At 49.4% G+C, this 57,671-nt stretch carries 54 protein-coding genes and 1 tRNA gene (1 of these 55 only partly in view); 32 read left to right on the top strand and 23 right to left on the bottom strand.

What is annotated here, in order from left to right; translation table 11 throughout:
• Positions 1-192: 192 nt before the first annotated feature.
• Entirely contained in the window at positions 193-801 is a 609-nt protein-coding gene (locus GWK09_RS14470; protein WP_163694184.1) for a hypothetical protein, read from the bottom strand.
• 267 nt (positions 802-1,068) lie between these two features.
• Between GWK09_RS14470 and GWK09_RS14465 the strand changes: the two genes are divergently transcribed.
• From GWK09_RS14465 to GWK09_RS14455, 3 genes are all read left to right on the top strand, one after another.
• Positions 1,069-3,564: a zinc-dependent metalloprotease gene (locus tag GWK09_RS14465; RefSeq protein ID WP_163694183.1), complete on the top strand. Its 2,496-nt coding sequence runs from the start codon at positions 1,069-1,071 to the stop codon at positions 3,562-3,564.
• Between the two features lie 199 nt (positions 3,565-3,763).
• Positions 3,764-3,928, top strand: coding sequence for a hypothetical protein (locus GWK09_RS14460; protein ID WP_163694182.1), 165 nt, complete (start codon positions 3,764-3,766; stop codon positions 3,926-3,928).
• A 177-nt stretch (positions 3,929-4,105) separates the two neighbouring features.
• Positions 4,106-4,549: a hypothetical protein gene (locus GWK09_RS14455; protein ID WP_163694181.1), complete on the top strand. Its 444-nt coding sequence runs from the start codon at positions 4,106-4,108 to the stop codon at positions 4,547-4,549.
• A 24-nt stretch (positions 4,550-4,573) separates the two neighbouring features.
• On the opposite strand, the gene hemL is transcribed toward GWK09_RS14455, so the two are convergent.
• Genes hemL through GWK09_RS14435 form a run of 4 tightly spaced genes read right to left on the bottom strand, consistent with a single transcriptional unit; the run spans position 4,574 to position 7,973 of the window.
• Positions 4,574-5,863, bottom strand: a complete 1,290-nt coding sequence (gene hemL / locus GWK09_RS14450; RefSeq protein ID WP_163694180.1) for a glutamate-1-semialdehyde 2,1-aminomutase — start codon at positions 5,861-5,863, stop codon at positions 4,574-4,576.
• 4 nt (positions 5,864-5,867) lie between these two features.
• Positions 5,868-6,686, bottom strand: coding sequence for a glucosaminidase domain-containing protein (locus GWK09_RS14445; protein ID WP_163694179.1), 819 nt, complete (start codon positions 6,684-6,686; stop codon positions 5,868-5,870).
• A complete protein-coding gene (locus GWK09_RS14440; protein ID WP_239530958.1) occupies positions 6,683-7,588 on the bottom strand; it encodes a 1-aminocyclopropane-1-carboxylate deaminase/D-cysteine desulfhydrase in 906 nt (301 codons plus the stop codon). Before GWK09_RS14440 ends, GWK09_RS14445 begins: the two co-directional genes overlap by 4 nt.
• A gap of 10 nt (positions 7,589-7,598) precedes the next feature.
• Positions 7,599-7,973, bottom strand: coding sequence for a hypothetical protein (locus tag GWK09_RS14435; protein WP_317174546.1), 375 nt, complete (start codon positions 7,971-7,973; stop codon positions 7,599-7,601).
• 154 nt (positions 7,974-8,127) lie between these two features.
• On the opposite strand from GWK09_RS14435, the gene GWK09_RS14430 reads away from it, so the two are divergent.
• The 3 genes from GWK09_RS14430 (at position 8,128) to GWK09_RS14420 (ending at position 10,823) form a co-directional block, all read left to right on the top strand.
• A complete protein-coding gene (locus GWK09_RS14430; protein ID WP_163694177.1) occupies positions 8,128-8,286 on the top strand; it encodes a DUF5522 domain-containing protein in 159 nt (52 codons plus the stop codon).
• Positions 8,287-8,352: 66 nt separating this feature from the next.
• Positions 8,353-8,940 (top strand): DUF4136 domain-containing protein, encoded by a 588-nt coding sequence (locus tag GWK09_RS14425; protein WP_163694176.1) that lies wholly within the window; start codon positions 8,353-8,355, stop codon positions 8,938-8,940.
• Positions 8,941-9,068: 128 nt separating this feature from the next.
• The gene (locus GWK09_RS14420; RefSeq protein WP_163694175.1) at positions 9,069-10,823 is read left to right on the top strand and encodes an aromatic amino acid hydroxylase; all 1,755 of its coding nucleotides are present in this window, start codon (positions 9,069-9,071) and stop codon (positions 10,821-10,823) included.
• Here GWK09_RS14420 and GWK09_RS14415 read toward each other — a convergent pair.
• Positions 10,818-11,783 carry a GSCFA domain-containing protein gene (locus GWK09_RS14415; RefSeq protein WP_163694174.1) on the bottom strand — a complete coding sequence of 322 codons (966 nt, stop codon included), beginning with the start codon at positions 11,781-11,783 and terminating at the stop codon, positions 10,818-10,820. The two genes, GWK09_RS14420 and GWK09_RS14415, sit on opposite strands and share 6 nt — an antisense overlap.
• 4 nt (positions 11,784-11,787) lie before the next feature.
• A complete protein-coding gene (gene alaS, locus GWK09_RS14410) occupies positions 11,788-14,400 on the bottom strand; it encodes an alanine--tRNA ligase (protein ID WP_163694173.1) in 2,613 nt (870 codons plus the stop codon).
• Positions 14,401-14,504: 104 nt separating this feature from the next.
• On the opposite strand from alaS, the gene GWK09_RS14405 reads away from it, so the two are divergent.
• The 6 genes from GWK09_RS14405 to GWK09_RS14380 are packed head-to-tail and all read left to right on the top strand — an operon-like array spanning position 14,505 to position 18,217.
• Positions 14,505-15,482, top strand: coding sequence for a M23 family metallopeptidase (locus GWK09_RS14405; RefSeq protein WP_163694172.1), 978 nt, complete (start codon positions 14,505-14,507; stop codon positions 15,480-15,482).
• Positions 15,482-15,811, top strand: a complete 330-nt coding sequence (locus GWK09_RS14400; RefSeq protein ID WP_163694171.1) for a MerR family transcriptional regulator — start codon at positions 15,482-15,484, stop codon at positions 15,809-15,811. Before GWK09_RS14405 ends, GWK09_RS14400 begins: the two co-directional genes overlap by 1 nt.
• Positions 15,812-15,869: 58 nt before the next feature.
• Positions 15,870-16,469: a LemA family protein gene (locus tag GWK09_RS14395; protein WP_163694170.1), complete on the top strand. Its 600-nt coding sequence runs from the start codon at positions 15,870-15,872 to the stop codon at positions 16,467-16,469.
• A 4-nt stretch (positions 16,470-16,473) separates the two neighbouring features.
• Positions 16,474-16,917, top strand: coding sequence for a TPM domain-containing protein (locus tag GWK09_RS14390; RefSeq protein WP_163694169.1), 444 nt, complete (start codon positions 16,474-16,476; stop codon positions 16,915-16,917).
• Positions 16,898-17,710 (top strand): TPM domain-containing protein, encoded by an 813-nt coding sequence (locus tag GWK09_RS14385; protein WP_163694168.1) that lies wholly within the window; start codon positions 16,898-16,900, stop codon positions 17,708-17,710. The genes GWK09_RS14390 and GWK09_RS14385 overlap by 20 nt, the downstream gene beginning before the upstream one ends.
• A 45-nt stretch (positions 17,711-17,755) precedes the next feature.
• A complete protein-coding gene (locus tag GWK09_RS14380; protein WP_163694167.1) occupies positions 17,756-18,217 on the top strand; it encodes a hypothetical protein in 462 nt (153 codons plus the stop codon).
• A 3-nt stretch (positions 18,218-18,220) separates the two neighbouring features.
• Here the strand turns inward: GWK09_RS14380 and der are convergent, their stop codons facing one another.
• Positions 18,221-19,522: a ribosome biogenesis GTPase Der gene (gene der, locus GWK09_RS14375; protein WP_163694166.1), complete on the bottom strand. Its 1,302-nt coding sequence runs from the start codon at positions 19,520-19,522 to the stop codon at positions 18,221-18,223.
• Positions 19,523-19,652: 130 nt separating this feature from the next.
• Here der and GWK09_RS14370 point away from each other — a divergent pair, with 130 nt between their 5' ends.
• Positions 19,653-20,147: a GTP-binding protein gene (locus tag GWK09_RS14370; protein WP_163694165.1), complete on the top strand. Its 495-nt coding sequence runs from the start codon at positions 19,653-19,655 to the stop codon at positions 20,145-20,147.
• A gap of 5 nt (positions 20,148-20,152) precedes the next feature.
• Here GWK09_RS14370 and era read toward each other — a convergent pair whose 3' ends face one another.
• Together era and GWK09_RS14360 are read right to left on the bottom strand one after the other, a co-directional pair.
• Positions 20,153-21,037, bottom strand: coding sequence for a GTPase Era (era, locus tag GWK09_RS14365; RefSeq protein WP_163694164.1), 885 nt, complete (start codon positions 21,035-21,037; stop codon positions 20,153-20,155).
• Positions 21,024-22,388, bottom strand: coding sequence for an alanine/glycine:cation symporter family protein (locus GWK09_RS14360; RefSeq protein ID WP_163694163.1), 1,365 nt, complete (start codon positions 22,386-22,388; stop codon positions 21,024-21,026). The genes era and GWK09_RS14360 overlap by 14 nt, the downstream gene beginning before the upstream one ends.
• 120 nt (positions 22,389-22,508) lie before the next feature.
• Here GWK09_RS14360 and GWK09_RS14355 point away from each other — a divergent pair.
• Positions 22,509-22,581 (top strand) — tRNA-Met (locus GWK09_RS14355).
• On the opposite strand, the gene GWK09_RS14350 is transcribed toward GWK09_RS14355, so the two are convergent.
• On the bottom strand, positions 22,579-23,130 hold the full coding sequence (locus tag GWK09_RS14350) for a hypothetical protein (RefSeq protein WP_204260479.1): 552 nt from the start codon (positions 23,128-23,130) through the stop codon (positions 22,579-22,581). The two genes, GWK09_RS14355 and GWK09_RS14350, sit on opposite strands and share 3 nt — an antisense overlap.
• Positions 23,131-23,627: 497 nt before the next feature.
• Positions 23,628-25,211, bottom strand: coding sequence for a thiol-activated cytolysin family protein (locus GWK09_RS14345; RefSeq protein ID WP_163694161.1), 1,584 nt, complete (start codon positions 25,209-25,211; stop codon positions 23,628-23,630).
• 310 nt (positions 25,212-25,521) lie between these two features.
• Here GWK09_RS14345 and GWK09_RS14340 point away from each other — a divergent pair, with 310 nt between their 5' ends.
• The 4 genes from GWK09_RS14340 (at position 25,522) to GWK09_RS14325 (ending at position 30,618) form a co-directional block, all read left to right on the top strand.
• A complete protein-coding gene (locus GWK09_RS14340; protein ID WP_163694160.1) occupies positions 25,522-27,399 on the top strand; it encodes a tetratricopeptide repeat protein in 1,878 nt (625 codons plus the stop codon).
• Positions 27,400-27,573: 174 nt separating this feature from the next.
• Positions 27,574-27,969, top strand: coding sequence for a GNAT family N-acetyltransferase (locus GWK09_RS14335; RefSeq protein WP_163694159.1), 396 nt, complete (start codon positions 27,574-27,576; stop codon positions 27,967-27,969).
• Positions 27,970-28,195: 226 nt separating this feature from the next.
• The gene (locus GWK09_RS14330; protein ID WP_163694158.1) at positions 28,196-29,485 is read left to right on the top strand and encodes a serine hydrolase domain-containing protein; all 1,290 of its coding nucleotides are present in this window, start codon (positions 28,196-28,198) and stop codon (positions 29,483-29,485) included.
• A gap of 80 nt (positions 29,486-29,565) precedes the next feature.
• On the top strand, positions 29,566-30,618 hold the full coding sequence (locus tag GWK09_RS14325; RefSeq protein ID WP_163694157.1) for a DUF481 domain-containing protein: 1,053 nt from the start codon (positions 29,566-29,568) through the stop codon (positions 30,616-30,618).
• Positions 30,619-30,748: 130 nt separating this feature from the next.
• On the opposite strand, the gene GWK09_RS14320 is transcribed toward GWK09_RS14325, so the two are convergent.
• Complete coding sequence (locus tag GWK09_RS14320) at positions 30,749-32,509, bottom strand: mechanosensitive ion channel family protein (RefSeq protein WP_163694156.1); 1,761 nt, start codon at positions 32,507-32,509, stop codon at positions 30,749-30,751.
• Between the two features lie 273 nt (positions 32,510-32,782).
• Between GWK09_RS14320 and GWK09_RS14315 the strand changes: the two genes are divergently transcribed.
• From GWK09_RS14315 to GWK09_RS14290, 6 genes are all read left to right on the top strand, one after another.
• Positions 32,783-33,538, top strand: a complete 756-nt coding sequence (locus GWK09_RS14315) for a DUF6090 family protein (RefSeq protein WP_163694155.1) — start codon at positions 32,783-32,785, stop codon at positions 33,536-33,538.
• A gap of 56 nt (positions 33,539-33,594) precedes the next feature.
• Complete coding sequence (locus GWK09_RS14310) at positions 33,595-34,338, top strand: DUF6090 family protein (RefSeq protein ID WP_163694154.1); 744 nt, start codon at positions 33,595-33,597, stop codon at positions 34,336-34,338.
• A 93-nt stretch (positions 34,339-34,431) separates the two neighbouring features.
• Entirely contained in the window at positions 34,432-35,559 is a 1,128-nt protein-coding gene (locus GWK09_RS14305; protein ID WP_163694153.1) for a family 16 glycosylhydrolase, read from the top strand.
• A 95-nt stretch (positions 35,560-35,654) separates the two neighbouring features.
• On the top strand, positions 35,655-36,218 hold the full coding sequence (locus tag GWK09_RS14300; protein WP_163694152.1) for a nuclear transport factor 2 family protein: 564 nt from the start codon (positions 35,655-35,657) through the stop codon (positions 36,216-36,218).
• A 128-nt stretch (positions 36,219-36,346) separates the two neighbouring features.
• Positions 36,347-36,514 (top strand): DUF6090 family protein, encoded by a 168-nt coding sequence (locus tag GWK09_RS14295; protein ID WP_163694084.1) that lies wholly within the window; start codon positions 36,347-36,349, stop codon positions 36,512-36,514.
• Positions 36,515-36,580: 66 nt separating this feature from the next.
• A complete protein-coding gene (locus GWK09_RS14290) occupies positions 36,581-37,117 on the top strand; it encodes a hypothetical protein (protein ID WP_163694151.1) in 537 nt (178 codons plus the stop codon).
• Positions 37,118-37,183: 66 nt separating this feature from the next.
• On the opposite strand, the gene katG is transcribed toward GWK09_RS14290, so the two are convergent.
• On the bottom strand, positions 37,184-39,436 hold the full coding sequence (gene katG / locus GWK09_RS14285; RefSeq protein WP_163694150.1) for a catalase/peroxidase HPI: 2,253 nt from the start codon (positions 39,434-39,436) through the stop codon (positions 37,184-37,186).
• Positions 39,437-39,670: 234 nt separating this feature from the next.
• Between katG and GWK09_RS14280 the strand changes: the two genes are divergently transcribed.
• The 8 genes from GWK09_RS14280 to GWK09_RS14250 all read left to right on the top strand — a co-directional run bounded on the left by GWK09_RS14280 (position 39,671) and on the right by GWK09_RS14250 (position 45,135).
• Positions 39,671-40,240, top strand: coding sequence for a DUF1697 domain-containing protein (locus GWK09_RS14280; RefSeq protein WP_163694149.1), 570 nt, complete (start codon positions 39,671-39,673; stop codon positions 40,238-40,240).
• 27 nt (positions 40,241-40,267) lie between these two features.
• Positions 40,268-40,831 carry a VanZ family protein gene (locus GWK09_RS14275; RefSeq protein ID WP_163694148.1) on the top strand — a complete coding sequence of 188 codons (564 nt, stop codon included), beginning with the start codon at positions 40,268-40,270 and terminating at the stop codon, positions 40,829-40,831.
• Positions 40,832-40,888: 57 nt separating this feature from the next.
• Positions 40,889-41,476 carry an SET domain-containing protein gene (locus tag GWK09_RS14270; RefSeq protein WP_163694147.1) on the top strand — a complete coding sequence of 196 codons (588 nt, stop codon included), beginning with the start codon at positions 40,889-40,891 and terminating at the stop codon, positions 41,474-41,476.
• Between the two features lie 70 nt (positions 41,477-41,546).
• Positions 41,547-42,020 carry a DinB family protein gene (locus GWK09_RS14265; RefSeq protein ID WP_163694146.1) on the top strand — a complete coding sequence of 158 codons (474 nt, stop codon included), beginning with the start codon at positions 41,547-41,549 and terminating at the stop codon, positions 42,018-42,020.
• A 138-nt stretch (positions 42,021-42,158) separates the two neighbouring features.
• Positions 42,159-42,578: a cytochrome P450 family protein gene (locus GWK09_RS14260; protein ID WP_163694145.1), complete on the top strand. Its 420-nt coding sequence runs from the start codon at positions 42,159-42,161 to the stop codon at positions 42,576-42,578.
• Between the two features lie 149 nt (positions 42,579-42,727).
• Complete coding sequence (locus GWK09_RS14980; protein WP_204260478.1) at positions 42,728-42,895, top strand: hypothetical protein; 168 nt, start codon at positions 42,728-42,730, stop codon at positions 42,893-42,895.
• 1 nt (position 42,896) lies between these two features.
• Positions 42,897-44,744 (top strand): glycoside hydrolase family 2 protein, encoded by a 1,848-nt coding sequence (locus GWK09_RS14255; protein ID WP_163694144.1) that lies wholly within the window; start codon positions 42,897-42,899, stop codon positions 44,742-44,744.
• 4 nt (positions 44,745-44,748) lie between these two features.
• Positions 44,749-45,135, top strand: a complete 387-nt coding sequence (locus GWK09_RS14250; RefSeq protein ID WP_163694143.1) for a hypothetical protein — start codon at positions 44,749-44,751, stop codon at positions 45,133-45,135.
• A gap of 2 nt (positions 45,136-45,137) precedes the next feature.
• On the opposite strand, the gene acs is transcribed toward GWK09_RS14250, so the two are convergent.
• The 9 genes from acs to GWK09_RS14205 form a co-directional block, all read right to left on the bottom strand.
• Complete coding sequence (gene acs / locus GWK09_RS14245) at positions 45,138-47,045, bottom strand: acetate--CoA ligase (RefSeq protein WP_163694142.1); 1,908 nt, start codon at positions 47,043-47,045, stop codon at positions 45,138-45,140.
• 11 nt (positions 47,046-47,056) lie between these two features.
• The gene (locus tag GWK09_RS14240) at positions 47,057-48,748 is read right to left on the bottom strand and encodes a sodium:solute symporter family protein (RefSeq protein ID WP_163694141.1); all 1,692 of its coding nucleotides are present in this window, start codon (positions 48,746-48,748) and stop codon (positions 47,057-47,059) included.
• 21 nt (positions 48,749-48,769) lie between these two features.
• Positions 48,770-49,036 (bottom strand): DUF4212 domain-containing protein, encoded by a 267-nt coding sequence (locus tag GWK09_RS14235; protein WP_163694140.1) that lies wholly within the window; start codon positions 49,034-49,036, stop codon positions 48,770-48,772.
• Between the two features lie 86 nt (positions 49,037-49,122).
• Positions 49,123-49,305 (bottom strand): CPXCG motif-containing cysteine-rich protein, encoded by a 183-nt coding sequence (locus tag GWK09_RS14230; protein ID WP_163694139.1) that lies wholly within the window; start codon positions 49,303-49,305, stop codon positions 49,123-49,125.
• 7 nt (positions 49,306-49,312) lie between these two features.
• Positions 49,313-50,668 (bottom strand): TolC family protein, encoded by a 1,356-nt coding sequence (locus GWK09_RS14225; RefSeq protein WP_163694138.1) that lies wholly within the window; start codon positions 50,666-50,668, stop codon positions 49,313-49,315.
• Complete coding sequence (locus GWK09_RS14220; RefSeq protein WP_163694137.1) at positions 50,668-53,964, bottom strand: efflux RND transporter permease subunit; 3,297 nt, start codon at positions 53,962-53,964, stop codon at positions 50,668-50,670. Before GWK09_RS14220 ends, GWK09_RS14225 begins: the two co-directional genes overlap by 1 nt.
• Before the next feature lies 1 nt (position 53,965).
• Positions 53,966-55,117 carry an efflux RND transporter periplasmic adaptor subunit gene (locus GWK09_RS14215; protein ID WP_163694136.1) on the bottom strand — a complete coding sequence of 384 codons (1,152 nt, stop codon included), beginning with the start codon at positions 55,115-55,117 and terminating at the stop codon, positions 53,966-53,968.
• A 164-nt stretch (positions 55,118-55,281) separates the two neighbouring features.
• Positions 55,282-56,196: a leucine-rich repeat domain-containing protein gene (locus GWK09_RS14210; RefSeq protein WP_163694135.1), complete on the bottom strand. Its 915-nt coding sequence runs from the start codon at positions 56,194-56,196 to the stop codon at positions 55,282-55,284.
• Positions 56,197-56,376: 180 nt separating this feature from the next.
• A protein-coding gene (locus GWK09_RS14205) for an ABC-F family ATP-binding cassette domain-containing protein (protein ID WP_163694134.1) crosses the window boundary here: on the bottom strand, positions 56,377-57,671 show its 3' portion. The gene runs 622 nt beyond the window's last position; 1,295 of the gene's 1,917 nt are visible here — the last part of the coding sequence; the start codon falls outside the window, past its right edge — the gene reads right to left on this strand; it ends in the stop codon at positions 56,377-56,379.

The raw sequence follows: 57,671 nt of genomic DNA, 5'->3' as shown, positions 1-57,671 counted from the left end.
TCGGACGACCTTTTTCTTGCTACTAATGCAGTGGATTTTTAGGAGTTAAACTTTTGTTAAGTAAGCGCGAAACAGCTACAATTCCCTCAAAAGTGACCTCTTTTATCCATAAAAAAGCCCCGGCATCTCCGGGGCTTTTCAACTAACTAATTCAAATATCTCAATGAAATCCAAATCTCATTTAAAGATGCTTTACAGACTGTAAGGGTTAAAGTTGTCTGGGAGATAGAGGGACGTATCGAACCCCAGGTCCAAATCCTCTTCTTCTACATACACGATGGAATCCAGATCGAGATCCCTGGAATACGCATCGAATCCTTCAGGCAGCCAGTCTCTGGTATCGAAACCCAGGTCGATCTTCTCTTCTTCCATATAGGATATATCCATGAAATCTGAGGGAGAGGCGTATGGGTTGAATCCTTCTGGCAAAAATACTTTAAGGCTGCCGATGAGGATTTCTTCCTCCCTTTCCTCCAGATAGGGGATCGCGCTCAAATCTACATATGTCTTGTAGGGATCAAAGTTTTCAGGGAGGTAATCTCCTGTATCGAACCCCAGAGCGATAGATTCTTCCATTTCCTCAAAAGGGATGGAGGCGATATCGAGTTCTTGTGAGGCAGCCGATTCTTTAACCACTTCTATGAAGGCGTGATTTCGGATTTCCTCATGGGCCCTTATCTTTACTTTGAGGGTTACAGGCTTGATGAATTCCTGTGATTCGATCTGACTTTTTTCAGGTGATTGCGGCGTGGAGGTTATCCCCAGGAAAACCATTCCACATAGGATAAATAATTTGTTCATTTTTCGATTGATTGATGGTTGTGATTCTATGCTTATAAGACTTCTGAAAACACAAGATGTTACATAATTAGGGGATGTTTAACACTTTCACAGTCCGTAAAAATGACGATTTTCTTTGCACTTTAAGTTGTGTAATACCTTGTATATCTGAATGTTATCATGGTTGTGAGGATGCGGCCCTCAAAGGGTACTGCTTAAGAATTCCTTAACAGAAGCTTTGGTGATTTTTTCAGTTCTTTGGAAACTTCAAACTAATAAAAACCCAAAATGATTAAAAAATTACTCCCAAAAATCCTGTTGCTTCTGCTAATTGCCGGGTACTCCCAGACGGCTGAAGCTCAGCTATTCAAAAAGAAGAAAAAGACGGAGGCTGCTACCCCTGCCGCCAAGAGCAAAAAAGGCGATATTGAACCCTATGAAAAGGTCATTACCAAAGAAGCCGTTACGGATGACGGTCTTTTTAAAGTCCATACGGTAGACGATTCCCATTTTTACGAGATCCCGGATTCCCTTTTCAACAGGGAGATGCTGATGGTGAGCCGTATTTCGAAAACGGCTTCAGGGATAGGCTTTGGAGGCGGCAAGATCAATACACAGGTCCTCAGGTGGGAAAAGAAACCCAAAAAGGTCCTCCTTCGCGTCGTAAGTCACGATGTAGTGGCTGCAGATTCCCTGCCGGTGCACGAGGCCGTGGTCAATTCTAATTTTGAGCCCGTACTGTACGCCTTCGACATCAAGGCCTTTAAAAAGGATTCCCTGAACCCTGCAACGGTGATCGAGATCGATGAACTCTTTACCAAAGACGTGCAGGCCCTGGGTATGCCCGAAAGTTACAGGAAGCGCTATAAGGCAACCAGGCTCGATGACGGCAGGAGTTACCTGGAGTCCATTAAAAGCTATCCCCTGAACATTGAAGCCAGACATGTAAAGACCTACAATGCAGGCGAACCCCCTTCCAATGAAAGTCTTGGATCAATCTCTATAGAGATCAACAACTCTATGATCCTGTTGCCCAAAGAACCGATGAAAAGGCGCTATTTCGACAGGCGCGTGGGATGGTTCGCAAGAGGGCAGGTAGATTACGGCCTGGATGCGCAGGAGAGCAAAACGATCACCTATCTGGACCGATGGAGACTGGAGGTCAAAGAAGAGGACATGGAAAAATTCAAGAGGGGTGAACTGGTGGAGCCTAAAAAACCTATTGTTTACTACGTAGACCGCGCCACCCCAAAGCAATGGGTTCCCTACATCAAGCAGGGTATAGAGGACTGGCAGGTGGCCTTTGAAGCCGCCGGTTTTAAGAATGCGATCATTGCCAAGGACCCGCCTTCTCCTGAAGAAGATCCGGACTGGTCGCCCGAAGATGTGCGCTATTCGGTGGTGCGATACCTGGCCTCTCCAATTCCCAACGCGAACGGGCCTCATGTAAGTGACCCGAGAAGCGGGGAGATTCTCGAATCGGACATCAACTGGTACCACAATGTGATGACCCTGCTCAGGAACTGGTTCTTTGTACAGACTGCAGCCATCAATCCCGATGCCCGCGGAGTAGCCTTTAAGGACGAGGTCATGGGAAGGCTGATCCGGTTTGTCTCTTCCCACGAAGTAGGCCACACCCTGGGGCTGCCTCATAATATGGGCAGCAGTGTTGCTTATCCCGTAGATTCGCTCAGGTCTCCTTCCTTTACTAAAAAATACGGTACTGCCCCATCTATTATGGACTACGCCAGATTCAACTACGTAGCCCAGCCTGAGGACGGGGATGTGGCCCTGATGCCGAACATAGGAATCTACGACAAATACGCCATAAGCTGGGGATACCGGCCTATTCCAGACAAAACAGCGGAGGGAGAGAAACCCATCCTGGATTCATGGATCCTGGAACACGCGGGAGACCCCCTGTACCGATTCGGACACCAGCAGGCTGGTGATGTGGTAGATCCGAGCTCACAAACAGAAGATCTCGGTGACAATGCCATCCTGGCCAGCGAATACGGGATCATGAATCTCAAGCGCATCGTGCCTAACCTCATCGAATGGACCGAGGAGGAAGGGAAGAACTACGATGACCTGGAAACCCTCTACGGGCAGGTCCTGTCACAGTTTAACAGGTATATGGGTCATGTTTCCAATAACATCGGAGGGGTATACGAAAACCACAAGACCTATGATCAGGAAGGCCCGGTCTATACCTATGTGCCCAAAGAACACCAGGAAGAATGTGTTGCCTTCCTCCACGACCAGCTCTTCGAGACACCGGAATGGCTGATCGACAAGGACCTGTTTTCCAAAATAGAATACTCTGGTTCTGTAGAACGGTTAAGAGGGTTGCAGGAGCGCACGCTCAACAACCTGTTGAGTCTGGGTAAAATGGAAAGGCTGGTGGAGTATGAGGCCATGTATGGCAACGAGGCCTATACCCTGGTAGACCTGATGACGGATCTCCGGCAGGGGATCTGGTCAGAACTGAGGACGGGAAGGACCATTGATACCTATCGAAGAAACCTGCAGAAGGCGCATGTAGACCGACTCGAATATATCATGAACGCAGAAGACCAGCGGAAGTTACCCGACTTCGGAGGATACCGCAAGTCGACCGCGGTGACCATGAGCCAGTCAGACCTTAGGTCTATTGCACGAGCAGAACTTAACACCATCCAGACCGCTGCGCGTAATGCGGTAAACAGGACTTCCGACAGGATGAGCAAATACCACCTGCAGGATATAGCGGATCGCATAGAAAAGATCCTGGATCCCAGCTAGGACCTGAAAAACACACTCTTTAAAAGGTACCGTTTCCTCTGTGAACGGTACCTTTTTTATTTTGATCCCGCGGGTCGATTTTTCAGTTTACCACAACTTTTGGGCATTTTACCACAACCAAACGTGCAGCGGACAACATTCCCGGAAAACACCTTCTTTTAGGGCTTATATTAGACTTGTAATTAAAAATCCCCAGATCATGTCTTACAAAGTAAAAAGTCTTATCTACCTGATTTGTTTTATCGCCTCCGTTCTTATTTACGCTCAGATGGATTCATCCACCGGAGAAGTAACCCCCGGAGATAATCAACTGGTCCAGACTCAGGCCGATGAGCTTCAGGAAGATAAGGATAAAGCTCTGTAAGCAATTACCTAAATCATATCCCCAAATCACCTTCGAAAAGGCCTGCGATAAGTGCAGGCCTTTTTCATTTTCAGTAGGCACTTCACACAAGAGTTAAATCCGTCCTAATTTCCTCTGGCGTAGCTAAACCTTTCCACCTCTCTAAGGTCAAAAGGGAAATCACTAAATATAAAACACATGAAAAAAATCCTTATCGCTATGTTCACCATAGCCAGTTTGAGCGCCATGGCTCAGGACCGAAACCCACACAGGCCACAACATGACAAAGACCCATTGACACCGGAACAGGTGGCAACCCTGCAGACCAAACGAATGACCCTGGCGCTGGACCTGACCCAGGCCCAGCAGGAGCAGGTGCAGAAACTCCATCTGGAGAATGCGCGCCTCCGTACAGAGAAAATGGAGGAGTCACAAAAAGAACGCGATGACGCTCAGGGAAAAGACCTCAGTGCAGATGAAAGATTTTCAAGGGAAAGTGAGCGCCTGGATCACATGATCGCCCAAAAGGCCTCCATGAAAAAGATCCTGAACGGGGAACAGTTCGAAAAATGGGAAAAGAGCCTGCATCACAGGAAACACCGCGGACATCCTCATGAAAAGGATGGTAGAGGAAGACGATAAAAAAAGGGCCCCTGGGGCCCTTCTTCATTTTAGTTCCGGAGCGATCTGCCTTAGTGCCTCTATGGTGTAGTCGATATCTTCGTATGAAAGGGCATCGTTCAGGAAATAGCTTTCGAAAGCGCTGGGTGGAAGATAGATCCCTTTTGAGAGCATGCCGTGGAAATACGCCTTAAAAGTATCGTTATTCCCCCTTACGGCCCCATCGAAATCCACTACGGGTTCCCCTGTAAAATGCACAGAGATCATAGACCCAAAACGATTGATCTGATGGGTGATACCCGCTTCGGTAAGCACTCCGGATATTCCCTCGTGCAGGTACCGCGTTTTCTTCTCGAGACTCTCAAATACCTCAGGGTTCTCCTTCAGGGCGGTGAGCATGGCAAGGCCCGCACTCATGGCAAGGGGGTTGCCACTCAGGGTACCTGCCTGGTAAACCGGGCCTTCGGGAGCCAGGTAATCCATGATCTCACTCCTCGCGGCAAACGCTCCGACAGGCAATCCCCCACCGATCACCTTCCCGTAGGTAACCATGTCTGCCGGAATCCCGAGTACTTCCTGAGCACCTCCGGGCGCCAGTCTGAAACCTGTCATGACCTCGTCAAAGATGAGTAAGATCCCGGCCTTTGTACATCTTTCCCTCAAGCCCTTAATGAAATCGGTCTTAGGGATGATACAGCCCATATTACCTGCCACCGGCTCTATGATCACGGCGGCTATCTCTCCTTCATTGGCAGCGATGAGGTCATCCACGCTTTGCAGATCATTGTACCGGGCCAATAAGGTATCTTTTGCCGTACCCTGTGTAACCCCGGGACTGTTCGGGCTTCCAAAGGTAACGGCCCCGCTTCCTGCCTGTATGAGGAAGGAGTCTGCATGGCCGTGGTAACAACCTGCAAATTTGATTATCTTATCCTTACCTGTAAAACCCCTGGCCAGACGGATAGCGCTCATACAGGCCTCTGTTCCGCTGTTGACGAATCGGATCTTGTCTATGTTCGGTGCCATGGAAATCGCGAGCCTGGCCAATTCCGTTTCAATCTCTGTAGGCATCCCGAAAGACGTTCCTTTCTTCGCCTTTTCTACCACAGCCTCCAGGACGGGTTCATAGGCATGCCCAAGGATCAGTGGGCCCCAGGAGGAGATATAATCGATCAGGCGGTTGCCGTCGACGTCATAGAGGTAGGCACCTTTGGCCTCCTTTACAAAGATGGGTTCTCCCCCTACTGCCTTGAAAGCCCTGACCGGAGAGTTCACCCCCCCGGGAATATAACGCTGAGCCTCCCTGAAAAGGGCGCTGCTTCTTTGATATTTCATACTGCTATCTGATGTTGTTGGACTGTATTCTCAATTCCTGTCCGACGGAAATAATGTCGCCGTTCAAAGCGTTTAAGCGCTTCAACTCTTCCACGGTCAGGAAATAGCGACGCGAAATAGAATAGAGGGTATCCCCTTCCTGCACTATGTGGACCCTGTACTGGTCTGCTGAAGATCGCTTCGCAACCGCATAATCATTTTGCAACACGGCCCTGTCATATTCATACAGCCTGTATCGTTCGATAAAGTTGATCAGTTTCTGTGGATACTTCCTGTCTGTGGCGTAACCGGCTTGTTTGAGCCCATGGGCCCAGCCTTCATAATCGTCTTTCCTGAGTTCGAACAAAAAGGCGTATCTCGACCTGGTAGTAAGGAACAGGCTGTGGTCTCTGAAGGAATACATAGGGTGGTTGTATTTCCTGAAACACTCCCCCGCCTCATCGTCATCGTGGAGAGCATAGGGTCCTTCCCATCCCGTATGGCACTTGATCCCGAAATGATTATTGGTCTTCAGGGTGAGTTCCCCACGGCCGAAACCACTTTCCAGGATCCCCTGTGCAAGGGTGATACTGGCAGGGATCCCATAGGCCTTCATCTCATTCTGGGCAATCTCCGAAAATGTATCTATGTAGTCCTCTATGGACGCGATGGGGAATTCCATGAATCTCCCCGAATCTTCCGGCATGGGATGCAGGTCGCTTTCTGCCTTGTAGGTCTCCGTTACCGAAGTAGATTTCTGCCCCTTGGAGTACGTCGTGCGCTTCTTGGTACCACATCCCGAGATGAGTACAAGCAGAGCACAGGTAAAAAAAATCTTCCTCATACAGTGAGCAAAGGTAAGTTCTTTTTTTTCAAAATGCCATTCATTCCCATGATACCCTGCAGTCCGCCCGTATGGATCGCAAGGATACGGGTCCCCTTATCGAAATCCCCTTTCCTCACCATGTCCAGGAGTCCGAACATCATTTTACCGGTGTACACAGGGTCGAGCGGGATACCGGTCTCGTCCTTAAAGTTATTGATAAAACGGATCAGCTCTCCGGTCACCTTCCCGTATCCCCCGAAGGAGTAGTCCGTGGTCAAAGACCAGTTGCTGCGAGGGGTAAGTTCCTTGAGGTCGCTGTTCAGGAAATCGCCTTTTAATGCTGGAAATCCCAACACCTTCTGGTGGTCCCAGGCGGCTATGCTGATCCCGGCCAGTGTACCCCCGGTCCCCACAGCACAACAAATGACATCAAAGCTTTCATCCTCCGGTTGCAGGATTTCTTCGCACCCCCTGATCCCAAGGAGGTTTGTTCCGCCTTCGGGAATAGAATAGAATAGGCCGTATTTCTTTTGAAGTTTCTCCTGAAATGAGCTTGTCTCCTTGGCACGATAAGCCTGCCGAGTTACAAATTCGAATTGCATGCCCCATTCTGAGGCGGTTTTAAGCGTGGGGTTGTCCTGCCAGGAATCTGCCAGTTCTTCCCCCCGGATAATCCCAATGGATTTCAGATCGTGATTTGAAGCTGCATAGGCCACAGCAGGGATATGGTTGGAATAGGCCCCTCCGAAGGTCAGCAGGGTTGACAGGCCCAGCTTTTTTGCTTCTTCCAGGTTGTACTTCAATTTGCGGAACTTGTTGCCGGAAAGCAAGGGATGTATCATATCCTCCCTCCTTATACTAAGGGTGATCTGCCCATCCTTGAGAAGGGGAAGGTGTATTTCCTGCGTGGGTGTTTTCAAGAGGGTTCCGTTACTTCCTCCAAAGATAACGCGTAAAGGCGAACCTTTTTCGTCTGTCGAGATAGGTAGGGTCCGACTCATGGGAGTACGCCTCCCTTTCAAAACTCAGGTTGCGATAGGCCTTATAGGAATTGAGATACCAGCAGGTTTTCAGGGACCATTCCAGAAGGTACCAGAAATAGAATGGCAGGATGAAGAGCTCTTCCTGCTGTCGCAGGTGAATGCGCTCGTGATTGATAAGCACCCTGTCCTGGCTTAACTCCGGGTTTTTCAGAATGATAAAAGGCCAAAGGGAAAGACCCACGTAATTCCTGTAAAAAAAATACTTGCTGATGATAACCATGAATATCCGTGTCCTTGGGTTAAAAATAAAGTCTTTTCTCACATTTTGGCAAATACGTACGATGAAATACCCACAAACAGGGGTGAGTTCAGATCCCAACCCCTCTTCCCATAAGCTATGGCCTCAGGGGAACCTCTCCGTAGTTTATTAACATGAAAACCCGTAATTTTGTAAGAGGTTGAATGAAGAATCAGGCGTGAAAAAGATCATACCGCTGGAAGAAGGGGATTATTACCTTTCTGAAGAAGGATATAAAGTGTTTACCAAACAGTATCTCTTAAAAAGAGGGTATTGCTGTGAAAGCAACTGCAGGCATTGTCCCTACGGTTTCGACCCCAGAGTTAAAAGGCGCTGATCAATGGAGGTTCGGCATGATATTTGAGCATTTTTTTACGTTCCTTACCCCTAAAATACTGTACTTATGAAAAAGAAGATTTTATTATTACTGCCACTTGCCGTGCTGATGCTGGCAAGTTCATGTGTTTCTGTCAGAGTGGTCGCGGATTACGACCGGAACGCAGATTTTAATTCATACCAAAGCTATGCCTTTTACAAGACCGGGATAGACAAGGCAATGATCTCAGACCTCGACAAGAAGCGTATCCTCAGGGCCATAGAAACGGAAATGGCCAATAAGGGGTTTGTAAAATCAGAAAGTCCGGATCTGGTAGTCAGCATTTTCACCAAAGAACGCGAACGGGTTGATGTGTACAACAACGCCGGCTGGGGCTGGGGCTGGGGTTGGGGATGGGGATGGGGTCCCGGTTGGGGCTACTGGAATCCCTGGATGTGGGGCGGACCCGGTTGGGGAAACAATGTGAGTACCCGGACGGAAGGTTCCCTCTATATCGACCTTATCGATGCCAAGACGAAGGAACTTATCTGGCAGGGCCGGGGTGTTGGTACCCTCAATAACATAAACAATATTGAGAAGAAGGAAGAGAGGATACGGGAATTTGTCTCAGAGATCATGGAACGCTACCCCCCGAATACCCCGCCTTCAAGCTAAACTGAAAACCGCCTTCAAGGGCGGTTTTTTTATGGGAGATGTCTCACACACTAGCTTTCAGCAAGCCCATTAATCATGAAATTATCCCCCTGATTTCGTACCTTTGAAGGTGAACTAAAACCCGTCATATGAGCTACCAGAGCAATCCCATCCTGGATAAATTGCCCAAGCATCTGAAGCAGTATATCAAACCCCAGAATTATGAGGAATACACCGCTATAGATCAGGCCGTATGGAGATATGTGATGCGGAAGAACGTTGACTATCTCAGCAAGGTGGCCCACGATTCCTATGTGGATGGACTAAAGAAAACGGGGATCTCCATAGACCACATCCCCAACATGTACGGGATGAACCGGATTTTGAAGGAGATCGGATGGGCGGCCGTTGCCGTAGATGGTTTCATACCCCCTTCGGCCTTTATGGAGTTTCAGGCGTATAACGTCCTGGTAATCGCAGGGGATATTCGCCAGCTCGAACACATCGAATACACCCCCGCCCCGGACATCATACACGAAGGGGCCGGGCATGCGCCTATCATTGCAAATCCTGAATATGCTGAATACCTCAGGAGGTTCGGAGAAATAGGGAGCAAGGCGCTTTCCAATTCAAAAGACCACGAATTGTACGAGGCGGTAAGACACCTCTCCATCATCAAGGAAGCCCCGGGAACCCCTGAGGAAACCATTGAGGAAGCGGAGAAGAAGATAGAAGAGCTCCAGAACAACATGGGGGAACCCAGTGAGATCGCCCTGATCAGAAATCTGCACTGGTGGACCGTAGAATACGGCCTGATCGGCACCCTGGACCATCCCAGGATCTACGGGGCAGGCCTGCTTTCCTCCATAGGTGAAAGCGCCTGGTGCATGACAGACAAGGTAAAAAAAGTGCCCTATTCCATTGAGGCGGCCCATACGTCCTTCGACATTACAAAGCCACAGCCACAGTTGTTCGTGACCCCTGACTTCGCTTACCTGAGTCAGGTTCTGGAAGAATTCGCCAACACCATGGCCCTTCGCAAAGGAGGGCTGGACGGGGTTAAAAAGGCGATCTCCTCCAGGGAACTCTGCACCGTGGAACTGAGTACCGGCCTGCAGATCTCAGGATCCTTTACACAGGTCATTGAACATCAGAGCCTCCCGGTCTACATACAGACCACGGGGGCCACCGCCCTGGCCTATCGCGAAAAGGAACTCGTGGGCCACAGCACCAAGAACCATCCCGATGGTTTTGGCTCGCCCATTGGAAAATTAAAAGGGATCAACCTCGCCATAGAGGATATGAGTCCGCGCGACCTCAAAGCCTACAACATTTACGAAGGGGAACGAAAGATCCTGGAATTCGAGGGGGGCATCAAGGTAGAAGGGGAGATCATCACCGGTACCCGAAATCTGAGAGGGGAGATCATCCTGATCACCTTTAAGGACTGCACCGTGACCCATGGGGATACCGTACTTTTTGAACCTTCTTACGGCCTTTACCACATGGCCGTAGGAGACAAGATCGTTTCTGCCTTCAATGGCCCTGCCGACCTGTCGAGTTTCGACCTCATCACCCATAAGGTGACCAGTACGACCATCAAACCCGTCATCTCCCCCGAACGCAAAAAACTGCAGCAACTCTATCAGCAGATCAGGGAATTCCGTGAGGGTACCAATACCACAATCTCAAGGAACAAGGTCTTTAAGGAACTAAAAGAAAACTATCCGCAAGACTGGTTGCTTTCCGTGGAACTTTACGAGCTCGCAAGGAACAATCGGGATGAAGAATTTGCCAGTGAGATCTTTGACCACCTCCAGGAAGTAAAACAGGAACATCCGGACCTCGGGCACCTCATCGATGACGGTATCAGCCTGGTAGATGCTGTAAAAGTGACCTCATAGGCCCGACCCGAAAGTCATAAAGGGATATTCCTTCTTCAGGTCTTTTATTTTCTCAGCGAGATCCGCCTTAAACGTTTTATATTCTAGAGAATCAGGGTAAAAAGGCCTGTGCTGCATACCCCTGCGGATCTCTCCCACCCTGGTCATAACCGGCTCATCGGCAGGGATGATACAGGATTCCCTGAACCGTTCCCAAATGTAGTCGACCGCCAATGTGTTGGGATGCAGCATATCGGCTTCGTAGAAACGGTAGTCCCTTAGTTCGTCCATCAGGAGTTCATAGGCCGGAAAATAGAAAACACCCCTGTCCTCGAATTCTTCAAGGAGCTGATGCAGGGCCACAAAGAGGTGCGACTTGCTCCTCTGGTTTTCGACAAAACCATCTTTACTGTGCCTTACCGGAGAGACGGTGAAGATGACCGAGATACCCGGGTTGATCTTAAAAAGATCGGATAGCGCCTTTCGGAGTTCTTTCAGGATCTCATCGGGTGAGGCAAGGACCTTTTCAAATTCCTTTTGGGGTACTTTATGGCAGTTGGCCACCCATTGGCCATTGTCCTTTCGGATGTAACCCCAGGCAGTACCCAGGGTGATCACCAGATGGGAGATCCCTGAAAGCAGTTCCCCGGTCTCCTCGATTCTCCTGTTGAGGGTTTTGATCAGTTCCTCCCTAGCGGGGTTGCTCAGGTCCGAATGGACCTCATGAGAATGCCACCTTTCCCGGTGGTAAAAACAATCCTCTTCCCTGAAATAACGCCTTGTAAGAGCCCTGTCGAGAAGGTTTGCGATCGCCCTGGGTTGAAAAAGGGTACCAAAGGGGTTGAGGGTGTTCCGGAACTGATAATGGGATAGTTTTCCCCCTATGTGCCCTGCAAAACAGGAACCCAGCAGCAGGACCTTTCCCTGATAAGAGATCGGTTGAGGGTGGTGTGGCAGTGTAAGCCGGGTCTGGAGTTCCATGGGGTCAGGTTAAGAGGGAACGCACTTTTTCGAGCGCCTCTTTGATCCCTTCCGGATTCTTCCCCCCGGCCGTTGCAAAGAAGGGCTGACCTCCTCCGCCCCCCTGTATGAATTTCCCCAGTTCCCTTACGATCTGCCCGGCATTCCAGCCTTTTGCATTAGCAAGGTCCTTTGAAATATAACAGCTCAACAAAGCCTTACCGTCCTTTTCCGACCCAAGCAGAAGGAATAGGTTGTCTACCTCTTGCCCCATCTCAAAGGAGAGGTCCTTCATAGCTCCGGCATCGAGGTCCACTTCCCTTGAAAGAAATTTGTAGTCTTCTCTTTGTTCCAGCTCCTTTTTGATCTCTGCTTTGAGGCCTTTTGCCTTGTCTTTTTGCAGGGCTTCTATCTCTTTTTTTAGCTGGGCATTTTCCTCAATGAGGCCTTCGATAGCCTTTACCGGGTCTCCACTACTCTTTAAACGGGCTTTGATCTCGTCGAGCTGTCCTTCTTTTTCTTCATAATGGTTCAACACGGCATCAGAAGTAATGGCTTCGATCCTGCGCACCCCAGCAGCGATCGCCCCTTCTGAAACGATCTTAAAATGCCAGATCTCGGCAGTGTTCTTTACGTGTGTGCCTCCGCAGAGTTCAATGGAATTCCCAAATCGAATGGTACGGACCTGGTCACCATACTTTTCACCAAATAGAGCGATGGCGCCTTCCTTCATGGCTTCCTTCATGGAAACCTGGCGGTTTTCCTGCAAGGGTAAGTGTTCGTGAATGCGTTCGTTGACAAAATCCTCTACTCTCGTAAGCTCCTCATTTGTAAGTTTTGCAAAATGCGAGAAATCGAACCGCAAATGACCTGGATGTACGGCCGATCCCTTTTGTTCCACATGGGAACCTAAAACATTCCTTAACGCTTGGTGTAGCAGATGGGTAGCGCTGTGATTCCTTTCCGTATTTGCCCTCGCAACCTTGTTTACAACGGCCGTCAGGGACTCGTTCAGATGCTTGGGGAGGTTTTTGGCGTAGTGCACGATCTCGTTGTTCTCTTTTTTGGTATCCAGGATATAGACCACATCCCCGTTGGGTACTTCCAAATAGCCCATATCCCCTACCTGTCCGCCTCCTTCCGGATAGAACGGGGTCTTGTCAAAGACCAGCTGAAACTGGGTCTTATCCTTCTTGGTCGTGATTTTCCGGTACTTCACCAGCCTCACCTCCGCTTCGAGCTGGTCGTACCCGAGGAACTCCTGTTCCCCATTGGTGTGAACTACCTGCCAGTCGTCCTTGGCCACCTCGGAAGCCGACCTCGAACGGGATTTCTGCTCCTGCATGGCCTTTTCGAACCCTTCTGTATCCAGGGTATATCCTTTCTCCCCCAAAATGAGGCTCGTCAGATCTATGGGGAACCCGAAGGTATCGTATAGTTCAAAGGCCTTCTGACCGTCGACCACTTTGCCTTTGGTCCCGGAAATGACCTCGTCCAGAAGGACGAGCCCTTGTTCCAGGGTTTTTAGAAAAGAATGTTCTTCTTCCCGTACCACGTTCTCTATCAGGGCCGACTGTCGTTTCAATTCGGGGAAAGCAGTACCCATTTGAGTCACGAGTACTTTCACCAGCTTGAAGAGGAAGGGTTCATGAGTCCCGAGGAAGGTGAAGCCGTATCTCACGGCCCTTCTCAGGATGCGCCTGATGACATAACCCGCTCCGTTGTTGCTCGGTAACTGCCCATCTGCAATGGAAAAAGCCACCGCCCTGATATGGTCTGCCACCACACGCATGGCGATGTCCTTTTCAGGATCCGATCCATATGCTTCCCCGGTGATCGATTCCACCTCCTTGAGGATGGGCCGGAAGATATCGGAGTCGTAGCTGGAGTTGACCCCCTGCAGCACCATGGAGAGGCGTTCGAACCCCATCCCCGTATCCACGTGTTTCTCGGGAAGTGGCTCCAAAGACCCGTCGGCTTTTCGGTTGTATTGTATAAAAACGAGGTTCCAGATCTCGATCACCTCCGGGTGGTCCTGATTCACAAGGCTGGCGCCTGCCACCTTGGCTTTCTCTGAAGCCGGCCTTATGTCTACGTGGATCTCCGAACAGGGTCCGCAGGGGCCCTGGTCTCCCATTTCCCAGAAATTGTCCTTCTTGCTCCCCAGAATGATGCGGTTTTCAGGGACAATAGCTTTCCAGAGGTCATAGGCCTCCTGATCCAGTGTGAGATTATCGTCCTCGCTCCCCTCAAATACCGATACGTAAAGGCTCTCCTTGTCGATCTTGTACACTTCGGTCAGTAATTCCCAGGCCCAGGCAATGGCCTCTTTCTTGAAATAGTCTCCAAAACTCCAGTTGCCGAGCATCTCGAACATGGTGTGGTGGTAAGTATCCTTTCCCACCTCTTCCAGGTCGTTGTGCTTCCCGCTTACCCTGAGGCATTTTTGCGTATCCGCAATTCGCGGGTGTTTGGAAATGCTGTTTCCCAGGAAATACTCCTTGAATTGGTTCATCCCGGCATTGGTGAACATCAGAGTGGGATCATCCTTGATCACCATGGGGGCAGAGGGCACGATGGTGTGGTTCTTGCCCTTGAAAAAAGACAGGAATTTTTCACGTATCTCGCTGGAAGTCATAGAAAAAACTAAGGTTATGGTAATTTTAACGCTATCTGCAAAACAATTTTTATATTTGTTTGTTTTGATACGTTGGAAGCACAAAAATAGGATAATTTACATACATGTCTAAAGTTAAGTACTATTACGACCCGGACACGCTTTCCTATCGGAAAATAGAGCTCAAGAAATCCCGTCGTTATAGGAACATCTTCCTTTTTATCCTGGGTTCTGCCCTTTTTGGCTTCCTCGGCCTCATCTTCCTCCTCAACACGAATATCCTGAATACTCCCAGGGAATTATCCCTTTCGAGGGAACTAAAGAATTACGAGCTCAGGTTCCAACTGCTCAATAAAAAAATGGAGCAGATAGAACAGGTCCTGGCCAATATTGAGGACAGGGACAACAACATCTACCGCCTGTATTTTGAGGCTAACCCTATCCCTGAGGAGCAGAGGCGGGCCGGTTTCGGAGGGGTGAACCGCTACAAATCCCTCGAAGGCTTCAACAATTCGGAAATGATCATCGCGACGACCAGGAGACTGGACGTGATCCAGAAACAGATGGTGATACAGTCGCGTTCCCTGGATGAGATCACCAAACTCGCGGAGGACAAGGAAAAACTGTTGGCCGCCATTCCGGCGATACAGCCGGTAAAGAATGAGGACCTGACGCGCATGGCCTCAGGATACGGCTGGAGGTCCGATCCATTTACCAAGGCCCGAAAAATGCACTGGGGGATGGATTTCACGGCTCCTAAAGGAGTTCCCATCTACGCCACAGGAGACGGTATGGTGTCACGGGCAGACAACAATGCTTCTGGTTACGGCAAACATATCAGGATCGATCACGGCTACGGATATATGTCCCTTTACGCCCATTTGAGCAATTACAACGTAAAGAGGGGGCAGAAGGTAAAACGAGGCGACCTCATAGGTTTTATCGGGAGTACCGGGAGGTCTGAAGCCCCCCACCTCCATTACGAGGTATGGAAAGACGAGGAGCGCATCAACCCCATCAACTTCTACTACGGCAGTTTAACCGCCGAGGAGTTCGAGAACATGCTGAAATACGCTAACCAGGAGAACCAATCGCTTGACTAATGCATATAGAACTTCCTGAAAAACGGTATTACGGCATAGGCGAAGTCGCCAGGGCCTTCGATGTGAACACTTCCCTGATCCGTTTCTGGGAAAAGGAGTTCGACGTGCTTCAGCCCAAGAAGAATGCCAAGGGCAACCGCAAGTTCACCCCTGAGGACATCAAGAACCTCCACCTGATCTACCACTTGGTAAAAGAGCGCGGTTTTACCCTGGAGGGGGCGAAGATCCATTTAAAGGAGGAGCGCAAAAAGACCCTTAACAACTTCGAGATTATCCAGAAACTCGAAAAGGTGAAGGCCGAACTTATCAAGATCAAGAACCAGCTCTGATGTAACATTCAGTGCGGTTTTGAGACAAATAGATACCTAACTTTAATTCAGAACACAAATGAAAAAATGGTTAATTCCCGTAATTATCCTGGTGGTGATCGCATTCGGGGTCTACCAGTGGGCGGTAGGATTCAACAACACTGCCGTAGAATACCAGGCCAATGCAAAAACAGCCTGGTCCAATGTGGAGAGTTCCTATCAACGGAGGAACGACCTGATCGGAAACCTGGTCAAGACCGTGCAGGGCGCGGCCGATTTTGAAAGGGGTACGCTTACTGACGTGATCAAGGCCAGAGCAAAGGCCACATCTACAAGCATCGATGTCAACGACCTGACGCCTGAAAAAATGGCTGCCTTCCAGGAGGCACAGACCGGCTTGTCCTCTGCCCTGTCCCGTCTTTTGGTGACCGTAGAGCGCTATCCCGACCTGAAGGCCAACCAGAATTTCCTCGATCTCCAGTCCCAGTTAGAAGGCACGGAGAACAGGATCAATGTGGCCAGAGACCGCTATAATGAAGCGGTGAACACCTACGACATTCACACCACCAAATTCCCCAACAAACTGCTGGCCGGGTGGTTCGGCTTTGAGGAAATGGCACGCTACCAGGCCAATCCCGGGTCTGAGAACGCACCGGACGTAAACTTCGAATTTAACTAGACCGATGGCAGAATCCAAGGTAGAAGCATTTCTGACACCCGAAGAAGAACAGGAGATCGTCGAAGCTATCAGAAAGGCGGAGAAAAATACTTCCGGGGAGATACGGGTGCATATCGAACCAACCACTAAAAAAGATCATTATGAGCGGGCCAGGGAGGTTTTTCAGGAACTGGAGATGAACAAGACCCGGCATGCAAATGGGGTACTCCTGTACATCGCTGTCCTGGACAGGACCTTTGTCATCTATGGAGACCAGGGCATCAATGAGGTGGTTCCTGAAACTTTTTGGAACGATACCAAAGAGGTGATACAGGGACATTTTAAGCAAGGTCGTTTCAAACAGGGGATCGTCGAAGGCATCCTGAAGGCCGGGGAGGAACTGAAAGAACACTTCCCTTATCGGAGCGATGACAAAAATGAATTGAGCAATGAAGTATCTAAAGGTTAACATCCTTCTTCTTTTCCTGTGTGTCCTTTCCCAGGCGCAGGCTCAGTTTACCATCCCTGACAAGCCTACGCTTCAAACCAGCGTATATGATTACGTATCCCTTCTGTCCCAGAGCGACCGCAAAGCCCTGGAAGAAAAGCTCATCCGGTATTCAGACACCACCTCCACCCAGATCGTGGTGGCGATCATCGCCTCTACCGAAGGGGAGGACATCAACTACCTGGGCGCCCAGTGGGGTCAAAAATGGGGCATAGGACAGGAAAAGGAAGATAACGGGGTCCTGATCCTGGTAGCTAATGACGATCGAAAAATAGGCATCAACACAGGCTATGGGGTGGAAGGAGAACTCACCGATGCCATGTGCAGCAGGATCATCGACCTCATCATCGTACCGGAATTCAGGAAAGGGGACTATGCCAGCGGACTCAACAAAGGAGCCGATGCCATCTTCCAGGTACTCAACGGGGAATTCCAGAAAGCACTTACGGAGAATTCCAATCCAGTATCCAAAGGGGTGAAAGCCATTGTGGTACTGACCTTGATCCTTTTTGCGATCTTTGTCATTGTACTGATCATCATCTATTCGAACCGCAAGAACAAAGGAGGCGGCAGAGGAGGCGGGCGACATAAAGGACTGGATATCTGGGATGTGATCATCCTGAGCAATATGGGCCGTGGCAGCTATAAAGGCGGTAGCGGAAGTTTCGGAGGCGGTGGTTTTGGCGGAGGAGGCTTCGGAGGCGGCTTTGGAGGCGGTGGTTTCGGAGGTGGAGGCGCGTCCGGAGGATGGTAAGACGCAACCCGTACCGCATTCCTCCCTCTCACTAAAAAGAAAGATATGTCATTGAGATACCTTTTACTGGGATGTATATGCCTGACCTTCCTGGGCTGTCTGAAAGAAAAGGATATCGATTGCTCCCTCGTTCTTTGTGCCGCCGGGGATTCCATCAATCTCGAATTGATCTCCGAAGGCCAGAATGTGATCTCCAATGGGACCTATACCCTGGAAAATATAGAAGTAGCGGGGGCCACCACCGAAGAATTGCAGATAAAGGTTTTTCCTGATTCCCAAGGGGCTACTTCGGGCTATATGCAGATTTCGAGTTTCAACTGGAAAGCAGGCACCTATAACTATACCATTTTCCTCTCCAATGATTGGGAAATCGATATTTCCGTAAGCTTTAAGGTTACCAATTATCCCTGCTGCGGGGACCGCCTTGAGATCCTGGAACTATCTTCCCGGAATACCTTTGTAGAATACAGGCCTAATTCCGGATTATTTACGATCATTCTGAACTAGGTCCTATTTCTTCCGCATAAAGATGGTCACCGGCACCCCTGTAAAGTCGAAGTGCTCCCTGAGTTTGTTCTCCAGAAAACGCTTATAAGGTTCCCTCACGTACTGGGGCAGGTTGCAGAAAAAGGCAAATTGCGGATAGGGCGTGGGAAGTTGGGTGATGTACTTGATCTTTACATACTTTCCCTTGTAGGCAGGGGGTGGGGTATGTTCGATGATCGGGAGTAATACGTCATTTAATTTTCGCGTAGGGATCCTCTTAGAGCGGTTTTTGTAAACTTCCACAGCCGTTTCTATGGCCTTGTAGATGCGCTGTTTGGTAAGGGCCGAGATAAACAGGATAGGGACATCTGTAAAGGGTTCAACAGCCTGTTTGATGACTTTGGTATATTGCTTTACGGATTGGGTATCCTTCTCCACCAGGTCCCATTTGTTTACCAGGATGACGATCCCCTTATTGTTCCTCTGGGCCAGCCAGAAAATATTCTCTACCTGCCCGTCAAAACCCCTGGTGGCATCCAGCAACAGGATACAGACATCACAGTGTTCGATCGCCCTGATAGACCTCATGACCGAATAGAATTCCAGGTCCTCCCTCACCTTCGCCTTCCTCCTGATCCCGGCCGTATCTACCAGGTTGAACTCAAAGCCAAAGCGATTGTATCTCGTATCTATACTGTCTCGGGTAGTACCTGCGATGTCCGTGACGATGTACCGCTCTTCCCCGATCAGGGCATTGATAAAGGATGATTTCCCCGCATTGGGGCGGCCCACAACGGCGAACCTGGGCAGTTCACTTTCCTGTTCCGTCTTTTCCGGAAGTACTTTCACCAGTTCGTCCAGCAGTTCCCCGCTCCCGCTACCATTGATACTGGAGATTGGGTAGTATTCCCCCAGCCCGAGGGAATAGAATTCCACCGCATCCTGCAGGCGTTGTGGATTGTCGACCTTGTTTACGGCCAGGAAAACGGGTTTATCCACCCTGCGAAGCAATTTGGCTACATCTTCGTCCATGCCGGTGACACCGGTTTCCACATCCACCATGAAAATGACCGCATCGGCCTCCCCAATGGCGAGTTCCACCTGCTTGTCGATCTCCTTCTCAAACACGTCATCGCTGCCCAGGACATAGCCCCCGGTATCGATCACAGTGAATTCCCTCCCGTTCCAGTCGCTTTTCCCGTAATGCCGATCCCGGGTCACCCCACTCACGGCATCCACGATGGCCTCCCGCCTCTGGATCAGTCGGTTGAAGAAAGTCGATTTCCCCACATTGGGTCGGCCCACGATGGCCACAATTGCACTCATAGTTAAAAACTTGGGGCAAAGGTAGCACTAATCGACCAACATTCAAGGTGAGAAGGGAGAAGTAAGGCTGGTATTTCAGCACGCCGACTTTCATTACAAAATCGTATCTTCTCCTGTGTAAAATACCGGTATGAAGCCTCTGCCCAATGAGATCGTTTTGCGTCCCCGCTTTAACCTGGAGCGCAGGGAACCTAAGGAGACCCTCCTGGAAGCCTTTGAAAGGCAAGAAGGAGTGCCCTATCACATCAAGCGGATCGATGACCATGTCTTTATCAAATTGAACCCTGCAGAGGCCCATTTCTGGTCGCCTCAACTCCATCTGGAGATCCTGGAAGAAGAGGATGGCGGAAGCAGGATTCACGGCCTTTTCGGGCCCAACCCTACCCTGTGGACCTTCTTTATGTTCCTGCATTTCGGGGTTGCCACCTTATTTATCATCTTCGGGATATGGGCCTACAGCAGCGCGGCATTAAAGAAACCCTACGGCTGGTTGCTCGGGGCCATGGGTGCCATGGTCGTACTCTGGGTGCTTTTCTACATTATGGGAAGGGCCGGGAAGAAAAAAGGAAAGCCCCAGATGGAAGAACTGCACACCTTCCTGATGGGAGTTCTCAAGGAGATGTAAGTGCCTCAGGACTGATACCCGAATCGGCGTAGCTGATTGCTGTCACTGCGCCAGTCTTTATTAACCTTCACGTAGAGCTCTATGTGTACCTGTTTGTCAAAGAATTGCTCCAGGTCCTTGCGGGCCTCTACCCCCACCCTTTTCAAAGCACTGCCCTTATGGCCGATCAGGATGCCTTTCTGGGAGTTCCGTTCTACCATGATCACGGACCGGATTCGGATGATGTCCTCATCTTCCAGAAATTCTTCTGTCTCGATCTCCACCGAATAAGGGATCTCCTTTTTGTAGTGTTTCAGGATCTTTTCGCGTATGGTCTCGTTGACGAAAAAGCGTTCCGGACGGTCCGTCAGCTGGTCCTTGGGGAAGTAAGGCGGGGCTTCCGGCAGGAGTTCCACGATGCGTTCAAAGACGTTCCGGACATTGAAATTGCTCAGGGCGGAAATGGGATGCAATTCGGCCCCGGGCAGCAGTTCCTGCCAGTACTGTACCTGTTCTTCCAGCAGGGCCTGGTCTGCGGTATCGATCTTGTTGAGAAGCAGGAGGACGGGGATTTCGAGGTTTTTGATCCGTTCAAAGAAGGCCTCGTCCTTGAGTGCCTTTTCCCCGATCTCTACCATGTAGATCAGGATGTCCGCATCCTCGAAGGCCGATCTTACAAAGTCCATCATGGCGCTTTGCAGCTGATAGGCAGGTTTGATAATGCCGGGGGTATCCGAAAGGATCATCTGGAAATCCTCCCCGTTCACAATGCCCAGGATGCGGTGCCTTGTGGTCTGCGCCTTGGAGGTGATGATGGAGAGCTTCTCCCCCACAAAGGCATTCATGAGGGTGGACTTCCCCACGTTGGGGTTTCCTATGATATTGACAAAACCTGCTTTATGTTTTTCCATGCGATAGTTGTGCAAAGTATTTTTTTGCCGCAGCATTCACTTTAGGCGCAAGGTACAACACTGCGATCATATTGGGGATCACCATCAGGGCGTAAGACAGGTCGATCAGGTTCTTTACCAGATCGAGGGAAGCAACGGCCGCAAACACGATCATGACTACAAAATACACATTGTACCATTTCCCGATCCGAGCGTTGGTCAGGAAGGACAAACTCTTTACCCCGTAATAGGAATACGTAAAGAGGGTGGAAAGTGCAAAGGCCGTCACGATCAGCATCAGCAGTTCGTCCCCATACCCGAAAAGGGTACGCCTGAAAGCGGTGAGCGTCATAACAATGCCACTTCCATCTTCGAGGTAGGCCCCGCTGAGGATGATGACTATGGCGGTGAAGGTACAGACCATGATGGTATCTATAAAGGGGCCCAGCATGGCCACCAGGCCTTCCTTGATGGGTTCGTCATTTTTGGACTGGCCGTGGTACATGGGGGCGCTCCCGAGTCCGGCCTCATTGGAGAACATGGCTCTGCGTATCCCGATGATCACCAGGCCCCAGAATCCACCGGTAACCACGGTCTTAAAATTCCAGGCCTCGGTAAGGATCATTTTCAGAGACGGCCAGATGAGTTCTGTATTCATTGCCATTACCACAATGACTGAAACCAGGTAGACCAGGACCATAAAAGGAACGATGGCTGAGGCCACTTTGGCGATCTTGTTGAGTCCGCCGAAGATCACAAAGGAGGTGATCACTGCCAGGAGGATCCCGATCCCCAACTTCCAGTTGAATTCGCTGGAGGCATATACGGTTTCCACAGGGTCGACCACGCTCATAAAGGTCTCGGTGAACTGGTTGGCCGTAAAGACCCCCAGGAAACCGAACAGGCCGCAAATGCAAAAAAAGGTGGCTAGGGGTTTGGCTTTGGGGCCCATTCCCTGGGTGATGTAGAACATGGGACCACCCTGGAGTTTTCCCTCAGAATCAGTGCCGCGGAACATAATGGCCAGGCTGCAGGAATAGAATTTGATACACATCCCCAGGAGGGCCGTGACCCAGATCCAGAAGACCACCCCGGGACCCCCGTCATGGATGGCGATGGCCACCCCCGAGATATTCCCGAGACCTACGGTAGCCGCCACCGCGGCCGAGAGTGCCTGAAAAGAACTCACATCTCCTTTAGCGTTCTTGTCGTCGTATTTCCCTGCGGTGATGGCGATCGCATGGCCAAAGAATCGGTAGGGCAAAAAACGTGAATAGAAGACCAGGAATAGGCCCCCGCCAATGAGTAGGATAAACATGGGCCATTCCGTGTACGGGATCAGGCTGGAAAGAAAATCATTGATCGCCTCCATAGATATGCTTCGCGTCCGAAGGTAGTTATTTTTGGATTTTCAGCCAGCCCCCTGCCTCCAAATAATTCCTGTCCAAATCTTGATATTGCTAAAAAACCGTTGTATATTTGCCGTCCACATCGCGGGGTAGAGCAGTAGGTAGCTCGTCGGGCTCATAACCCGAAGGTCGCTGGTTCGAGTCCAGTCCCCGCTACAAAGAAAGCCGGTCGCTGAAAGCGATCGGTTTTTTATTTGTGGAAAAGCCAAGCCTGCTTGAGCTTTGGAACAAATGAAAAAGCGGCCAGTGCGCCAGCACTGAGACCGGCTTTCTTTGTAAAGCCAACTCCAAGGCCGCTTCCGAACGAAGTGAGGAAGCAATCCAGGGCCCAGAGAAATTCCAAGCACCAAATTCCAAATTCCAAAAACCGAGTTTGCAGAAAAAGGAAAAACCAAAGCCTTGCAAAGCAAGGCGGATGGCTTTCTTTGTAAAGCTACCCCTTAGGCCGATTTCTAAGTGAAACGAAGAAATCAATCCAGGCCCCGGGGAAAATTCCAAGCACCAAATTCCAAATTCCAAAAACCGAGTTTGCGGAAAAAGGAAAAGCCAAGCCTGCTTGAGCTTTGGAACAAATGAAAAAGCGGCCAGTGCGCCAGCACTGAGACCGGCTTTCTTTGTAAAGCCAACTCCAAGGCCGCTTCCGAACGAAGTGAGGAAGCAATCCAGGGCCCAGAGAAATTCCAAGCACCAAATTCCAAATTCCAAAAACCGAGTTTGCAGAAAAAGGAAAAACCAAAGCCTTGCAAAGCAAGGCGGATGGCTTTCTTTGTAAAGTTACCCCCCAGGCCGATTTCCGAGTAAAACGAGGAAATCAATCCAGGCCCCAGAGAAATTCCATCCCGATAAGTATCGGGACCAAATTCCAAATTCCAAAAACCGAGTTTGCGGAAAAAGGAAAAAACAGCGTCATGCGCAGCAAGGCGGATGGCTTTCTTTGTAAAGCTACCCCCAGGCCCTTTCCGTAACGAAGTGAAGGAAAGAATCCAGGCCTCTCGGGAAATCACAAACTACATCCCGATAGCTATCGGGACTATCGCGGTTATCGGGACGGAACCAAATTCCATGCTTCCTCCCACTTGGAACTATTTAAGAAGTCAAACTTCCATCTACATTTGAGCAAATAAAAACCCCTTAATAGCAACAGGCTCCCCGGAATCAAATCGATCCAATGGGAAGCCCGTACCATGTTGAGAACAAAGGAATTATTTTATACGAGTCATCGTAAAATGGGCGGTAATTCCAGCGCTAAAATTCAGGGTCACCGCCTTGGGTACGTTCATATCCAGTTCGTCAAGGGTTACCGTAGCCGTATAATTCCCCAACGGGGCGCTGGTGAAATAGTTATTGTCCCAGAGGTCCCCCGAGTATTCAATAAAATCTACAGCCATATTGGGTCGGTAGGGTTTAAATGTATATCCTTCATTGATATTATGGGTCTTCTGATTCTGGACATCCACATAATTATCTTCTGCCCGGCTCCAGGAAGGGCCATCATCGAGATTATTGTTATTCATATCGATATAGCTGCTCCCCACCTTTAACTTCATTCTCAATCTCCCCCAAAGTTCGGTATCTGAAGGCTGGGTCCCTGTAATCCTTACTATGGAAACCTGATATTCCGGATAGGCGAGGTCACAGTCCCTAATCTGGTACTCAGTAGCCAGTACTACCTTGGCCACAGGAAAGCCTTCTTTGACAAATCGCAATTTATAGGCCAAGGGTGCACCGGGGGAATCCTTTGAATAATTTCCTCCTTCCGCAATAAAGTTGTAAACTTCTTCCGGTCCGTTGATGGCCTGAACCGCACCACTGCCTGAACCGCCAATGATCATCGCGCGTATATTGGAGGAGTTGATGGTCTGCTGGTACTCCGTATCTATCTGTCCGTCAGTGGAACCTACGGCCGCATCGAAAGCTGCCTTTACCTCGGTGATACTCGAATTAGACTCAACTGTGTAAAGGACCATCCTTCCGTAGGTCACCGAAGAAACATATACGGGATTGGCTGCTCCTAATGTGCCTATGTCTGGTAAATTCGTAAACAGATCGCTCGGCTGTCTTCCCGGAGAATTCAGATCCAGTGTAAAATACTTCTGTATGAATTTGAGTACGAAGGTGTTTTTGTAATTGGAAGAACCAAAACTAAGATCCGCAGATACCTTTTTGGTCACTCCCCTGTAATTGGCGCCTATGGCCGCAGACATATGTTGCTCTGAATAGACCTCCGTAATATCCAGACTGATCTGGGCTGGAGTGGCGCCATTCACCTCCCTGTTCAAAAGCTCGTTGATCCCCTCACGGACTTCTGATAATTTGTTGGGATCCTTGATCTCAATGGAAGGGCTGCCTGTAATATTGCTCAGCGAAGTTGAAACGGTGATAGGAGCCCTATCGGCATTGATCCCGATGTACTCGCCCGTAGTAATGGATTCACCTTTCAACAGTGCACCGGGATAAATGACATCTGTGGTAGGATCCAGGGTAAACATTTCATTAAATCCCGGTGCTCCTTTATATGTCCGGGTCACACATTCGAGGGAAGTATCATCGGAGTCTCTTTCAGGTGCTGACGATTCCGTTTGAGAAATGGGTGACTCCTCAGGCTGGTTCAGAGCCTTCAGGTTAGCAACAGCCAGATTAAAGGCAGCTGCCTCATCCACGGAAAATTGAGGTTCTTCTGGCGTATCCACAACCTCATCCTTACTGCAGGACAAGCTGACTGTTAATAAAAGAAGGACCATGATTCTATAAGGCCTTCTTTGCAGATTCATCGAAATTGTTTTCATAACTATTTGGTTTTAAAGATTCAACGAACCAAATCTAGGCTTGAATAGAGGGCAGACCTAATTTCAAGTATGGACAAAGTATGGACAGAGGAGGACAAAATCTTTAAAAGCGGGCATGGACAACACTGATTAGCACCTGGAATTTAGAAGATACTATCTATTTCATTATCAATGTTTTATTAAATATTTCTTGACTCAATCACGAGCTGAGATCATGGACATTACATGGACACAAGGATTTCCGGTTCACGGTAGACGGTTTTTGCAATTGGATTTTATAGGTATCTTGTTGCTAATCAATTCACTTCCAATGAGAATAATCACGATCCTCTTCATTCTGTGTTTCGGGTATTCAGTACCCGGAAATGCACAAAACATGTTGCCCATCGATAGTCTGCTTTCGGCTTACAACGCCCAGGACCCGGATACCTTGAAAGTCCGTACGATCAACCATATTGTCAACTACTATATGTACAGGGATCCGGAAAAAGCCAAACAATTTGCACATGAGGAACTAGATCTCTCCCTCAAATTGGATTATAAATCGGGTATATCCCTCGCAAATTATCAGTTGGGCATAGTACATAATAATATGGATCAAATAGACTCGGCAAGGTTCTATTACACCTCCAGTCTTCAACTCGCAAAACGTATCAATGAAAAGATATATATCTCCCAGGCGCAAAGAGGTTTGGCCATTCTAGAGTTCAGCCAGGGAAACCTGGCCGCCGCCGACAGTATCAACGACCTCGACCTGGAATTCACTATTCGGGAGAAAGACAGTACGGGGACTGCCCTCGCTTACGACTTTAAAGGAACGATCAATCAAAATCGCGGGTATTACTCCATAGCCCTTGCCAATGTCTTGAAGGGGCTGAAGCTCTTTGAGTTGCTGAGGGATTCTATCAGGATTGCAGATTGTTACAACCACCTGGCCACCTTGGAGCACAACCTGGGCAATCATCAAATGGCCATTGATTACAATACCAAAGCGCTGAGTATTTATGAGGATTACGACGATACCTATTACCAGGCTCAGGCTCTGAACGATATAGGGGTCATGTATATGACCCTCAAAAATGAAAATGAAGCTATTTCCTTTTTTGAGAAAAGTATTGAAAAGTCAAGAAAAGCAAAAGTTCAGAGTTTGGAAGCGGCCGCACTGACGAACTTAGGGTCTACTTACCTCCAGATGAACGCAGTGCCTCAAGCCATCGAAAAGCTCAACCAATCCATCGCACTATCGGAAACTATCAAGGCCTACCGAAGGATAGCCATAGCTAAAAATAAATTAGCCGAGGCGTTTTTAGAGATGGGGAACCCGGAGAAGGCCCAGACCCTTTCCCAGGAAGTTCAGGCCTATGCCTCAGAAACGGAGAATAAATCCATACTGTCCGAAGCTTTGAAATTGAACAGCCAGGCAAACGAAGATTCAGGAAATTACCGACGCGCCCTGGAGATGCACAAATCATATGCCCAACTCAGTGATTCTCTGTTGGACTCAGAAAAAATGAAGAAGATTGAAGAGCTTCGCATCATCTTTCAAACCGAAAAAAAGGAGGCCGAGATCGCTCTTCAACGCGAAGAAATCAACACCCTGAACGCGAAGGCCAAAATCGACCAGCTCAACAAGGGGCTCTATGCCGGAGGGATGGCGTCTGCCCTTGCCCTGTTCGGACTATCCGTGTTTGGGTTTCGTCAGCGACTCAAAAAGAACCGTATCGCCCGCGAAAAACAGGAAGCAATCTACAGACAGGAAATCGCCCATAAAAAGAAAGAACTGGCCAGTCAGACTCTGCACCTCGTACAAAAGAATACTTTCATACAGGAGTTAAAGGAAAACCTGGAAAGCATAAAAAATTCACCGGAGAAGTTCAAGATGGAGTTCAGGCGTATTGTGATGCTGCTCAAAAAAGAAAATGCCTCCGATAAGGACTGGGAAGTCTTCAAGACCTATTTTGCAGAGGTTCACAACGACTTCGATCAAAAACTCAAAACCCTTTATTCAGATATTTCGGAAAAAGAAATCCGCCTGGCTGCCTTTTTGCGCATGAACCTCACCACCAAAGAGATTGCCGCTACAATGAACGTCCTGCCAGACAGCATCCTGAAGTCGAAATATCGGTTGAAGAAAAAATTAGGACTGGGCAAGGAAGTGGACCTGAACTCTTTTTTAAGTTCAATTTAAAGTTCCATCCTACAGGGCAAAAATTGTTTCCTTTTAAAAATGGTAACTTTCACCTTATTTCCTATTTCAGCAGATGTAAATCCCAAACCTATCCTCGCAACCGAACGCCTTGTCTTAAAGGAACTATGCCCTGATGATGCAGAGGTTATGATGCATCTGCATTCCTAGCCGGAGGTGCAGCGTTTTACAGGAGAAGGGGTCATCACCACAGGGGAAGGAATCCGAAAGAAGATCCAGGAAAAAATGCACGGCCACAAAACCTATGGGTACGGGAGGTGGGCTACGATCCTGAAGAACGGAGAACATTTCATGGGCTGTTCCGGTTTGGCATATCTCTTTGAATTTGAAGAAATTGTTGTTGTATACCGTTTCCTGCCCGAGTTCTGGAAAAGAGGCCTGGCGACGGAAGCTACACGGGCTATTCTGGCCTATGCTTTTGAAGAACTCAAATTGAAACGCATTGTCGCCATAGCGCTGACTGAGAACAGAGCATCGATTAGGGTCATGGAAAAGACGGGGATGAAGTTCGACATTCTGAAAAGATTACCATTGAACAGATTTCATCAGTAAAACCCCTTGTATGCCCAATTCTGTGATATCCTCATTCTTATTATTCAGCCTTTGCTGAGCGAACGTTTCTCTGAACCACAGGGAATCATCAAATTTGTTCATTTCATCCTTAACAATTAGTTTTATAACTGCCCTCAGGGGCCCATACATTCGAACTATTCATTTTCCGGCTATGCGGGAGAAAATAGTTCAGGTTCGACTCAAAGAATACTTATTTCAATCCATGATGCAAAAATTAATTTTAACATCCCTGGTCCTGATCAGTACCGGGATACTCAGAGCACAGGCAGTTCTCGATGCCGATGCTTCCGATCCGGTTAAGATGGGTTGGATGCAAGGTTTCCCTCCCCCAAGTGGCAAAATAGTCTCGGCCATAGATGGCAGCTTCTTTAAGTTCCCGGCATTGAGATACAGCGTTTGCCATATGCGGGAGTTTATGCCCACCACCGTAGTAAAAGCTTCGGGGGAAAAAGGATATCATTTTAAATCGAGATTAGACGAGAATATTGACAATCTTGTCTTTACCCCCCATAACAGCGAAAAATCCATGACCTGGCGGGAATCCTTGGCAGCAAACTATACGGACGGAATGCTCGTTTTACATAAAGGCAAGATTGTCTATGAAAGATATTTTGGGGAACTGAGACCCGATGGCCTCCATGCCGCCATGTCTGTAAGCAAGACCTTTACAGGGACCCTAGGAGGTTTACTCGTAGCGGAAGGGGTACTGGATGAGAATAGAAGAGGAGCAGACTATGTTCCGGAACTAGAGGGATCTGCTTTTGGCGATGCCACCGTAAGACAGATCCTGGATATGACAACCGGCCTGAAATACAGTGAGGATTATTCCGACCCCAAAGCGGAGATATGGGCATTTTCTGCTGCCGGCAATCCTTTTTCTAAAACAGAAGAGGGACCTTCAAATTATTATGATTATTTAAAAACCGTTCAAAAGGAAGGGGAGCATGGGGAGGTGTTTGGGTACAAAACGGTAAATACCGATGTGATGGGCTGGATCGTTTCCAAAGTTACCGGCAAATCCATTCCCGACTTATTGTCAGGAAGGATCTGGAAACCATTGGGGGCCCATTTTGATGGCTATTTTCAAATTGATGGCGCAGGCATAGCATTTGCCGGAGGGGGATTCAGTGCCAATATGCGAGATATGGCCATGTTCGGAGAAATGGTCCGTAAGAAAGGAAAGTTCAATAAGAAACAGATTTTGCCTGAGTCGTTGATCGAAGACATCATGAATGGTGGCGACCGGGAAGCCTTTGGCAAATCGGCGTACAGCTCGCTGAAAGGCTGGAGCTACCGCAATATGTGGTGGCATACCCACAACGAGCACGGTGCTTTTGCAGCCCGGGGGGTTCACGGGCAGACCATCTATATAGATCCCGCTGCAGAAATGGTGATTGTCAGGTTTTCCTCTCACCCTGAGGCCAAAAATTCAAAAATTGATCCCACATCATTGCCCGCCTATCATGCCGTGGCGAAATACCTGTTGACCAAATAACCCCCATGTTTCCCCCTGAAGATTTGAAGAATGTGCTGCAACCCCCTTTTAAACATCATGCACCCCTGAGATAAAGATACATGCAACGGCAAAAACAAACCGATCTCACCCATATTCACCTTTGGAAAACAATTTGTTTCCTCGTCTTTGGAGTACTGTTCTGCACCCAAATGGTCTTGGGGCAATCCGATACCCTTGTATTGGATGATCAAATCAGGGTGGTTGGCGAGATCAAGAAAATGGAAAAAGGGGTATTAGAAATAGATGTTCCATATGGGGATGAGGTTTTTAAGATCAAATGGTCAAGTATCAAAGAAATCCATACCGAATCCAGATTCCTCGTGAGTTTAAGGGACATGCTCTACAACGGGAGGGTTTCCAGCACTGCTGATGGCAGGATCAGGGTCTATGATAAGGATACGCTATTCGCAGAGGGTCACCTCAAGGAGATCGTCTATTTAAATCAGATCAAAGAAGGTTTTGCCAATAGATTTAGTGCCGCAGTGGAACTTGGGTTCAACGTAACCAAAGCCCAGGATATGCGTCAGTTTTCCTTCCGGAGTTCGGCCGGTTATAAATCAGATTCCTGGTGGTTGGAAGCATCATACAATATGATCCGTTCTTCCCAGGATAATACGGAACCCATCCAACGCACGGATGGGTTGTTGAATTACAGGCGACTGCTTTTTCGCAAATGGTATGGGATCGCCACCTTATCGACCCTTTCCAATACGGAGCAGCTGATCGACATTCGTGCCAATACTCAGCTGGGTGCAGGCAATTACCTGCTCAGTACGAACAAGCTGCATTGGGGGATAAAAGCTGGTGTAAACAACAACTATGAACTGTTTTCAAATGATCCTGAAAGCCGCACAAGCTGGGAAGGGTTCCTGGGGACGGAGCTGAACATCTACGGAGCGCGTGATCTCGATCTCAGCATTATTTATATGGGGTATTCGGGCATCACCGAGGAAGGGCGATACCGGGCTGATGTGACTTTCGATCTCAAGTATGACCTCCCCCTCGACTTTTTTATACGTTTGGGTGTCGCATACAATTACGACAACAGACCCGCTGAGAATGCCAGTCAGGTAGACTATGTTTTCAGAACAGGGATTGGATGGGAATGGTGATAAGGACTTGCCTGAATATGAGATTCAGAGTGTTTAAAAGGATTTGTTCCTGCCTGATTCATCCTGATGTAAGCGCCTTTTTACTCAACATCCTTCATTCGATAAGTCTCAGTTGCTGAATTAAGCTGGGCTACATCCTATCCAGGTCCCCGGACGGATATTCTATGCTCCCTTTAAGTTTTTTTATAGTCTCCGGATCAAATTCCGGTAATTGAAGTTCTTCGTTTTCAATCCATTTGTTCACCTTGGTTTCCACCTTGTCTTTTTTGGCTTTTGACAGCCCTTTTTCCTCTGCTATATAAATCCTTTGCGAAGGATACGCGAATCCACTTCCACTGTCCTCAATGACCTTGGCTAACCTCAGGTTGATATCTTCCTGTATCCCCAGGTAATCGTTCCAGTCCTTTGCGCGGGTATAGGCATAGATCTCCACCTGAAGGGAATCGCTGGCATATCCCAGGAATCGCACCCTTGCCGGATTAGGGTCTACCTTGGGATGGGCATATAGGATTTTGCGGAGTTCCACCAGTACAAATCGCATTTGATGGGACGTCGTCTCGTGTCGCAGTCCGATAGTCTTATGGTACAAAAAGAGATCTCGTTTCGAAAAATTTTCTATCAAACGGGAAGAGAAGTCAGCATTAGGGACCGTTACCACCGTCCGGTGATTGGTTCTGATCCGCGTAGAACGCATCCCAATTTTTTCTACTGTTCCCAGGGTGTCGCCAAACCTGCAAAAATCTCCGACACTCACCGGTTGGTCAAAGACCACGGAGAGCCCGCCAATCACATTTTCTATGGTCTTTTGAGCCCCGAGGGCAAGGGCTATCCCACCCACACCCAGTGCTGCAAGACCTGCCGTTACATTCATTCCAATCGTATTGAAGATCATGAGCAGAGCCGTTATGATCAGGATAAACTTGGCTGTATTTCTGAAGAATGAAATGGCAGAGAGACCACCGAAATGTCTCCGATCCCTCATTCTTGCCTCCACAGCCGTCGTCAGCGCATCCGTTAGTAGCCATATGAAAATGAACAAAGCCGTCCACATAGCGATCAGATTGAATACACCCAGGGCCTGCCTGACAACAATTGAAATTCCCAAAGCCCTTGAAACTTGTAACAAAATGAACACCATTACAACCAAACGCAGGGGAATGAGCAGGGTCCTTAGTATTCTTTTGTATCTGTTGTGTTCGTAATTCTTCCAAATCGATCTGACCATCCTCCCGAGGAAAACCGTAAAAAGCCAGGAAAGCAGGTAAGTTCCTATGGCCAGTAAACCAGTTATTATCCATTCGTTTACCGGAGCGCCTTTCCATTTGGATGAAAACAGACCTTCGGTATCGGGTGCAGATGCATCTAGGTCAGAGACGGCAGATACCTCATCTATAAAACTGGTCAGGTTTTGGGTCGAGATCAGCCATAAGGCGACCCCCTCTGAACCGGCCGTTTTCTTTAGGAAGACGGGAGTGATTTTACCCTTGAAAGTAATACTGCCAACCCATTCCATATCCGGTACGAGACCATCATCCTTATTCCCCTGCGGATTTGCGCTGATCAGGTTAATGGGTGTGATTTTGCCATACCGGTCCAGGACGGATTTAAATTGCATGACGAAACGAACAGAAGTAGCCTCATCCGCATTTTCACTGACACCCATGAGGTCCGTGTACTGAGAAGCCTGGAGATAATCCTCCCTGGCCAGGGAATTGAAGAAACCCATCACTGTACCCTTGGGATTTGACCTGCCCAGAGAATCCTCGATCCCTTCATTTTCCTGTATACTCTCAGTGCTCTCCGGAGAGGTGGGAATGATTTGACCTGCCTTTATATCCTGTACCAGGATTGAAAAAAGTCCAAGAACCAGGTAGAAATATCGCCTTTGCATGCTTTAAAATAAATTAGATCCGTTATGGTCCATTGGTCGGACTAGGCCTTTTAACCAGTTAAAATGTACATAAATAAAGAGAATTTACGGAATGGATACCTGGTAAAAAATTGAAATCCCAAGAGGGATCCTGCTGGGCCCAGGGATATGATGAGGGCCGTACATAAATGACAGCCCCTTATCCTGATTCCATATGCGACTTTTGGCAATCGTTCGGGCACTATACAGGGAATCGCGAATTCTGTAGTATATTATGTCATTTAAAAACCATCCATGATCCATTTTTTTAGAAAACTCAGACAATCCCTGCTGGAAGGGAACAAATTCAACAGGTATTTGTTATACGCCCTTGGGGAGATCATCCTCGTGGTCATGGGGATCCTCATCGCCCTTCAGATCAACAACGCTAACGAAGATCGAAAATCTGCCATTCAGGAGGAACTGTACCTAAGGCGTTTACTCACAGAAAACAGGGAAGATATCAGGACCTTTACCCAAAACATAGCAGACCTAAACAAAGGGATCGAGACCATCAAGGGTCTTTCCAAAGCCTTAACTGAACCGGACCATTCAGATGAGCAATTGCTGTTAGCAGCCCGGGATTTCTTTCAATATGGGAGTATCTACCCCGTCTTTTCTTCTTCGACCTCCACTTTTGACGATCTTTCCAGCACAGGAAACCTAAAGTTGATCCGAAACACAGAGCTAAGGGAACAAATCGTAAAACATTATGCCAAACACAAGCAGATCAGTGAATGGATTCGCGTCGGGACGGAATGGGCCTTACCCAATGATGCCCCTTTCACCTATTCAAACAGTATCATGAGATTTGAACCGGCTTCTGCATTTTTGTTCGGGGACCAGCTCCCGGCCGACCTGGTAGCTCATTTGAGGGATAAAAAAATTGAGTACATTAACAACGCAGCTGTACACTTCTGGATAAACAGGGATGCTATAGACAGACTGGAGTCCCTTGTATTGGATACCACCATAATCATTGATGAGATCGATAAAGAACTCAACCGATGACTTCACCTGTACACTTCGTGATAAACCTAAAAAATTATTGATCTAACCCCTTACACATGCTAAAATTCTTCAGGAAAATCCGTCAATCTTTGGTTGCAGAAAATAAAGTCTCCAGATACTTCCTGTATGCCATTGGGGAGATCATCCTGGTCGTCATCGGTATCCTCATCGCCCTCCAGATCAATAACTGGAACCAGGACCGGCTCGACCTGAAAGAAAAGCGAAATCTGCTGGAAAAGGTGCAGCTTGAATTCCGGGCTAACAAAGTATTGATCGCCGACCATAAAGCCGCTTGTCAACAGACTATGAAAAACCTGAATAGCCTCCTGGAACTGGTCGGCAGCAAGCGGGAGACCCTGGAGGCTTATAATCTGGACAGCCTGTTCTACAACAGTTTCCAGGGTGAAGAATTGGGGCTTTCCGATAATTCCATCAACAGCATCATCCAAAGCGGACAATTGAGGCTCTTTAAGAATGAACCCATCACCACCTTATTTCAGCAATGGAACGCCCTTTCTTCAATCAGGGTAAGACGGGAGGAAAAACTGGATTACTGGACCAACAACCACTTCATCCCATTTTTGTTATCCTTCATTTCCTTCAAGGAAATGGATTCGAATGCGGGCTACTTCTGGTCAGGAAATTCCAACTTAAAACCGGATTATTATCTCCTCTTCCAAAAAATAGAGTTTGAAAACCTGCTCGACAACACCCTCTGGATGAACCAGCAGGTCCTTTTACGCCTGGAAGAGTCCGAGGCCCTGATCGAGGAGATCATTCGGGAAACGGAAATCCGTTAACAGGAGTGAGCCTGGGCCGACTCTTTTTCCATTCACTTGAGCTTTCACGGAAAAATTGAGTATCATTGAAGTGCCGAAAAAAAAGGTACAGTTATGAACAGATCCAAAGTATTCCTCAACATCTTCATGCTGGCCTTTTTTCTCGTGTTCTCCTGCAGTTCCACAGACGTGGATCCCACAATCCGGCCGACAAATCTCACGGTCATCATTACTGTCGTGGGTGCCTCTGACTCGGCTCCGGCCGGAGACGGTTCCGGGGAGGTCCGGGTAAGTGCCTATGCCGAGAATGCCGTGAGATACTCGTATAGATTTGAGGGAGGTGAAACGATAGAGACCTCCTCCAGGACTGTGAATCATTTATTCGAAGAGGAAGGAACACACAGCTATTCCATTGAGGTGAAGGCATTCTCAGCCACAGGGGAATCGGTCTCAGAGACGCTTACGGTCACGGTTTACAAATCGGGCCCTCCAGTGGCCCCATCCCTGGTCTTTGCCGATGAATTCGACTATGAGGGGAGCCCCGACCCCGAAAAATGGTACCACCAGGTAGTAGGCCCCAATAACGGCAGCTGGTACAACGGCGAGGCTCAGCATTACACCGCCAGACCGGTAAACTCCTATGTCAGCGACGGTACCCTGAAGATCAGGGCGCAACGGGAGGAATACACCTCAGGAGGGATCACTAAATCCTTTACCTCGGCCAGGTTGAATTCCAAATACGCTTTTACTTACGGAAGGGTGGAAGTACGCGCAAAACTTCCCTCTGCAGGAGGTACCTGGCCTGCGATCTGGACCCTGGGGGCCAATATAAATGAAAGCGGCAATTTTTTCGGATCCCAATACGGCAGCGTAGGCTGGCCTGCCTGTGGTGAGATCGATATCATGGAACAAAGGGGATGGGACAAGTCTACGACCCTTGGCTATTTCCACTGGGGAGATACCCAAACCGGGGCTTACCGGACTGAGGGTTCTTCCACAGCCGTCCCGGGATCTACAGATGAATTCCACCTCTACATCCTGGAATGGGACGATCAGCGCATGAGGATCTATGTGGATGAGATCCTCGTCCACGAACTGTCCAACACTGCAGACAAGCCCTATGACAACCCCCATTACCTTTTGCTGAATGTGGCCATGGGCGGCAATTTAGGAGGAGAGATCCCGGGTTCTTTCACCGAAGGGATCATGGAGGTCGACTACGTCCGGGTATACCGAAATTAGGCAATAGATCCGATTAAAGGCTAGTGAGGAAAAGGTGCTTTTTGCACCCTATTTTTTCGTACCTTTCAGACTATTAACCAATAAATAACCAACCCATGAGAACATTATTTTTTACCCTTGCCGTGGCAGGGGTTTTTGCCCTGTCGGCGTGCAAGCAGTCCGCACCTGAAGAACAGATGACTCCGGCAGAGGCCCCGGATTATGCGGCCTTTGATGCCAAAGTGGCCATTATCGAGGCTTTTTACAAGGCCCATGAAGCCGAGAATCTGGAGACCCTGGCCAATCTTTTGTCGGACACCCTGCAGTGGAGCCCTCCCCAATACAACGGGAACCAATGGCTTGGCAAGGACGACCTGCTGGCTGCTCTGAAAGGTTACCACGAGAATTTTGACGATATCCGGTTTACTCCGGGGGTGATCACAGCCAATAATACGGCAGGGGCTTACTGGTCAGGATCCGTATTCCCTGAGAGTACTGCGACCACTCTCTCTACCAACATCAGGGTGTATGGCACCTGGAACGCCACCCACACGGAGACCGGCAAACCGACCGGGGTTAAATTTTATTCCCTGATAACGGTCAATGACGCGGGCAAGATCGCAAGTGCATCGGATTATTTCGATGTGAACGGACTCGCCGTACAGATTGCAGCCGAATAACCTTCTGAGATAAAAGATATTTACTAATGGCCCCTTCAAGGGGCCATTTCTTTGATCGCTAAGCAATACCCCGGTCGTTTTAATTCTTTTTTATACTTTCATCCTGTCATAGAAAAACGCATTCGCCCATGATCAAATTTTTCAGGCGCATTCGCTACGATCTTATGGAAAAGAACAAGGCCGGCCAGTACCTCAAATACGCTATTGGAGAGATCATCCTGGTGGTTATCGGGATCCTGATCGCCCTGAGCATCAACAACTACAATGAAGAACGTATCCTGAGAGAAAAAGAGTAGACCTATCTCAAAGGCCTTCAATCTGAATTTTCAATAAGTGAACAGAAACTGGAGAATCTGATCAAGGTGCTCAGTAAAAACTATGGAGCGGCCAAAGAATTTCTCACGGTGCTCGACAAGGATCCCACCGCAGACCAGGATACCTTGCTTTCCCAACTGGGATATGACTCTTTTGCCTTCGAAATTGCCTACAATCCAAATAATGCCTTACTGCATGAAATGATCAGTTCCGGGAGCCTGAAGGAGATAACCAATACTGAACTCAGGCGGCACCTGACTACCTGGAATGCTTCACTTGAATCCGTTCGAGTGACAGAACAAGACCTGAGGTTGGAAAGAGAAAAGATTCGGGACATGTTTCGGAGGGAAAATGCCAGTATCAGGACCGTCTTTGACCAGACCGGGATCAGTACGGAAATAATGGGTATACCGAAGGCAAAGGAAAAGTACAGCAACCTTGAGATCATGAAGGGCCGGGAATTCGAGAACAACTTGCTCACCTTTATTATTACCGCAATCAGTTTAGAACAGGAGATTTATAGGCCTCTTCTTCAGGAAATACAATCCATCCGTTCACTGATTGATTCTGAAATAAAGCCATGAAACCCTGACAGGGGAAAAAAAATGGCCCCAGGTGGGGCCATTTTCATTTTATAAACATGCTAAAATCTAGGTCAGATCAAAACGGTCGAGGTTCATGACCTTGTTCCACGCCTTCACAAAATCCTTCACGAATTTCCCGTTGGCATCGTCACAGGCGTATACCTCGGCCAGTGCACGGAGTTCCGTGTTGGATCCGAAGATCAGATCTGCCCGAGTTCCGGTCCATTTCTTCTCACCGGTACTTCTATCCCTGCCTTCAAACACTTCCTGATCTGAATCTACTGCCTTCCACTCGTTGTCCATATCTAGCAGGTTCACAAAGAAGTCGTTGCTGAGCGTACCGGGTCTCTTGGTGAATACGCCATGGGAAGACCCGTCATAATTTGCATTCAAGGTCCTCATACCGCCTACAAGCACTGTCATTTCAGGAGCTGTAAGGGTCATCAACTGAGCCTTGTCTACCAGCATGTCTTCCGTTGAGACAGAGGATTTGATCTTGCGGTAATTCCTGAATCCATCTGCTATGGGTTCCAGTACGTCAAAGGCTTCAGCATCGGTCATTTCCGCTGTGGCATCTGTACGGCCCGGAGAGAAAGGAACTTTGATATCCTGTCCTCCATCCTTGGCGGCCTTCTCTATGGCAGCACATCCGCCGAGTACGATCAGGTCTGCCAGGGATACCTTCTTGTTCCCTTTCTGAGCCCCGTTAAAATCGGATTGTACCTTCGTCAGTGTATCCAGCACTTTGCCCAATTGCACAGGGTTGTTCACTTCCCAGACCGCTTGTGGCTCGAGGCGTACCCTGGCTCCGTTGGCTCCTCCGCGGTTGTCAGAACCCCGGAAGGTAGATGCGGAGGCCCATGCGGCCCTGACGAGGTCCGAAACGGACAGCCCGCTAGACAGGATAGTCTTCTTCAGGGATGCGATATCCTTCTCGTCGATCAGTTCGTGATCCACTGCTGGAACAGGGTCTTGCCATACCAGATCTTCTTTTGGGACTTCAGGCCCCAGGTAACGGGATTTTGGCCCCATGTCTCTGTGCGTAAGCTTAAACCAGGCTTTTTGGTAAGCCTCCTTGAATTCCTCCGGGTTTTCCAGGAAGTGGCGTGAGATCTTTTCATAGGCTGGGTCCATCCTCAGGGAGAGGTCAGTAACCAGCATAAAAGGTGCGTGTTTCTTGCTTGGGTCGTGCGCATCCGGAACCGTACCGGCACCGGCGCCGTCCTTAGGCTGGAATTGCCATGCTCCGGCCGGACTCTTAGTGAGTTCCCAGTCGTACTTGAACAGGTTTTCCAGGTATTTATGACTCCACTTGATAGGGGTATCCGTCCAGGCACCTTCGAGTCCGCTCGTAATCGTATCCGATCCTTTCCCACTTTTAAAATTGCTCTTCCATCCCAGGCTCTGCATTTCGATAGGAGCCCCGGCGGGTTCTGCCTCCAGGAATTCAGAATCTTTGGCAGCCCCGTGGGTCTTGCCGAAGGTGTGTCCACCTGCGATAAGGGCCACGGTCTCATAGTCGTTCATAGCCATACGCCCGAAGGTTTCACGTATGTCGTGGGCGGCAGCCAGCGGATCCGGGTTGGCATTGGGGCCTTCCGGGTTCACGTAGATCAATCCCATATGGGCGGCTCCCATCTGCCTTTCCAGTTCTCCTTTTTCATTGTAGCGCTCCTTGTTGCCCAACCATTCGGTCTCAGATCCCCAATAGATGTCCTCTTCGGGCTGGTAAATGTCTTCACGACCTCCTGCAAAGCCGTACATAGGCAAGCCCATGGATTCGTGGGCCACATTACCGGCCAGGATCAGCAGGTCTGCCCATGAGAGTTTTTTACCGTATTTCTTTTTGATGGGCCAAAGCAAGACCCTGGCCTTGTCGAGGTTGGCATTGTCGGGCCAACTGTTCAGGGGGGCAAAACGCTGCGCCCCGGTTCCACCACCTCCGCGTCCGTCGGAGATGCGGTAAGTTCCTGCGGCATGCCATGCCATCCGGATAAAGAATGGGCCGTAGTGGCCATAATCTGCGGGCCACCAGTCCTTAGAATCCGTCATCAGGGACGTCAGATCCTTTTTGACCGCCTTGAGGTCCAGGCTTTTGAATTCCTTTGCGTAGTCAAAATCCTTTTCCATAGGATTGACGCGCTCGGAGTGCTGCCTGAGGATGTTCAAATTCAGTGAGTTCGGCCACCAGTCCCGGTTCGTGGTCCCACCACCTGCCACCTGCTGCAGTTCCCCGTTGAGAAAAGGGCACTTGCTTTCATCATTGGCGTGGTAAGCTGAACCGTTAGATGAGCCGGTCCTGTTTTTTAAGTCTTCCATGGTCTTTGAAATTAGGTTTATTAGAGGGTTCGTCCGTTATTTTATGATATCCTCAAATTTACCAAACAAATTCCTATGAAAGGCCAGATTTGTATCGATATAAACTATGGCTCATGTTGAATTCCGATCTTCTCCCCCGGATACCATCAGACTAAAAACATACCAGAGAATATATGTTCTTATTCAACCATATCTCAGTATCTTATAGGCAATGAAAGACCTTAGTCATTTGTAATGGTAGCAGGAACCCAACTCACCTTTTATGTCGCCCTTCTGAGAGGGATCAATGTCTCAGGCCGTCACAAGGTGCCCATGGAACAATTGCGGGCAGAACTCCTTTCAATGGGATATTCGGATGTGCAAACGTTACTGAATTCAGGCAATGTGATATTCAGGGCGGAAGACATCGACCCGGAAACCCTGCGAACCAATATAGCCCGGCACCTCAATGATGTTTTTGGCTTTGAAATCCCGACCTGGGTCCTGGATGCCCGCACGTTTCAGGATCAGTTCAAGGAAGACCCGTTCCGCGGGCTGAAGCTGGATGAAGATTCACGATGCTACGTTACCTTTTTGAATGCGGAGGAAAGAGCAGTGCCCGAACTGCCTTTTACTTATAACGAGGGTGCCTTCCGGATTATCAGCGAGAGGGGGAAGGCCGTATGCAGCGTTCTGGATATCAGCAGGATCGGCACAGCCGATGTGATGGGCCTCCTCGAAAAAATGTACGGAAAAGGGATCACCACGCGGAATTGGAATACGGTGGTCCGCATACTCGAAAAGCTCAAAAAGCCGGATTCGTAAACTCAACGATCCATCAAAAGCAAGAATATGGCGTTTGGCACCAGGAATCTAACTGAAAAACACTATTGGTTTGCCGTGGTGTTGGTCTACCTGACGATCCTCTCTACCCTCTTTATCGGTCAGCCCCTTGCTAATGAACTTAGGGACCAGAATGTACAGGCCGTGATATTTGTGCTGGGCATGCTACTGGTGACCATAGCTGTTCTCCTTCACGGATTGATCCATAGACCCGGCAGCGTTGAATATGCCTTCCTTATCGGTATTGCGGCGGTTTATGTAATGTTCTTTTTCCGGCTTGGGGCTCCTGAACGCAGCCACCTCATCGAATACAGCGTACTGGCCGTCCTTCTGCACAAGTCATTTAAAAAAAAATACCTTGCTGATAGCGGGAACTGGAAGTCCGGTATCATGGCCTGGTTGTGGGGCGTGTGCCTGGGTGCCCTCGATGAAGGGATCCAGTACTTCCTTCCCCACAGGGTGTTTGACCCCTTAGATATTGCTTTTAACAGCATAGCCGTTACCATGGCCATTGGCGTCTCTATAGTGCTATTTCTTCTAAAAAAGGTTCTTAAAAAAAACGCAGTTAAATAGGTTGAGCGAATCAAAATGATAAGTACATTTAATTTATAAAATTATACAACGGACCCTATGATCCACCCACATACCGAACTGCGTTTCATCAACAAGACCATAGGGTACGGCGTAGTAGCAACCAGGGACATTCCTGCCGGGACCATCACCTGGGTACTGGATGCCCTCGACAGGGAATTCACGGCGAAAGAATATCAAAAAATGACGCCCCTCTACAAGAATATCCTGGACACCTATACCTACCGGAACAACAAGGGAAATTACATCCTGTGCTGGGACCTCGGCCGCTATGTCAACCACAGTTTCCGGTCAAATTGCCTCTCAACGGCCTACGAATTTGAAATTGCCATACGGGACATCAAGAAGGGGGAACAACTGACGGATGATTACGGGTATTTGAATCTGCATGAACCTTTTGAAGGAATAGATGAGGGTACGGAGCGGAAAGTGGTCTATCCCGACGACCTGTTGAACTACCACGAGGTATGGGATTCCGACCTCCGCAAGGTCTTTGGCCTCATCCCTGAAAGGGAACAACCCCTGATACCTTTAATAAGCCCCGCTACCAAAAAAACCATAGAACAGATCACAGGCGGAAAAAAAGAGATGGATTCCATACTTTTGAATTACTACAGGGGGTCATAGGAAGCTGTCTTATTCCAACTCACTGGAGGGCAAACAGGAAGGTATCCTTGTTTCAGCAATTCAGACCGTCATGGAAAAACAACATACTGCCTTTATTGCCAAAAACCTTGAAGATCTTCATTTCGGAGGCAACTGGACGGCTGTAAACCTGAAGGATACCCTGGCAGGGCTTCACTGGGAAGACGCCAACAGAAAGATCGGATCCCTTCATTCCATAGCAGAACTGGTCTTCCACATCAACTATTTTATAACGGTGGTGAACCGGGTACTGCAGGGCCATCCCCTGGAAGGCAAGGATGCGGTCAGTTTTGATGTTCCTGAGATCAGGTCTGAGAAAGACTGGGAGGAGCTGCTTCAAAAAACATGGGACGATGCCAGGACCTTTGCCAGGCTCGCCAGAGAGCTCCCTGACAACAAGCTCAATGAGGTCTTTTCGGATAAAAAGTATGGCTCTTATCAGAGAAACCTCTACGGGCTCATCGAACACAGCCATTACCATCTCGGGCAGATCGTCCTTATCAGAAAACTCCTGAGTGAATCCTGAGAGGCCTTCAATTCCTTTGAATCACTCCTGGATTATCATCATTCTTCTCTCTAATTAGCGGAAAATCCCTAATTTTATTCAGAAGGACACCCTGAAAATTGGCCCTCTCACTTTGTCATCAACCTAAAACCAACCTCTATGAATCCCATTGTCAGAAATATTTTGGCCGTGATCGCCGGACTGGTCATCGGCAGTGTTGTGAATATGTTCTTTATCTCCCTCAACGGAAGTGTCATCCCCCTGCCGGAAGGGGCCGATGTAAGCACTATGGAAGGTTTGAAGGAAAGCATGTCCCTCTTTGAACCCAAACACTTTATCTTTCCTTTTCTGGCGCATGCCATTGGAACCCTTGTCGGAGCCTTTATCGCAGCCAGGATCGCTGCCTCCAGGAAAATGCTCTTCGCCATGCTGATCGGGGTGGCATTCCTTGCGGGTGGGATCATCAATGTGATCAACCTGCCTGCTCCTGGCTGGTTTTCAGCCCTGGACCTGATCGTAGCTTATATCCCTATGGGATGGCTGGGCGGCAAACTGGGAATGGGAAAATCGAACTCCTGATTCTATACGGGAAACGAATTTCTTGGTTCTGTGAAATAGAGGCAAATGCATTCCGAAAAACGATACTCATGCTTTTTGTCTACCTTTAATCATCCACCCCTGGTCCGTAGATTGAGATCAGTCAGGCTGTCAAATCAAACCTATCACCTATGAAAAAGGTCCTTATTCTCAACGCACTTATTTGGGCAGGTGTCATCCTTCTGGCTTCTTCCCTTGTAGGGGATCACCCTCAATACCAGATCCTTATCGGTATTTTGGCCGTGGGATTTACCCTCCAGAACGGATTCACCTACGCTTTTTTGAAAGATAAAAAATGAGATGGCAATTTCTACTTTTCGCGCCTCTCTGCTAAAGGGATTCCTGGGATACTTCTTCTTGCTTTGCGGAAGTTCGATATCCCATGGGCAAACACCGGTTAATGTTTACGACCGTTGCAGTACCTCCCTTGAGGGGTATTGGAAATACATCGTGGATCCGTATGAAAATGGATTTTACAACTACAGACTGGAAGCCTTTGATGAACAGGATAACCCCTCAAAGAATGCTTTCTTTACAGATAGCAAACCGGCTGACCGCTCCGAACTCCTCGAATACGATTTCGACCTGAGTGACAGTATTTATGTCCCGGGGGATTGGAATTCACAAAAGGAAAAACTCTTTTATTACGAAGGAACGGTATGGTACCGAAGACATTTCGATTATACCAAACAGGACTCCTCCAACCGTGTCTTTCTGTACTTCGGAGCGGTGAACAACCGCTGCCATGTATATCTGAACGGCATCAAAATAGGGCAGCACACGGGGGGCTTCACCCCTTTTTCCTTTGAGGTCACCGCCCTCTTAAAGGATACCGGTAACTCACTGGTGGTAAAGGTCGACAATAAGCGGATTAAGGAAGGGGTGCCCACCCTTAACACCGACTGGTGGAATTATGGGGGCATCACCCGGGAAGTGAGCCTTGTTGAAACCCCTGAGACCTATGTGGAAGATTACTCCGTACATCTGGCCCGGGACAAACCAGGTACTCTTCAAGGGTCTGTTCTGTTAAACGGGAGTCTCAAGGCAGGAAGGCAGGTACAAGTCCGCATTCCCGAACTACAGAAATCCATACAGGTTCTAACCGATGACAAGGGGATGGCCTCCTTTAGCCTCCCCGTTGACACACTACGCCTGTGGTCTGACCAGGACCCTAAACGCTATAAAGTGATCCTGAGCACCGGTCAGGACTCGGTCTCGGAATGGATCGGTTTCCGGAACATTTCTGTAAAAGGACGGGATATCCTTCTGAACGGACGGCCCGTTTTCCTAAAAGGGATCTCCATCCACGAGGAGAGTCCGGTCAGAAAAGGACGTGCCCATACCAGGGAAGATGCCCGTATACTACTGGGATGGGCCCGGGAACTGGGATGCAACTTTGTGAGACTGGCGCATTATCCCCACAACGAACACATGGTAAGACTGGCCGATTCCCTGGGGATGCTGGTCTGGGAAGAGATCCCCGTATACTGGACCATTGCATGGGAAAACCCCTCTACCTATAACAACGCGGCAAAGCAACTCAACGAGGTCATCAGAAGGGACAAGAATCGGGCCTCCGTCATAATTTGGTCCATGGCCAATGAAACTCCGACCAGTCCGACCAGGACTCAATTTCTCACAGACCTGGCGACCCTGACCCGCTCCCTCGACCCCACCCGACTGATCAGTGCCGCCCTTGAACAGAGTGCTTTAAATGGCAACCCGAAGATCAGGACCATCGAAGACAACTTTGCCCGGGTCGTGGATATCCTCAGCTTTAACCAGTACATCGGCTGGTATGACGGACTTCCGGACAAAGCCAGGGAAATCAGCTGGAAGATCGAACAGGAAAAGCCCGTTTTCATCTCAGAGTTCGGGGGAGGTGCCAAACAAGGGTTGCACGGGGATAAATACACCAGGTGGACGGAAGAATACCAGGAATTCCTGTATGAGGAAAATTTGAAAATGCTCAGTGGTATTGAACAGTTGAGAGGCATGTCGCCATGGATCCTGGTGGATTTCAGATCCCCGCGCAGGATGCTCCCTGAAATTCAGGATGGCTGGAACCGAAAAGGTCTGATCTCTGAGGAGGGCATCAAAAAGAAAGCCTTCTATTCGCTTCAAAAGTATTACCTGACCAAAGAATAGACTTATGACCTCTGCTGCACTACTCATCACGGCCGCCTTCGGACTTTTCCTGATCGCAGTAGGTTTTGTGATGCTCCTTTTTCCCCGTGTTGCCTGGAACATCCTGAAAAAGGCAGGGAGTACGCCCCTGATCAACTACGGGGAATTGACCTTACGGATGATCCCTGCGGCCGGACTCATCCTTTACGCAGGGGAATCCCGGTTTCCTATGGTCTTTGAATGGCTGGGCTGGTTCATGATAGGCTCCTCCCTGGTCCTCATGCTGCTGCCCAGAAGGTGGCACCACGCCTATGCCCTCAGATGTGCTGCCCTTCTTCCCCCGCCCGTGATCAGGCTCATTTCCCCATTCTCCTTTGCCTTTGGGGGATTCATCCTGTATGCCGTGCTCTGAGGTTACTGCGCGTTCCTGATGATCTCCTCGACCACTTCGGGATTCAGCAGGGTACTGATATCCCCCAGGTTGGACGTGTCTTTAGACGCTATCTTCCGGAGAATCCTCCTCATGATCTTGCCACTGCGTGTCTTGGGTAATCCTGGTACGAACTGTATCTTATCCAGTTTGGCGATAGGACCGATATGCTCCGCAATCTGCTGGTTGATCTCCTTCTTCAGGTTCTCCCTGTCCCTCGTTTCCCCAACTTCCTTCAGGATCACAAAGCCATAGAGGGCATTTCCTTTGACTTCGTGGGGGAAGCCTACAATGGCCGACTCCGAAACGGCAGGGTGTTCGTTGATGGCGTCCTCTATAGGTGCAGTTCCCAGGTTGTGCCCCGATACGATGATCACATCATCTACCCTACCGGTGATCCTGTAGTAACCAACGGCATTTCGCATAGCTCCATCCCCGGTAAAATACTTATTCTTGAAGGCCGAGAAGTACGTATCGTAATACCGTTTATGATCCCCCCAGATAGTCCTCGCCATAGAGGGCCATGGGAATTTTATGCAAAGCCTTCCTTCTACCTGGTTGCCATCGATCTCGTTTCCATTTTCATCCATCAGCGCCGGCTGCACCCCTATAAAAGGAAGGGTGGCATAGGTAGGGGTTGTGGGGGTTACAAAGGGAATGGGTGAGATCATGATCCCCCCCGTCTCCGTCTGCCACCATGTATCCACGATGGGGCTCCTGTTCTTCCCGATATTGTTGTTGTACCAGTTCCAGGCTTCTTCATTGATAGGTTCGCCCACCGTACCCAGGATTTTGACGGAAGAAAGGTCGTATTTGTCCACATAATCCAGGCTCTCCTTAGCCAGTGCCCGAATCGCCGTAGGCGCTGTATAGAACTGGGTTACCTTGTGTTTGGCCACCACCTCCCAAAACCTGCCGTGATCCGGATAGGTGGGTACGCCTTCGAACATGACCGTAGTTGCCCCATTAGCCAATGGCCCGTAGACGATGTAAGAATGTCCCGTGATCCAACCAATATCGGCCGTACACCAGTAGATGTCTTCCTCCCGGTACCTGAATATGTTCTTGAAGGTATAGGCCGTAAAGACCATATACCCGCCTGAGCTGTGCACCATCCCCTTGGGTTTGCCGGTGGATCCGGAGGTATACAGTATAAAAAGCGGATCCTCTGCATCCATGATCTCGGGAATACACTCATCAGAGGCTTCCTCCAGCAATGGCTCCAGCCAATGATCCCTTCCTTTGGTCATCTCCACCTTTTCCCCCGTACGTTTCACCACGATTACCGTACTGACCCCTTTACAATTCTCAAGACTCTGGTCTACGATACCTTTTAGATCAAGGGTCTTTGCCCCCCGGTAAGAACCGTCAGAGGTGATCACCATCCGGCAATCACAGTCATTGATACGCGCCGCCAGGGCCTGGGAAGAAAATCCCGCAAAGACCACAGAATGTATGGCCCCTATCCGGGCACAGGCCAGGACGGATATGGCGAGTTCAGGGATCATAGGGAGGTAAATGCAGACCCGGTCTCCTTTCTTCACCCCTTTGGATTGTAGGACATTGGCGAAACGGCATACCCTTTTGTACAGATCGGTATACGTGATATGCTGGGCTGCCTCTTTGGGGTCGTTGGGCTCAAAGAGGATAGCGGTCTTGTTACCCCTAATGGCGAGATGCCTGTCCAGGCAGTTTTCCGTGATATTCAGCTTAGCCCCTTCGAACCAGGCCACCTCGGGTTTTGAAAAGTCCCATCGCAAGACACGATCCCATCGCTTTCTCCACAAAAAGTGTTCTTCTGCGATCTCTTCCCAGAAATTCTCGGGTTCTCTGACCGACTTCCGGTAGAGCTGAAAGTACTCCTCCAGGTTTTTGATGCTGTAATTACTCATATTGTCTGATTTTAATGTGGCCTTGCCTCGCCGGCTCCTTTGGGCAAGCGGATGTCTTCCACGATCTGCTGAACTTCCTCCGGTGGATCCCTGAAAAATGCCGAAACAGAGAGGGCAACTATAAAATTAAGCAACATTGCCACGGTTCCAAAACCTTCGGGTGAGATTCCGAACCACCAGTCGGCCGCTGTCCCCCCTCCGAACATATCGAATTTAAACCTGAGCATGTAATAGAGCATGACTCCTATCCCTACTACCATACCGGCCGTGGCCCCCTCCTTGTTCATCTTCTTGTAAAAGATCCCCAGAATAATCGCAGGAAAGAAGGAAGCTGCTGCCAGGCCAAAGGCAAGGGCTACCGTAGCCGCCACAAAATCCGGAGGATGTATGCCAAAATACCCTGCAATGCACACCGCCACCACGGCCGAGATCCGGGCCAGGATCAGCTCACTCCCGTCCGAAATATCCTTTTTCCATTGCTTCTTGATCAGGTCGTGGGAAATAGCGGTAGAGATCACCAGCAGCAAACCCGCTGCCGTGGAAAGGGCGGCAGCCAGACCTCCTGCCGCCACCAGGGCGATCACCCAGTTGGGAAGGTCGGCAATTTCCGGGTTGGCCAGCACGGTGATATCGGGATCGACCGTCAGCTCATTCCTGCTGGTATCCCCCACGTATTGAATGAGACCATCCCCATTCTTGTCCTCAAAGACGATGAGACCTGTGGTCTCCCATTTGCGAAACCATTCCGGCATTTCTTCGTAAGGCTGACCGCTTACGGTCTCCAGAAGGTTGGTCCTGGCGAATACGGCCACCGCCGGAGCCGTGGTGTAGAGGATAGCGATGAAAAGCAGGGCGTATCCGGCCGACTTCCTCGCGTCCCTGACGTTGGGTACCGTAAAGAACCTGACGATCACGTGGGGCAGGCCCGCCGTGCCAACCATCAGGGCGGCTGTGATACAAAGGATGTCCAGGGTCGACTTAGAACTATCTGTATAGGCCGTAAAACCCAGGGCTTCAGATAGTCCGTCCAGTTTGTCCAGGAGGTAGGTTTCCTCCCCCAACACCCGGGAACCCATCCCGAGCTGTGGAATTGGGTTACCCGTCATCTGTATGGAGATAAAGATCGCAGGGACCATAAAGGCAAAGATCAGGACGCAGTACTGGGCCACCTGCGTATAGGTGATCCCCTTCATCCCCCCGAGGACCGCATAGAACAGAACGATCAGCATCCCTATGATCACCCCGGTATCTATGGAAACTTCCAGGAAACGCGAGAATACCAGTCCCACTCCCCTCATCTGTCCGGCCACATAGGTAAATGAGACCAGGAGGGCGCAAACAACCGCGACCGTCCTGGTGATATTGGAATAGTAGCGGTCCCCGATAAAATCGGGTACAGTGAATTTTCCAAATTTTCTGAGATAAGGGGCAAGGAGCAACGCCAGAAGCACATAGCCCCCCGTCCACCCCATAAGGTACACCGATCCGTCATACCCCGTAAAGGAAAGCAAGCCGGCCATACCCAGGAAGGAGGCAGCAGACATCCAGTCGGCCGCCGTAGCCAGGCCGTTGGCCAAAGCCGGGACATGGCCCCCGGCAATATAGAAATCGCTGGTAGAACTCGCCCTGGACCAGATAGCGATGCCTATGTAGAGGGAAAAGGAAACGACCACCAGGAGGAGGGTCCAGCTCTGTACATCCATATTTACCACTTTAAAGAAGGGTCAGGCCTCTTCATCATAACCGTATTTCCTGTCGAGTTTGTTCATCAAACGGACATAGACAAAGATGAGGACCACGAAAACGTAGATAGCACCCTGCTGGGCAAACCAGAATCCGAGGCCGAAACCACCTATTTTGATGGCATTCAGTTCCTCTTTGAAGAGGATCCCGGCCCCGAAAGATACCAGGAACCAGAGGGTGAGTAACAGGATAAGATACCTGAGGTTCTCCCTCCAATAGGCCTTGGGGTTGTTTTGTGGTTGGTCCATAGTCCCTTATAGAAGGGACAAAATACTAAATTCCGGGGGATTTGCGGATAGCTGTCCGGCAGAAAGAAGGAAGCGATCCTGTGGCCTTACTGGCCCAGGGGTTGGGCATCGAATTGCAGGAGTTCACGATCTTCACAGACTACGGTGAACTCTATGGGGTTACAGCACACCTCACAATCTTCCACATAGGTCTGGTGCGTTATGGAGGTGTCGAGGAGGATAGAGATCTCCTCCCAGCAATACGGACATTGGAAGAAGTGTTCGTCCATGTCTTTTTTACAGTTCGATGTTCAGCAACTGGCCGGTGAGTTGCAGCAGCTGTAACTCCGCCAACTTTGCGTCGTACTTAGCCAGGTTTTTATTGGTCTGGGCGTTGAGCAGGTTGATCTGGGCCTGCCGGAACTCTATGGAAGTGATGCGTCCCAGTTGGAACTGTTCCCTGGAACGGGCAAAATTGTTCTCATTGGTGATCACGTTCTGTTCCTGTATAGCGTAGATCGCCAGACGGTTCTCGTATATATTAAGCGCATTGAGGATGTCGCGGTCCACCTCCAGTTCGATCTGTTTCTTCAACAGGTCCTGGTTCTCAAAAGCGATCTTTGCATTTTTGACCCGTATGGCAGTACTGCCTCCATCGAAGAGGTTCCAGGTAAGGCGGGCACCCAGGTTCATATTAAACGTCGTGTTGTTGGTCCCGGGAAAGAAAGCCGATGGAGGGTTCTGGTTCAGGTTCCACCCATAGGATCCGCTAAGGCCAATCGACGGTAAATACCCGCTCCTGCTTACCTTAATGTCGTACTCGTTGATCTTGAGGTTCTTTTCGGTCTGCAGCAGGGCTACGTTGTTTTCCTTGGCCGTGGCGATGAATTCGTCCAGTTCCAGCCTTGGGATGAAATTCACCACCGTATCAACCGCAAAGGTCTCGTTCAGATTCTGGTTAAGTACCACATTGAGGTCCCTCTTGGCGTTGGCAAGCTGTTGCTTGGCGTTCAAAAGGTTGATACTGTCGTTGGTTACGTCTACCTGGGCGTTCAGTATGTCCAGTTTGGTATTCTGCCCGTATTCAAACGCGTATTCCGCCCTGGTGATCCTGTCCCTGGAGATCCGGAGGGCCTGATTGAAGACGTTAACGTTCTCAGTGAGACGGGCCACCTCGAAATAGACACTAAATAACTGCAACAGGGTATTTTCTATGGTTTCCCTGGCCTGTAGTTCCGTGAGCTGGTATTGTTCCTGCAGGCTTTTGTAATTGTACAACCTGCCAAGGCCATCAAAAAGGGTATAATCCAATGTAATCCCTGTATTGAAGCGCTGTGCCTCTGCCTTGTTCAATTCAAAATCCGGTCTGGGTTGCCCGTTCTCATCAAACTGCCCGGGGAATTCAACCACGATATCATCCCTGTTATAGGTAGCACCTGCATTGGCGGTCAGGGTAGGGAGGAATCCGGCATTGAGGATGCTCTGGTTGTTCTCTGCGATCTCTACCTGGTTCCTGGCCACCTTGATCCCAAAATTGTTCTCCAGGGCGAGCTTCATAGCCTCCTGTTTAGACAGGACAGGGTCTTGCGCAAATCCGGTAGATATTCCAAGCAGAGCGACCAGGAACAGGGTCGTGAGGTAAATTCTTCTCATTAATCCGTATCTTCTATTTGGGCCGTTTCCTTGTGTTTTCTCCTCTTTTCGAGCTGAGAGGTTTGGGTGGCCTTTCCGTTGGTAGCTACTTCTAATTTCTCTTTTAACCTGGCTTCCTGCTTCTGTTCTTTGATCACCCTTTCCACGGCCTCCTTGTTCACCTTCTCGCCGGTCTTCAGCCAGGAAATGTTCGCCTTTGCTGTATTGATGGCGGAGAGCAGTAAGGGGAGCATCAGGAGGGTCAGAACGGTCGCGATGCCTATCCCATAGGATATGGAGATGGCCATGGGCTTGAGGAACTGGGCCTGACGGCTTTTTTCAAGCAACAGAGGGGCGAGTCCGGCGATCGTGGTCAGAGAGGTCAGGAATATGGCCCTGAAACGGGATTTTCCCGCTTCGTAAAGGGCGTCGTCAAAATTCATTCCTTCCCTGAGATAGTTGTTGAATTTCCCTATCAGTACAAGCCCGTCGTTCACCATGATACCGATCAGAGCGATGATTCCCAGAGCCGATAGCACGTTGATAGGGAATCCGTGTATATAGTGCCCCCAGGCCACCCCGATCACACTAAAGGGGATCATGGAGAGCAGGATTACAGGCTGACTGTACGACCGGAACGTAAAGGCGATGACGGCGAAGATCAAAAAGAGGATCACCGGGAAAACCGCATTGACAGAACGCGACAATTTCTGGGCTTCCCTATTCTGGCCTTCGTATGACACAGAGAGAGACGGGTACTTAGCCATTAGACCCGGGATAAAGTTCTGTTGTACGTCAAAGAGGACGTCTGTCGCACTTTCGTTCGGGTTTTCGAGATCGGCTTCCACCCTGATCTCCCTCTGCCCGTCTAAATGGCTGATGGATTCGTCCCCTCGGGCGATGGTATAGGTGGCGATCTCTGAAAAAGGTACCCTTTGCCCGGTAGGGGTTAGGATCCTCATGTCATCCAGGTCGGAGATACTCGAACGATTGGAACGGTCATATCGCACCCATACCCGTATTTCGTCCTGCCCTCTCTGGAATCTCTGAGCCTGGGCACCGAAGAAACCGGCGCGGACCTGGCTCATGACCGACTGCAGGTTGAGCCCCAGTGCATAGGCATTCTCCTTGAGTTCTATGTCGAGTTCCTTGATCCCTTCCGGATCTGTATCCGTGACATCCCTGAGCTTAGTGTTGTTTTGGAGGTAGGCGCGCAATTCTTCTTTGGCACTCTCTAATTGCTCATTGTCGTTGCCCAGCAAGGCAATGGAAACCGGGCTACCCCCGAAATTTCCACCCGATCCGAAAGTGAGGCGCTCCACCCCGTAGACCTCCCCTACTTCTTCCCGAATGGCATTGGTGATCTCAGGGGACGGGAAATCCCGCTCCTCCCCGGGAAGAAGGTTCACCCGAAGGGAGGCCTTGTTATTTCCGGGTCCCACGCGTTTTATAATATTCTCCACGACCTGTAGATTCCCGCTTTGCCGGGCCGTAAAATCATCGTTCACCCTCCATGCGGCTGCCTCCACCCTGGAGATGATATCTTCCGTGATCTCGGGGTTGGTACCTTCGGGCATGAGCAGTTCTATACTGACCTGATCACTAGCCAAACTAGGAAAGATGGTCACCCGGACGATACCCGACATAATGGACGCTATCGTAATCACCAGCAATCCGGTAAAGATGGAAAAACTGATGAACCTGTGGTTAAGTACGAAGTGCAGTGCCGGGCTGTAAAGAGTATCCCTGAGGTAGGTCATCACACGGTCTCCTATTTTGTTAAACGTCCTGAGTTTCGCAAAGACCCTGTCTACTCCGGATTGGTTCTCCATTTCCTCAGGGGTTTGGCGTACCAGGGCCTTGGAATGAGCAATGTGTGCCGGTAAGATGATCAAGGCTTCAAAGAGGGAGACCGTGAGGGTCAGGATCACGACCGTAGACACTTCCCCGAAGAATTCTCCGATCCGGCTGTCGAGGAACAGAAACGTGGAAAAGGCCAGAATCGTGGTGAGGATGGCGGATAGGATGGGAGGAATCACCTCAACCGTCCCGTCTATAGCGGCCTGTACGGGCGACTTCCCTTTTTCGTAGTGCTGGTAGATGTTCTCGGAGATCACGATCCCGTCATCCACCAAAATACCTATCACGATGATCATTCCAAAGAGGGAAAGGATGTTGATGGTCACGGAGAACATGGCAGCAAAGATGAACATCCCCAGGAAGGAGATGGGCAGACCGAAGGCCACCCAGAATGCCAGCCTGGTATTCAAAAAGAAAGAGAGGAACAACAGGACCAGCAGGATCCCGATGGCCCCGTTCTCGATCAGGAGGGCTGTCCTTTGCTTGAGGGAGATCGAAGCGTCTGAGACCACATCCAGATGGACGTTGTTATGGGTGGCATTGTAGTTCTCGATGTATTCGTTGATCTTATCCGCAGTGGGAATAAGATCTTCATTGTTGGTGTTGCTCACCTGCACGTTTACAGAGAGATTCCCGTTGAAGTAACTAACGTTGGGGGTCTCTGAGAACCGGTCCCTCACTTCGGCCACATCCCTCAGGCGAATGATATTTCCACTGGCATCCGAACGAACCACCAGGTTGTTGAGTTCATCCCCGTAGTAGGAACGATTTCTGGCCCGAATCAGGTAGTCCTCCTGTTCCGTCTTGATTTCGCCCCCTGTGGTAAGGATGTTGGTTTGTCCGACAGCCTGGGCCACTTCCTGGAAGGTAAGGTTGTAGGCGAGCAGGTCCCTTTCCCTTACAGCGATCTCTATTTCCTCTTCAGGGTATCCGGTGATCTCGATCTGGGAGATCCCGTCCATGGCCCTTAGGTCGTATTCTATCTTGCGGGTGATCTGCTTTAGGTTGGAGAGGGCGATTCCCTTCCCATTAACAGCAAAACTGATGGTGGGCCGGATGGTTTCCTGTTTGGCTACTACCAGGGGTTCCATCCCCCCTGGGAAGTTAGGGACCCGGTCCACGGCGTTCTTAACCTCGGTCAGGATGACATCGATATCCTCATCGGAATCGATCTCCACGGTAATACTACCCCCATTCTCCCGGGAGGTGGAGGTAACCCTTTCTATCCCCACCAGGCCTTTCAGGTTGTCCTCTATTTTGAGGACCACCCCCTCCTCTATCTCCTGAGGGGCGGCACCGGGGTAATTGATGCTGATCGTGATAATCTGGGAGTCTATCAGAGGGAAAAAAGAGGACCTCATCCGCAAGGCGCCCAGGATACCGAACACCACAAAGGCGAGGATGATCACATTCACTGCGACATCGAACCTGATAAAATAACCTATGATCTTTCGCATGTTATTGGATCGGATTGATTTCTTGAGCCGAGGCCAGGTTGGTAGTATCCCTGTAAGCCCTTACCACCATCCCCGCATAGGCACCCGGTACCGGGCGCGACAGGATCACCGTACCTTCCTCAACACCCTTGAGGATAGCCGTCTTATCTGAAAAATACACAGGTGTTACCTCGAGTACATCCAGGATGCTGTCCTTTACCACAAAGAGTTCCTTCTGGTCATTCAGGAGTTTTCTCGAAATCTCAAAGGCGTTTTCCTCACTTCTGCCTTCTATTTGTGCTTCCAGGTACATCCCTTCCTTCACTCTCTCATCCTTCACATCGATAAAGACAGAAACGGTTTGTGATTCCTGATTCACGGCGGCGTTGATCCGGGCGACCTTGCCTCTGAACTGCTGAGTGCCTTCCAGGTTTTCGAGGGCTACTTCCTCCCCTACTTTCAGGAAGTCGCTGTAAGACTTGTTAACGGCCACCTGTAATTCGTAGACCTCCGGGTTGATGAACGCACCCAGTTTTTGCCCTGGGCGGATCAGGCTTCCCTCGGTGACTAAGGCTTCGGTCAGAACACCGTTAAAGGGCGCCCTGAGTATGTATTTCGAAAGCCTCCTTTCGAGATTCTTCACATTGTAATAGGTAGTGAGAATGTTGCGGCCACTAATGAAATAGCGCTCTTTCTCGGAGGTGATCTCGGGAAGGTCCGGTGTGCTTTTTTCCATGTCGAATGCAGACAGGTATGCCTGCCATTTCGGATAATCTTCCGGGTAATCCAACCTGAGATCAGGCATGGCTGCAGTGATCAGGTTGTACAGGTTGCTCTTGGCACTTTGCACAGAGGCCGCGTATTCATCTGCATCAATTCTCAATAGTACCTCGCCTTTCCTGAAGGCCTGACCCGGTTTAAAGGGATGGCTGCTGGAGCGGAATATCCCCTGTACCTCGGAATAGATCTCAACCCTTTCCTTGGCCGCCAGATTCCCATTGGCAGGGATCACTATGGGGATGGTCCTGTTGACCACCGTATCCACGAATACTGTCTTTACTTCTCTGCGTGCCACAGGGCGTTTCTCCTCCTCAGCGGTTACCAGGAGGTAGGCCACAAAAACGGCGAGGACCAGGATAATGACTCCAAGGGAATAGAGTATAATTTTTCTCATCCAAAAAGGTTCAATTGGGTTGTTTGAAGCTACAAAACTAGAGAATAGATCACTAGGCCACAGTTAAATAAAACCTAAAGTGTTAAAGGTTTCCCGGCCCCACTTCAACAAAAAAAAGAGGTGCAGGACACCTCTTTTTTGACAGTTAACCAACTTAAATCTGACTAATTATGGTCAGGATCATTATTCTTTTTCTTGCCTCCTTCCGGAACATCATCCTCGAACATGGTTTCCACCACACGTGATTTTTTAAAGTCGAGTTCCTTGAAGTTCAATTTGCTATCGCTTTTGTCATAGTCAAAGACCAGGAACTGCTTGGTATTCATTCCTTCCAGGTTTTTCAGGGAATTGAACTTGTTGTTCTGAATCTGCAGAATCTCCAGGCTCGCAAGCTGACTGAATTCTGCAGGGATCTCTCCGTCTAGCTGATTGTTGGCCAGAATGAGTTCTTTGAGTTCTACTAACTTTCCGAACTCCCTGGGGATGGAACCTTCCAGGGTATTTTCGAAGAGCCCAAGGCTCTCTAATTTGGAAAGTTTGCCCAAGGTTTCAGGAATGGCCCCCTTAAGATTGTTGCTGGAGAGGTTGAGTACCTTCAGTTGGGTAAGCTCTCCCATACTTTCGGGTATACTGCCCGTAAAGAAATTGTTGAAGGCGGTCAGTTCCCTTAAATTGGATAATTTGCCAAGGGATTCAGGAAGGTCGCCTTTGAATCGGTTCATCTCTATTTTGATGACCTCCAGGTTTTGCAGCTGTGCGATCCCTTCAGGCAATTCACCGGTGAGCCCGTTGAATGCCAGGTTGAGCACCCTGAGGTGGACCAGTTTCCCGAGGCTTTCCGGCAATACACCCTGCAGGTTATTTCTGAAGAGATTGATCTCCACCACGTGGTCATCTTCCACCTTAACGCCATACCAGGTATGCACCGGAGCATTGAGGTCCCATGTGCGAACCCAGTCCTTCCCGTTCGTGCTTTCGTACAGGTCTGTCAGGGCCGTTTTCTCCTTCCTGGATACCTCAGCGGTGGCCAGAAGGCAGGAAGTCAGCATGAAGAGCGAAAGGATTAGTGTTTTTTTCATCGAGCTACCTATAAATACATCGTTACTGCTTACAATAAATCTGATAGGAGAACTAAGAATTACCTTACAAATATACCGGAAAGTAAGGATTAAACTCTAATTAAAACGATGAACGGCCTGTATTTGTTGTGAAAACAGGGATTTTTGTGGTATATGATCTAAAAGGTATGAAACAGGAGATCAGCCGGCCTGTTCCTCGAGCTTGAGGGTGATCTCCTCCCATTGCTGCATAAGGGTCTCCAGGCGTTTTTTCTTCTGTTGATAGCGATCGAAGAATTCGGGCCGCGCTATGGTCTCATCGTAGTTCATAAGCAGGTCGTGATCTATCTCGGAGATCTCTTTCTCCAGGGCGGCGATCTCGCTTTCCACCTGGCTCAGCTTATTCTTCAGGCTCTTTGCCTTTTTCTGGTCGCGATAGGGATTTCCAACAGGTTTGGCAGTACTTTTTTCCTGGGTTGACGGAGATTTCCTTTCGATCTCCCTGAAATCCTGGGCCTTGCGCTCAGACAGAAAGAAATTGATATCCCCAAGATACTCCCTGATCTTTTTGTCCTTGAATTCGTATACCTTATTGGTAAGCCCCTGTAGGAAATCCCGGTCATGTGAGACCACGATCAGGGTTCCCTGGAAATTGATGAGTGCCTGTTTCAACACGTTCTTGGAGGCTATGTCGAGGTGGTTGGTAGGCTCATCCATCACCAGTACATTGAAGGGCTGCAACAACATTTTGGCCAGTGCCAGGCGATTTCGCTCGCCCCCTGACAGGACTTTTACATACTTCTCCACCTCATCCCCACTGAATAAAAAAGAGCCCAGGATGTCCCTTACCTTGGCCCGGTTGCTTTCGTTGGCAGCGTCCGTCATGGTGTCCAGCACCGTCTTGTTACCATCGAGGTATTCTGCCTGATTCTGGGCGAAATACCCGATCTGTACATTATGACCCAGTTTTAAATGCCCTTCGAAGGGCAGCTCCCCCACCAGGATCCTGGCCAGGGTGGTCTTGCCCTGCCCGTTCTGCCCCACGAAGGCGGTCTTACTGTCTCTTTCCAGCAAAAGGTCGATATCCTTCAGGACCTCCTTGGAGCCGTAGTGTTTGCTGACCCCTTCGAGCTCAGCCACCACCTTGCCGGGTGTCACGGATACCGGGAACCTCAACTTAAACACGCTGTTATCGGTCTGATCCACCTCGATCCGCTCCATGCGGTCGAGCTTCTTGATCAGGGACTGGGCCATGGAGGCCTTGGAAGCCTTGGCCCTGAATTTTTCTATGAGTCGTTCTGCCTGCTGAATTTCCCGTTCCTGGTTCTTCAGGGCGTTGAGCTGCTGTTCCCTGATCTCCTCCCTTAGCAGCAGGAATTGGGAATAGGGCTTGTTGTAGTCGTAGATCCTCCCCAGGGAGATCTCAATGGTGCGGTTGGTGACATTGTCGAGGAACATCTTGTCGTGGGAGACGATCACCACGGCCCCCGCAAAGG

Origin of the sequence: Muriicola jejuensis (assembly GCF_010671595.1) — a bacterium.
In the GTDB taxonomy this organism is placed as follows: Bacteria; Bacteroidota; Bacteroidia; order Flavobacteriales; family Flavobacteriaceae; genus Muriicola; species Muriicola jejuensis.
The sequence above is the reverse complement of the archived record's forward strand: the minus strand, read 5'-3'. Positions and strand labels throughout refer to the sequence as shown.

Bases quoted from the DNA above. Each gene is read 5' to 3' on its own strand.
- GWK09_RS14250 (WP_163694143.1), top strand. From the start codon at position 44,749: ATGACCTCTGCTGCACTACTCATCACGGCCGCCTTCGGACTTTTCCTG.
- GWK09_RS14240 (WP_163694141.1), bottom strand. From the start codon at position 48,748: ATGGATGTACAGAGCTGGACCCTCCTCCTGGTGGTCGTTTCCTTTTCC.
- GWK09_RS14230 (WP_163694139.1), bottom strand. From the start codon at position 49,305: ATGGACGAACACTTCTTCCAATGTCCGTATTGCTGGGAGGAGATCTCT.
- alaS (WP_163694173.1), bottom strand. From the start codon at position 14,400: ATGACTTCCAGCGAGATACGTGAAAAATTCCTGTCTTTTTTCAAGGGC.
- GWK09_RS14370 (WP_163694165.1), top strand. From the start codon at position 19,653: ATGAAGCCTCTGCCCAATGAGATCGTTTTGCGTCCCCGCTTTAACCTG.
- GWK09_RS14300 (WP_163694152.1), top strand. From the start codon at position 35,655: ATGAGAACATTATTTTTTACCCTTGCCGTGGCAGGGGTTTTTGCCCTG.
- era (WP_163694164.1), bottom strand. From the start codon at position 21,037: ATGGAAAAACATAAAGCAGGTTTTGTCAATATCATAGGAAACCCCAAC.
- GWK09_RS14445 (WP_163694179.1), bottom strand. From the start codon at position 6,686: ATGAGGAAGATTTTTTTTACCTGTGCTCTGCTTGTACTCATCTCGGGA.
- GWK09_RS14420 (WP_163694175.1), top strand. From the start codon at position 9,069: ATGAGCTACCAGAGCAATCCCATCCTGGATAAATTGCCCAAGCATCTG.
- GWK09_RS14395 (WP_163694170.1), top strand. From the start codon at position 15,870: ATGAAAAAATGGTTAATTCCCGTAATTATCCTGGTGGTGATCGCATTC.
- GWK09_RS14400 (WP_163694171.1), top strand. From the start codon at position 15,482: ATGCATATAGAACTTCCTGAAAAACGGTATTACGGCATAGGCGAAGTC.
- GWK09_RS14260 (WP_163694145.1), top strand. From the start codon at position 42,159: ATGAATCCCATTGTCAGAAATATTTTGGCCGTGATCGCCGGACTGGTC.
- GWK09_RS14360 (WP_163694163.1), bottom strand. From the start codon at position 22,388: ATGGAGGCGATCAATGATTTTCTTTCCAGCCTGATCCCGTACACGGAA.
- GWK09_RS14235 (WP_163694140.1), bottom strand. From the start codon at position 49,036: ATGGACCAACCACAAAACAACCCCAAGGCCTATTGGAGGGAGAACCTC.
- GWK09_RS14460 (WP_163694182.1), top strand. From the start codon at position 3,764: ATGTCTTACAAAGTAAAAAGTCTTATCTACCTGATTTGTTTTATCGCC.
- GWK09_RS14255 (WP_163694144.1), top strand. From the start codon at position 42,897: ATGGCAATTTCTACTTTTCGCGCCTCTCTGCTAAAGGGATTCCTGGGA.
- GWK09_RS14385 (WP_163694168.1), top strand. From the start codon at position 16,898: ATGAAGTATCTAAAGGTTAACATCCTTCTTCTTTTCCTGTGTGTCCTT.
- GWK09_RS14295 (WP_163694084.1), top strand. From the start codon at position 36,347: ATGATCAAATTTTTCAGGCGCATTCGCTACGATCTTATGGAAAAGAAC.
- GWK09_RS14280 (WP_163694149.1), top strand. From the start codon at position 39,671: ATGGTAGCAGGAACCCAACTCACCTTTTATGTCGCCCTTCTGAGAGGG.
- hemL (WP_163694180.1), bottom strand. From the start codon at position 5,863: ATGAAATATCAAAGAAGCAGCGCCCTTTTCAGGGAGGCTCAGCGTTAT.
- GWK09_RS14390 (WP_163694169.1), top strand. From the start codon at position 16,474: ATGGCAGAATCCAAGGTAGAAGCATTTCTGACACCCGAAGAAGAACAG.
- GWK09_RS14455 (WP_163694181.1), top strand. From the start codon at position 4,106: ATGAAAAAAATCCTTATCGCTATGTTCACCATAGCCAGTTTGAGCGCC.
- GWK09_RS14320 (WP_163694156.1), bottom strand. From the start codon at position 32,509: ATGCAAAGGCGATATTTCTACCTGGTTCTTGGACTTTTTTCAATCCTG.
- GWK09_RS14265 (WP_163694146.1), top strand. From the start codon at position 41,547: ATGGAAAAACAACATACTGCCTTTATTGCCAAAAACCTTGAAGATCTT.
- GWK09_RS14465 (WP_163694183.1), top strand. From the start codon at position 1,069: ATGATTAAAAAATTACTCCCAAAAATCCTGTTGCTTCTGCTAATTGCC.
- GWK09_RS14405 (WP_163694172.1), top strand. From the start codon at position 14,505: ATGTCTAAAGTTAAGTACTATTACGACCCGGACACGCTTTCCTATCGG.
- GWK09_RS14330 (WP_163694158.1), top strand. From the start codon at position 28,196: ATGCAAAAATTAATTTTAACATCCCTGGTCCTGATCAGTACCGGGATA.
- GWK09_RS14315 (WP_163694155.1), top strand. From the start codon at position 32,783: ATGATCCATTTTTTTAGAAAACTCAGACAATCCCTGCTGGAAGGGAAC.
- GWK09_RS14425 (WP_163694176.1), top strand. From the start codon at position 8,353: ATGAAAAAGAAGATTTTATTATTACTGCCACTTGCCGTGCTGATGCTG.
- GWK09_RS14305 (WP_163694153.1), top strand. From the start codon at position 34,432: ATGAACAGATCCAAAGTATTCCTCAACATCTTCATGCTGGCCTTTTTT.
- GWK09_RS14310 (WP_163694154.1), top strand. From the start codon at position 33,595: ATGCTAAAATTCTTCAGGAAAATCCGTCAATCTTTGGTTGCAGAAAAT.
- GWK09_RS14340 (WP_163694160.1), top strand. From the start codon at position 25,522: ATGAGAATAATCACGATCCTCTTCATTCTGTGTTTCGGGTATTCAGTA.
- GWK09_RS14220 (WP_163694137.1), bottom strand. From the start codon at position 53,964: ATGCGAAAGATCATAGGTTATTTTATCAGGTTCGATGTCGCAGTGAAT.
- acs (WP_163694142.1), bottom strand. From the start codon at position 47,045: ATGAGTAATTACAGCATCAAAAACCTGGAGGAGTACTTTCAGCTCTAC.
- GWK09_RS14225 (WP_163694138.1), bottom strand. From the start codon at position 50,668: ATGAGAAGAATTTACCTCACGACCCTGTTCCTGGTCGCTCTGCTTGGA.
- GWK09_RS14980 (WP_204260478.1), top strand. From the start codon at position 42,728: ATGAAAAAGGTCCTTATTCTCAACGCACTTATTTGGGCAGGTGTCATC.
- GWK09_RS14325 (WP_163694157.1), top strand. From the start codon at position 29,566: ATGCAACGGCAAAAACAAACCGATCTCACCCATATTCACCTTTGGAAA.
- GWK09_RS14415 (WP_163694174.1), bottom strand. From the start codon at position 11,783: ATGGAACTCCAGACCCGGCTTACACTGCCACACCACCCTCAACCGATC.
- der (WP_163694166.1), bottom strand. From the start codon at position 19,522: ATGAGTGCAATTGTGGCCATCGTGGGCCGACCCAATGTGGGGAAATCG.
- GWK09_RS14210 (WP_163694135.1), bottom strand. From the start codon at position 56,196: ATGAAAAAAACACTAATCCTTTCGCTCTTCATGCTGACTTCCTGCCTT.
- GWK09_RS14270 (WP_163694147.1), top strand. From the start codon at position 40,889: ATGATCCACCCACATACCGAACTGCGTTTCATCAACAAGACCATAGGG.
- GWK09_RS14380 (WP_163694167.1), top strand. From the start codon at position 17,756: ATGTCATTGAGATACCTTTTACTGGGATGTATATGCCTGACCTTCCTG.
- GWK09_RS14215 (WP_163694136.1), bottom strand. From the start codon at position 55,117: ATGAGAAAAATTATACTCTATTCCCTTGGAGTCATTATCCTGGTCCTC.
- GWK09_RS14275 (WP_163694148.1), top strand. From the start codon at position 40,268: ATGGCGTTTGGCACCAGGAATCTAACTGAAAAACACTATTGGTTTGCC.
- GWK09_RS14345 (WP_163694161.1), bottom strand. From the start codon at position 25,211: ATGAAAACAATTTCGATGAATCTGCAAAGAAGGCCTTATAGAATCATG.
- GWK09_RS14470 (WP_163694184.1), bottom strand. From the start codon at position 801: ATGAACAAATTATTTATCCTATGTGGAATGGTTTTCCTGGGGATAACC.
- katG (WP_163694150.1), bottom strand. From the start codon at position 39,436: ATGGAAGACTTAAAAAACAGGACCGGCTCATCTAACGGTTCAGCTTAC.